Origin of the sequence: Pseudoclavibacter sp. RFBB5 (genome assembly GCF_002931555.1) — a bacterium.
Taxonomy (GTDB): Bacteria; Actinomycetota; Actinomycetes; order Actinomycetales; family Microbacteriaceae; genus Pseudoclavibacter.
The window spans coordinates 570,126-627,442 of record NZ_PSTZ01000007.1; the positions used below are offsets into that span (position 1 = coordinate 570,126).

The 57,317-nt window shown below is 67.7% G+C and carries 48 protein-coding genes and 1 other RNA gene (2 of these 49 cut by a window edge); 21 read left to right on the forward strand and 28 right to left on the reverse strand.

Features of this window, described 5'->3' with window-relative positions:
- A protein-coding gene (locus C5B97_RS10595) for a 3-hydroxyacyl-CoA dehydrogenase NAD-binding domain-containing protein (RefSeq protein WP_104312016.1) crosses the window boundary here: on the forward strand, positions 1-1,532 show its 3' portion. The gene continues 610 nt to the left of window position 1, outside the view; 1,532 of the gene's 2,142 nt are visible here — the last part of the coding sequence; its start codon lies beyond the left edge, outside the window; the stop codon is at positions 1,530-1,532.
- 69 nt (positions 1,533-1,601) lie between these two features.
- On the opposite strand, the gene C5B97_RS10600 is transcribed toward C5B97_RS10595, so the two are convergent.
- The 5 genes from C5B97_RS10600 to dut form a co-directional block, all read right to left on the reverse strand.
- Complete coding sequence (locus C5B97_RS10600) at positions 1,602-2,753, reverse strand: glycerol dehydrogenase (RefSeq protein ID WP_104312017.1); 1,152 nt, start codon at positions 2,751-2,753, stop codon at positions 1,602-1,604.
- Between the two features lie 160 nt (positions 2,754-2,913).
- Positions 2,914-5,730, reverse strand: a complete 2,817-nt coding sequence (gene acnA / locus C5B97_RS10605; RefSeq protein ID WP_104312018.1) for an aconitate hydratase AcnA — start codon at positions 5,728-5,730, stop codon at positions 2,914-2,916.
- Between the two features lie 119 nt (positions 5,731-5,849).
- Positions 5,850-6,599: a DUF3159 domain-containing protein gene (locus C5B97_RS10610; RefSeq protein ID WP_249312029.1), complete on the reverse strand. Its 750-nt coding sequence runs from the start codon at positions 6,597-6,599 to the stop codon at positions 5,850-5,852.
- Positions 6,596-7,351 carry a DUF3710 domain-containing protein gene (locus C5B97_RS10615; protein WP_104312019.1) on the reverse strand — a complete coding sequence of 252 codons (756 nt, stop codon included), beginning with the start codon at positions 7,349-7,351 and terminating at the stop codon, positions 6,596-6,598. Before C5B97_RS10615 ends, C5B97_RS10610 begins: the two co-directional genes overlap by 4 nt.
- Positions 7,338-7,799: a dUTP diphosphatase gene (gene dut, locus C5B97_RS10620; protein WP_181026974.1), complete on the reverse strand. Its 462-nt coding sequence runs from the start codon at positions 7,797-7,799 to the stop codon at positions 7,338-7,340. The genes C5B97_RS10615 and dut overlap by 14 nt, the downstream gene beginning before the upstream one ends.
- 75 nt (positions 7,800-7,874) lie before the next feature.
- On the opposite strand from dut, the gene C5B97_RS10625 reads away from it, so the two are divergent.
- Entirely contained in the window at positions 7,875-8,339 is a 465-nt protein-coding gene (locus C5B97_RS10625; RefSeq protein ID WP_104312020.1) for a DUF3093 domain-containing protein, read from the forward strand.
- 92 nt (positions 8,340-8,431) lie between these two features.
- Here the strand turns inward: C5B97_RS10625 and C5B97_RS10630 are convergent, their stop codons facing one another.
- Positions 8,432-8,728 carry a DUF4193 domain-containing protein gene (locus C5B97_RS10630; protein WP_104312021.1) on the reverse strand — a complete coding sequence of 99 codons (297 nt, stop codon included), beginning with the start codon at positions 8,726-8,728 and terminating at the stop codon, positions 8,432-8,434.
- Positions 8,729-8,942: 214 nt separating this feature from the next.
- Between C5B97_RS10630 and sepH the strand changes: the two genes are divergently transcribed.
- Complete coding sequence (gene sepH, locus C5B97_RS10635) at positions 8,943-10,046, forward strand: septation protein SepH (protein WP_179556653.1); 1,104 nt, start codon at positions 8,943-8,945, stop codon at positions 10,044-10,046.
- 27 nt (positions 10,047-10,073) lie between these two features.
- Here sepH and C5B97_RS10640 read toward each other — a convergent pair whose 3' ends face one another.
- Positions 10,074-11,222, reverse strand: a complete 1,149-nt coding sequence (locus C5B97_RS10640) for an alkaline phosphatase family protein (RefSeq protein ID WP_104312023.1) — start codon at positions 11,220-11,222, stop codon at positions 10,074-10,076.
- 53 nt (positions 11,223-11,275) lie between these two features.
- On the opposite strand from C5B97_RS10640, the gene C5B97_RS10645 reads away from it, so the two are divergent.
- Entirely contained in the window at positions 11,276-13,822 is a 2,547-nt protein-coding gene (locus C5B97_RS10645) for a DNA topoisomerase (ATP-hydrolyzing) subunit A (RefSeq protein ID WP_258068140.1), read from the forward strand.
- A 77-nt stretch (positions 13,823-13,899) separates the two neighbouring features.
- On the opposite strand, the gene C5B97_RS10650 is transcribed toward C5B97_RS10645, so the two are convergent.
- Complete coding sequence (locus C5B97_RS10650) at positions 13,900-15,999, reverse strand: type IIA DNA topoisomerase subunit B (protein ID WP_258068141.1); 2,100 nt, start codon at positions 15,997-15,999, stop codon at positions 13,900-13,902.
- Between the two features lie 220 nt (positions 16,000-16,219).
- Here C5B97_RS10650 and C5B97_RS10655 point away from each other — a divergent pair, with 220 nt between their 5' ends.
- Positions 16,220-16,900: an alanine racemase C-terminal domain-containing protein gene (locus tag C5B97_RS10655; RefSeq protein WP_104312588.1), complete on the forward strand. Its 681-nt coding sequence runs from the start codon at positions 16,220-16,222 to the stop codon at positions 16,898-16,900.
- Entirely contained in the window at positions 16,897-17,949 is a 1,053-nt protein-coding gene (locus tag C5B97_RS10660) for an alanine racemase (protein WP_104312025.1), read from the forward strand. Before C5B97_RS10655 ends, C5B97_RS10660 begins: the two co-directional genes overlap by 4 nt.
- An 85-nt stretch (positions 17,950-18,034) precedes the next feature.
- On the opposite strand, the gene C5B97_RS10665 is transcribed toward C5B97_RS10660, so the two are convergent.
- Positions 18,035-18,793: a type 1 glutamine amidotransferase gene (locus C5B97_RS10665; RefSeq protein ID WP_104312026.1), complete on the reverse strand. Its 759-nt coding sequence runs from the start codon at positions 18,791-18,793 to the stop codon at positions 18,035-18,037.
- Positions 18,790-20,073 (reverse strand): MurT ligase domain-containing protein, encoded by a 1,284-nt coding sequence (locus tag C5B97_RS10670; protein WP_249312025.1) that lies wholly within the window; start codon positions 20,071-20,073, stop codon positions 18,790-18,792. The genes C5B97_RS10665 and C5B97_RS10670 overlap by 4 nt, the downstream gene beginning before the upstream one ends.
- Before the next feature lie 227 nt (positions 20,074-20,300).
- Here C5B97_RS10670 and C5B97_RS10675 point away from each other — a divergent pair, with 227 nt between their 5' ends.
- Entirely contained in the window at positions 20,301-20,540 is a 240-nt protein-coding gene (locus tag C5B97_RS10675) for a hypothetical protein (protein ID WP_104253334.1), read from the forward strand.
- Positions 20,541-20,654: 114 nt separating this feature from the next.
- Here C5B97_RS10675 and C5B97_RS10680 read toward each other — a convergent pair whose 3' ends face one another.
- The 3 genes from C5B97_RS10680 to C5B97_RS10690 all read right to left on the reverse strand — a co-directional run bounded on the left by C5B97_RS10680 (position 20,655) and on the right by C5B97_RS10690 (position 24,524).
- Positions 20,655-22,064 (reverse strand): RNA polymerase sigma factor, encoded by a 1,410-nt coding sequence (locus C5B97_RS10680; RefSeq protein ID WP_104312027.1) that lies wholly within the window; start codon positions 22,062-22,064, stop codon positions 20,655-20,657.
- Between the two features lie 131 nt (positions 22,065-22,195).
- Complete coding sequence (locus C5B97_RS10685; RefSeq protein WP_104312028.1) at positions 22,196-23,512, reverse strand: nitrate/nitrite transporter; 1,317 nt, start codon at positions 23,510-23,512, stop codon at positions 22,196-22,198.
- A gap of 97 nt (positions 23,513-23,609) precedes the next feature.
- The gene (locus C5B97_RS10690; RefSeq protein ID WP_104253337.1) at positions 23,610-24,524 is read right to left on the reverse strand and encodes a proteasome assembly chaperone family protein; all 915 of its coding nucleotides are present in this window, start codon (positions 24,522-24,524) and stop codon (positions 23,610-23,612) included.
- 102 nt (positions 24,525-24,626) lie between these two features.
- On the opposite strand from C5B97_RS10690, the gene C5B97_RS10695 reads away from it, so the two are divergent.
- The 3 genes from C5B97_RS10695 (at position 24,627) to sucB (ending at position 29,102) form a co-directional block, all read left to right on the forward strand.
- The gene (locus C5B97_RS10695) at positions 24,627-26,093 is read left to right on the forward strand and encodes a leucyl aminopeptidase (RefSeq protein ID WP_104312029.1); all 1,467 of its coding nucleotides are present in this window, start codon (positions 24,627-24,629) and stop codon (positions 26,091-26,093) included.
- A 118-nt stretch (positions 26,094-26,211) separates the two neighbouring features.
- On the forward strand, positions 26,212-27,585 hold the full coding sequence (gene lpdA, locus C5B97_RS10700; RefSeq protein ID WP_104312030.1) for a dihydrolipoyl dehydrogenase: 1,374 nt from the start codon (positions 26,212-26,214) through the stop codon (positions 27,583-27,585).
- A gap of 32 nt (positions 27,586-27,617) precedes the next feature.
- Positions 27,618-29,102, forward strand: a complete 1,485-nt coding sequence (gene sucB, locus C5B97_RS10705) for a 2-oxoglutarate dehydrogenase, E2 component, dihydrolipoamide succinyltransferase (protein WP_104312031.1) — start codon at positions 27,618-27,620, stop codon at positions 29,100-29,102.
- A gap of 18 nt (positions 29,103-29,120) precedes the next feature.
- On the opposite strand, the gene C5B97_RS10710 is transcribed toward sucB, so the two are convergent.
- On the reverse strand, positions 29,121-30,794 hold the full coding sequence (locus tag C5B97_RS10710) for a hypothetical protein (RefSeq protein ID WP_104312032.1): 1,674 nt from the start codon (positions 30,792-30,794) through the stop codon (positions 29,121-29,123).
- A 116-nt stretch (positions 30,795-30,910) separates the two neighbouring features.
- On the opposite strand from C5B97_RS10710, the gene C5B97_RS10715 reads away from it, so the two are divergent.
- On the forward strand, positions 30,911-31,630 hold the full coding sequence (locus C5B97_RS10715) for a DUF4191 domain-containing protein (protein WP_104312033.1): 720 nt from the start codon (positions 30,911-30,913) through the stop codon (positions 31,628-31,630).
- A 36-nt stretch (positions 31,631-31,666) separates the two neighbouring features.
- On the opposite strand, the gene C5B97_RS10720 is transcribed toward C5B97_RS10715, so the two are convergent.
- Entirely contained in the window at positions 31,667-32,092 is a 426-nt protein-coding gene (locus C5B97_RS10720) for an RDD family protein (protein ID WP_104312034.1), read from the reverse strand.
- A gap of 167 nt (positions 32,093-32,259) precedes the next feature.
- On the opposite strand from C5B97_RS10720, the gene glnA reads away from it, so the two are divergent.
- Together glnA and C5B97_RS10730 are read left to right on the forward strand one after the other, a co-directional pair.
- The gene (gene glnA / locus C5B97_RS10725; RefSeq protein WP_104312035.1) at positions 32,260-33,684 is read left to right on the forward strand and encodes a type I glutamate--ammonia ligase; all 1,425 of its coding nucleotides are present in this window, start codon (positions 32,260-32,262) and stop codon (positions 33,682-33,684) included.
- 131 nt (positions 33,685-33,815) lie between these two features.
- A complete protein-coding gene (locus tag C5B97_RS10730) occupies positions 33,816-34,142 on the forward strand; it encodes a hypothetical protein (protein ID WP_104312036.1) in 327 nt (108 codons plus the stop codon).
- Between the two features lie 52 nt (positions 34,143-34,194).
- Here C5B97_RS10730 and C5B97_RS10735 read toward each other — a convergent pair whose 3' ends face one another.
- Positions 34,195-37,212, reverse strand: a complete 3,018-nt coding sequence (locus C5B97_RS10735; RefSeq protein ID WP_104312037.1) for a bifunctional [glutamine synthetase] adenylyltransferase/[glutamine synthetase]-adenylyl-L-tyrosine phosphorylase — start codon at positions 37,210-37,212, stop codon at positions 34,195-34,197.
- A 3-nt stretch (positions 37,213-37,215) separates the two neighbouring features.
- Positions 37,216-38,553, reverse strand: a complete 1,338-nt coding sequence (locus tag C5B97_RS10740; protein ID WP_104253347.1) for a glutamine synthetase family protein — start codon at positions 38,551-38,553, stop codon at positions 37,216-37,218.
- Between the two features lie 75 nt (positions 38,554-38,628).
- Between C5B97_RS10740 and panB the strand changes: the two genes are divergently transcribed.
- Entirely contained in the window at positions 38,629-39,456 is an 828-nt protein-coding gene (gene panB, locus C5B97_RS10745) for a 3-methyl-2-oxobutanoate hydroxymethyltransferase (RefSeq protein ID WP_249312021.1), read from the forward strand.
- Positions 39,457-39,485: 29 nt separating this feature from the next.
- Here the strand turns inward: panB and C5B97_RS10750 are convergent, their stop codons facing one another.
- Complete coding sequence (locus C5B97_RS10750) at positions 39,486-39,674, reverse strand: hypothetical protein (RefSeq protein ID WP_104312039.1); 189 nt, start codon at positions 39,672-39,674, stop codon at positions 39,486-39,488.
- A gap of 12 nt (positions 39,675-39,686) precedes the next feature.
- Here C5B97_RS10750 and map point away from each other — a divergent pair, with 12 nt between their 5' ends.
- A complete protein-coding gene (gene map / locus C5B97_RS10755) occupies positions 39,687-40,559 on the forward strand; it encodes a type I methionyl aminopeptidase (protein ID WP_104312040.1) in 873 nt (290 codons plus the stop codon).
- 51 nt (positions 40,560-40,610) lie between these two features.
- Positions 40,611-41,393 carry a polyphosphate--glucose phosphotransferase gene (gene ppgK, locus C5B97_RS10760; RefSeq protein WP_104312590.1) on the forward strand — a complete coding sequence of 261 codons (783 nt, stop codon included), beginning with the start codon at positions 40,611-40,613 and terminating at the stop codon, positions 41,391-41,393.
- Between the two features lie 67 nt (positions 41,394-41,460).
- Here ppgK and rnpB read toward each other — a convergent pair.
- Positions 41,461-41,849, reverse strand: an RNA gene (gene rnpB, locus C5B97_RS10765) — RNase P RNA component class A.
- A gap of 324 nt (positions 41,850-42,173) precedes the next feature.
- Between rnpB and C5B97_RS10770 the strand changes: the two genes are divergently transcribed.
- The 3 genes from C5B97_RS10770 (at position 42,174) to C5B97_RS10780 (ending at position 45,692) form a co-directional block, all read left to right on the forward strand.
- Entirely contained in the window at positions 42,174-43,490 is a 1,317-nt protein-coding gene (locus C5B97_RS10770; RefSeq protein ID WP_104312041.1) for an ABC transporter substrate-binding protein, read from the forward strand.
- A 112-nt stretch (positions 43,491-43,602) separates the two neighbouring features.
- On the forward strand, positions 43,603-44,733 hold the full coding sequence (locus C5B97_RS10775; RefSeq protein ID WP_104312042.1) for a carbohydrate ABC transporter permease: 1,131 nt from the start codon (positions 43,603-43,605) through the stop codon (positions 44,731-44,733).
- Positions 44,730-45,692 carry a carbohydrate ABC transporter permease gene (locus C5B97_RS10780; RefSeq protein WP_104312043.1) on the forward strand — a complete coding sequence of 321 codons (963 nt, stop codon included), beginning with the start codon at positions 44,730-44,732 and terminating at the stop codon, positions 45,690-45,692. The genes C5B97_RS10775 and C5B97_RS10780 overlap by 4 nt, the downstream gene beginning before the upstream one ends.
- 215 nt (positions 45,693-45,907) lie before the next feature.
- Here C5B97_RS10780 and C5B97_RS10785 read toward each other — a convergent pair whose 3' ends face one another.
- From C5B97_RS10785 to C5B97_RS10795, 3 genes are all read right to left on the reverse strand, one after another.
- Positions 45,908-47,059 carry an ABC transporter ATP-binding protein gene (locus tag C5B97_RS10785; RefSeq protein WP_104253354.1) on the reverse strand — a complete coding sequence of 384 codons (1,152 nt, stop codon included), beginning with the start codon at positions 47,057-47,059 and terminating at the stop codon, positions 45,908-45,910.
- Between the two features lie 149 nt (positions 47,060-47,208).
- On the reverse strand, positions 47,209-47,943 hold the full coding sequence (locus C5B97_RS10790; protein ID WP_104312044.1) for a zinc ribbon domain-containing protein: 735 nt from the start codon (positions 47,941-47,943) through the stop codon (positions 47,209-47,211).
- Positions 47,944-48,045: 102 nt separating this feature from the next.
- Positions 48,046-48,870 carry a Nif3-like dinuclear metal center hexameric protein gene (locus C5B97_RS10795; protein ID WP_104312045.1) on the reverse strand — a complete coding sequence of 275 codons (825 nt, stop codon included), beginning with the start codon at positions 48,868-48,870 and terminating at the stop codon, positions 48,046-48,048.
- A gap of 115 nt (positions 48,871-48,985) precedes the next feature.
- On the opposite strand from C5B97_RS10795, the gene C5B97_RS10800 reads away from it, so the two are divergent.
- A complete protein-coding gene (locus tag C5B97_RS10800; protein ID WP_146080789.1) occupies positions 48,986-50,032 on the forward strand; it encodes a LacI family DNA-binding transcriptional regulator in 1,047 nt (348 codons plus the stop codon).
- A gap of 37 nt (positions 50,033-50,069) precedes the next feature.
- Here C5B97_RS10800 and C5B97_RS10805 read toward each other — a convergent pair whose 3' ends face one another.
- The 6 genes from C5B97_RS10805 to C5B97_RS17950 are packed head-to-tail and all read right to left on the reverse strand — an operon-like array spanning position 50,070 to position 56,373.
- Positions 50,070-50,996 carry an aldose 1-epimerase family protein gene (locus tag C5B97_RS10805; protein ID WP_146080790.1) on the reverse strand — a complete coding sequence of 309 codons (927 nt, stop codon included), beginning with the start codon at positions 50,994-50,996 and terminating at the stop codon, positions 50,070-50,072.
- 29 nt (positions 50,997-51,025) lie between these two features.
- Complete coding sequence (locus tag C5B97_RS10810) at positions 51,026-52,453, reverse strand: NAD(P)/FAD-dependent oxidoreductase (RefSeq protein ID WP_104312048.1); 1,428 nt, start codon at positions 52,451-52,453, stop codon at positions 51,026-51,028.
- Positions 52,450-52,974 carry a hypothetical protein gene (locus C5B97_RS10815; RefSeq protein ID WP_104312049.1) on the reverse strand — a complete coding sequence of 175 codons (525 nt, stop codon included), beginning with the start codon at positions 52,972-52,974 and terminating at the stop codon, positions 52,450-52,452. The genes C5B97_RS10810 and C5B97_RS10815 overlap by 4 nt, the downstream gene beginning before the upstream one ends.
- The gene (locus C5B97_RS10820; protein ID WP_181026975.1) at positions 52,971-53,801 is read right to left on the reverse strand and encodes a glycosyltransferase family 2 protein; all 831 of its coding nucleotides are present in this window, start codon (positions 53,799-53,801) and stop codon (positions 52,971-52,973) included. Before C5B97_RS10820 ends, C5B97_RS10815 begins: the two co-directional genes overlap by 4 nt.
- Positions 53,798-55,312, reverse strand: a complete 1,515-nt coding sequence (locus C5B97_RS10825; protein WP_181026976.1) for a PIG-L family deacetylase — start codon at positions 55,310-55,312, stop codon at positions 53,798-53,800. Before C5B97_RS10825 ends, C5B97_RS10820 begins: the two co-directional genes overlap by 4 nt.
- Positions 55,309-56,373 (reverse strand): acyl-CoA/acyl-ACP dehydrogenase, encoded by a 1,065-nt coding sequence (locus tag C5B97_RS17950; protein ID WP_181026977.1) that lies wholly within the window; start codon positions 56,371-56,373, stop codon positions 55,309-55,311. The genes C5B97_RS10825 and C5B97_RS17950 overlap by 4 nt, the downstream gene beginning before the upstream one ends.
- Positions 56,374-56,581: 208 nt before the next feature.
- Between C5B97_RS17950 and C5B97_RS10830 the strand changes: the two genes are divergently transcribed.
- Positions 56,582-57,317: the start of a glycoside hydrolase family 15 protein gene (locus C5B97_RS10830; RefSeq protein ID WP_104312052.1), read on the forward strand. Its footprint extends 1,070 nt past the window's final position; only the first 736 of its 1,806 coding nucleotides appear in the window; it begins with the start codon at positions 56,582-56,584; its stop codon lies off the right edge, out of view.

Genomic DNA, 57,317 nt, shown 5'->3' on the forward strand with positions numbered 1-57,317 from the left:
AGGGGCCCCAGGTCGCCGAGCTCGGCATCGCGGACGCGATCTTCCCGAGCCTCAACTTCCTCGAGGACTCGCTCGCGTGGGCCGACAAGGTCATCACCGGGGATATCGAGGTCAAGCGCCCCCACGCGCCGGGACGTCTCGAGCGACTCGCGAAGTGGGACCTCGCACTCGGGGTCGCGCGGCGGACGCTGGAGGAGAAGCTCGGCACGGTCGCGCTTGCCCCATACCGGGCTCTCGACCTCCTCAAGCTCGCCAAGGGCGACGACCGGGAGAAGGGGTTCGCGGCCGAGGACGAAGCGCTCGCCGATCTCATCTCCGGCGACCAGTTCGTGGCATCCATCTACGCGTTCAACCTCGTGCAGAAGCGCGCCAAGCGTCCAGCGGGGGCGCCGGACAAGGCCCTGGCGCGCCCGGTCAACAAGGTCGGCGTCATCGGCGCCGGGCTCATGGCGACGCAGTTCGCTACGCTGTTCGTGCGCCGCCTCAAAGTCCCCGTCGTCATCACCGACCTCGACCAGGCACGGGTCGACTCGGGCGTCGCCGCGGTGCGTCGCGAACTCGAGAAGCTGCACGAGAAGGGTCGGATCGACGGAGACGAATACGGGCGCCTGACCGGGCTCGTGCACGGAACCACGAACAGGAGCGAGTTCGCCGACTGCGACTGGGTCATCGAGGCTGTCTTCGAGGAACTCGGCGTGAAGCAGCAGGTCTTCTCCGACTTCGAGAAGATCGTGGGACCTGAGGCCGTCCTCGCCACGAACACCTCGTCGCTGTCGGTCGCGCAGATCGGCGCGCAGCTCGAGCACCCGGAGCGCCTGGTCGGCTTCCACTTCTTCAACCCTGTTGCACAGATGCCCCTCATCGAGGTGGTGAAGACGCAGAGCACCGACGACGCGACACTCGCGACGGCGATGGCAACAGCTAAGAACCTCAAGAAGACCGCCGTCATCACGAGGGACGCTCCAGGCTTCGTCGTGAACCGAGTCCTCGCGAAGGTACTCGGCGAGGCGATGAACGCTGTCGACACCGGGACGTCCTTCGAGACGGTCGACCATGCGCTCGACCGCATCGGCTTGCCCATGACACCCTTCGAGCTTCTCGAGCTCGTTGGCCTGAAGGTGGGAGCACACGTCCTCGACACTCACCACGCCGCGTTCCCTGACCGCTTCTTCGAATCGGAGAACCTGCACAGGCTCGCCGACTACGGCAAGCTGTACGACCGCGACGGGAAGGGCAAGAAGAAGGGCTTCGACAGGAAGGCCGTGCAGATCGTCGCGGGCGGCAAGACCCCGATGACCACAGAGTCGTTCGCGGAGCGGGTCGAGGTCGGCCTCGCCGACGAGATCAAGCGCATGCTCGACGAGCAGGTGGTCGCCGCTCCTGAGGACATCGATCTGTGCCTCATCCTGGGCGCAGGGTACCCCTTCCAGGCTGGCGGCATCACGCCATACCTCGACCGGATCGGCGCCTCTGAGAAGGCGTTCGGCGGCACCTTCCACACGCCGCCCATCCGCGGGGCTGCCACCCGCTGACCCGGGCCGCCAACATCAAAGGCGCCTCCCTGCCCGTCTCGGGTGGGGAGGCGCCTTCGTCGAGCGAGGCTAGTGCGCGGCGTGGTACTTGACCGGTTCCGGCAGGCCGGCCTCGGCACGGATGCGCCGGGAGAGCCGCTCGAGCGAGGTCAGGGCCGCGATCACGTCGTCGGCGGTCACGACGAACGGCATGTTGTGGATGGTCTCCCCCGGCACCGTCGCGGCCTCGGCGATGAGCCGGAGCTCGTGCTTGTCGTCCGTCGAGAGCCCGATCTCCGTGAGGGTCGTCGGCAGCCCGAGCTTCGTGGTGAAGACGATGAAGTCGCGGATCTCCTCCTCGGGTGCGCCCTCGAGGATGAGCTGTGCGATGGAGCCGATGTTGACCTTCTCGCCGTGCTGGAGGCCGTGCGTCTGCGGGGCTGCCGTCAGGCCGTTGTGGATCGCGTGCGCGGCGGCGAGGCCGCCCGACTCGAAGCCGAGTCCCGAGAGCAGGGTGTTCGCTTCGATGGCACGGTCGAGCGCCGGCGTCACGACGCCGTCCTCCACCGCGTCGAGCGCGGTCGGAGCGTTCTCCCAGAGCACGTCCCAGCTGAGCTTCGCCAGCGCAGTGCCGGTCTGCGTCGGGAGTCCGCCTGCCATCGTCTTCGAGTTCGAGCGGCTGGTGGCACGCGCCTCGAGCCAGGTGGCGAGAGCGTCGCCGAAGCCCGCGACGAGGAATCGAGCGGGAGCGTCCGCGACGAGCTGCGAGTCGATGAGCACGAGGTCGGGGTTGCGAGGGAAGAAGCGGTACTCCTCGAACTCGCCCGACTCGGTGTAGACCACGGCGAGCGCGGAGGTCGGCGCGTCGGTGGAGGCGACGGTCGGCACGCTCACCCAGCGGATTCCCGCCAGGAAGCCGGCTGCCTTCGCGGCGTCGATCGTGCTGCCGCCGCCAACGGCGACGATGACGTCGCTGCCGCTCTGCGTGATCACCTCGACGATGCGGTCGATCTCACCGGACGAGGCGACACCGTTGAACCGCTCGCGCGGCACCTCTGCGTCCCCACCGTTGAAGGAGGTCGTGAGGCGCTCGCCGAGCAGGTCCCAGACGAAGTCGTCGGTGAGGAGCAGGGGCGACTGGCCGATCTGCGCGACGAACTCGCCGAGGCGCGCCAGCGCGCCCTTGCCCTGCACGTATCGGCCGGGGCTGAGGACTGTGCGGATGGGGGTCTCATTCGTCATGGGGAACTCCTTCGTAATCGGAAATCGCCCCAACGCTAGCGAGCGGAGATGGGCGCGGACCACGGTTGTTCTCAGAGACAGAGAACGGAGAGCGTGTAGGAGAACGCCGAAGGGCGGAGCCTCTCGGCTCCGCCCTTCGGTCTTGCTGTGCTGCTGCTGGCTACGCCGCGGCGAGCTGGCGGAGCACGTACTGCAGGATTCCGCCGTTGCGGTAGTAGTCGGCCTCACCGGGGGTGTCGATGCGGACGACAGCGTCGAACTCGATCGTCTGCTTGCCCTCTGGCGAGTCGGACGTGGGCTCGGCGATCACGTGCACCGTCTTGGGCGTGAAGCCCTCGTTGAGCTGCTCGATGCCCTGGATGGAGATCGACTCCGTGCCGTCGAGACCGAGCGTTGCCCAGGTCTCACCGGCGGGGAACTGCAGCGGGACGACGCCCATGCCGATGAGGTTCGAGCGGTGGATGCGCTCGAAGCTCTCCACGATCACGGCGCGGACGCCGAGGAGGCTCGTGCCCTTGGCGGCCCAGTCACGTGACGAGCCGGAGCCGTACTCCTTGCCGCCGAGGACGACCAGGGGTGTGCCGGCCTCCGCGTAGTTCTGGGCTGCGTCGTAGATGAACGCCTGCGGTCCGTCTGTCTGGGTGAAGTCGCGGGTGTATCCGCCCTCGACACCGTCGAGGAGCTGGTTCTTGAGGCGGATGTTCGCGAACGTGCCGCGGATCATGATCTCGTGGTTGCCGCGACGCGAGCCGTAGGAGTTGAAGTCCTTGCGGTCGACGCCGTGCTCGGACAGGTAGCGGCCAGCCGGGCTGTCGGCCTTGATCGAGCCAGCGGGGCTGATGTGGTCGGTCGTGACCGAGTCGCCCAGCTTCGCGAGGACGCGGGCGCCCTTGATGTCGGTGACCGGCGTGAGCTCCATGACCATGCCGTCGAAGTACGGGGGCTTACGCACGTACGTCGACTGGTCGTCCCACTCGAACGTGGCGCCGGTCGGCGTCGGCAGCGAGCGCCAGCGCTCGTCGCCGTCGAACACGGCACCGTACTCGCGCGTGAACATGTCGGTGTCGATCGACGTGTCGATCGTCGACTGCACCTCGTCAGCGGATGGCCAGATCTCGCTCAGGAAGACGTCCTTGCCATCCGAGTCCGTACCGAGCGGCTGGGTCTCGAAGTCGAAGTCCATGGTGCCTGCGAGCGCGTAGGCGATGACGAGCGGCGGGGATGCCAGGTAGTTCATCTTCACGTCGGGGTTGATGCGCCCCTCGAAGTTGCGGTTTCCGGAGAGGACCGCGGTGACGGCGAGATCGTTGTCGTTGATCGCTTCGGAGATCTCCTCGTTCAGCGGTCCCGAGTTGCCGATGCAGGTCGTGCAGCCGTAGCCGACGGTGTAGAAGCCGAGCGCCTCGAGCGAGTCGGTCAGACCGGCCTTCTCGTAGTAGTTCGTCACGACCTTGGAGCCGGGCGCGAGCGTGGTCTTGACCCACGGCTTCGCCTTGAGTCCGCGCTCGCTCGCCTTCTTCGCGAGGAGACCGGCTGCGAGCATGACCGAGGGGTTCGAGGTGTTCGTGCAGCTCGTGATGGCGGCGATGGCCACGGAGCCGTGGTCGATCGTGTAGCTCTGGCCGTCTGAACCCTGTACCTGCACGGGCTTGCGCTCGTGCGAGAACGTGGGGGCCGTCTGACGCTCGCGGACATCCGAGTCCTGCGAGGACGGCGTGAGCTTCGCGGGGTCGGACGCCGGGAAGCTGTCCTCACCGGCGACATCGACGAGACCGAAGTCCTCGGCGGTGTAGTCGGTCAGGTCGGCGCCGAACTGGCCCTTGGCCTTCGAGAGCTCGATGCGGTCCTGAGGGCGGCGCGGTCCGGCGATCGATGGTACGACCGTCGAGAGGTCGAGCTCGAGGTACTCGGAGTACGAGAGCTCCTTGCTCGGGTCGTGCCAGAGGTGCTGTTCCTTCGCGTACGCCTCGACGAGCTTGACCTGCTCCTCGCTGCGGCCCGTGAGGCGCAGGTAGTTGAGGGTCTCGTCGTCGATCGGGAACATCGCGGCCGTCGAGCCGAACTCGGGGCTCATGTTGCCGATGGTGGCGCGGTTTGCGAGCGGGACCGCCCCGACGCCCTCGCCGTAGAACTCGACGAACTTTCCGACGACGCCGTGCTTGCGCAGCAGGTCGGTGATCGTGAGGACGACGTCGGTCGCCGTGACGCCCATGGGGATCTGGCCCTTGAGCTTGAAGCCGACGACCTTGGGGATGAGCATCGACACGGGCTGGCCGAGCATGGCCGCCTCTGCCTCGATGCCGCCGACGCCCCAGCCGAGCACGCCGAGGCCGTTGACCATCGTCGTGTGCGAGTCGGTGCCGACAAGCGTGTCCGGGTAGGCCTGCAGGACGCCGCCGACCTCGCGGACGAAGGTCACGCGCGCCAGGTACTCGATGTTGACCTGGTGGACGATGCCGGTTCCCGGGGGGACGACCTTGAAGTCCTCGAAGGCCGTCTGACCCCAGCGGAGGAACTGGTAGCGCTCGCCGTTGCGCTGGTACTCGATCTCGACGTTGCGCTCGAGCGCGTCGGCCTGACCGAAGAGGTCGGCGATGACCGAGTGGTCGATGACGAGCTCGGCTGGAGCGAGCGGGTTGACCTTCTCGGGGTCGCCGCCGAGCTGGGTGACGGCCTCGCGCATGGTGGCGAGGTCGACGATGCAGGGAACGCCGGTGAAGTCCTGGAGGACGACTCGGGCGGGCGAGAACTGGATCTCGGTGTCGGGGTCTGCCGAAGGCACCCACGAACCGAGCTTCTGGATCTGCTCTGCGGTCACGTTGGCACCGTCTTCGGTGCGGAGGAGGTTCTCGAGGAGAACCTTGAGGCTGAAGGGGAGCTTCTCAAAGCCCTCAACCTTGTCGATGCGGAAGATCTCGTACTCGGTGCCGTCGACACTGAGCGTGTCCTTGGCCCCGAAGCTGTTGACTGCGGTCACGTCTCGGCTCCTTCTTTGCAACTCTGGGTGCGCGGCCCGCGCCCAGCAATCATCTCGCGTCTCGCCGTGGCTTGCCTCGAAGGTGATCCTGAGTTGATCGAGACGCTTTTATCTTGACATCAAGATACTTTACCTGCTTCACTCTGCGCTCGGGACCGTGACGCGCTCAGCAGCGCGCGCACGAAGAGCACGGTGACGACGAGGACCACCGCGTACATGGGTGTTCCCATGAGCAGCCTCGCCAACCCGAGCGCCTCGACGTTGCCAGCGAAGTACAGCGGCAGCTGCACGGCGAGGCGCAGCGCGAAGAACCCGACCCAGACGAGCGTGATGATGGACATCCACCGCAGCATCGAGCGGTCCTGACGCCAGCTGGATCCCTGACCGGTGATGAGCCCCGTGACGAGCCCGATGACGGGCCAGCGGACGAGAACCGAGACGAGCAGCGCTGCTCCGTACGCGGCGTTGGTGTAGAACCCGACGAGGTAGAAGTTCTCCCCCCGGCCGGTGGTCATGGCGAGGACACCGGAGATCAGCAATGCCACGAGGCCCGAGATCGCCGGCACGACCGGCTCCTTCTGCAGCGCACGGATGAGGATGAACAGCAGGCCGAGAGCCGCGGGCGCGATGACGGCGACCCAGAGCTCGGTTCCGAGCGTGAACAGGACCAGGAACACGATGCCGGGCAGCAGGGTCTCGATGAGTCCCCGGATACCGCCCATGGCCGCGAGCAGCGACGCGCCGCTGATTCCACCTTCGGTGAGCCGCCCGAGGGAGGATGACTTCGCGGCCTCCTCGAGCTTGCGCATGTTCGGCGCGTCAGATGCCGGCTGTGGAGCGTCCTGCCTCTCACCGTCGGGGATGGTCATGCCTTGTCTGCCGCCCCCGATGCGGCGTCCTCCGTGGCGGTCTTCGACGTTGGGTCGGCCATGGCCTTCGGCACGACGAGCGTCAGGAGCTCGCGCGGCGGCAGCGGAGCGTCTCCACGCACCACGACGACGCTCCGGAAGAGCTCGACCAGCTCGACTCGCGTCGCCTCATCGCGGAGCGCCTTCCCCGTGAGCACGCCGCGGAGGAACCAGCGAGGTCCATCGACCCCGAAGAAGCGCGCCGAGCGCGTCTGGGAGGACGCGGCTCCCTTGACGACGACTGGGATCTTGGTGTCCAGCACCGGCCCGAGGATGCCCTCGACCTCTTCTGCAGTGCCACCCTGCTTTCGCACCTGCTCGGCGAGCTGAGCCATGATCGAATGCCACAGGCCCGTCGATCGCGGGGCGGCGAACGCCTGGATCTGCATCGTCGATTCCTTGTAGTCGAGGGCGACCGCGACGAGCCGCTTCGTCTTCTCCTCGACCTCGAGACGAAGACCGAGCCCCTCGCGGGCGGGGATCCGCAGTGCACCGAGGTCCACGTATCGCTTCGCCGGGCTGGCCTCGCTGATGTCGAACGGGCCCCGAGTCTCCCGATCGATGGGGGCGGACTTCGCCTCCTCGTCGTGCTCGTCGTCGTCGTCGAGCCCGACCTCGAGCTCATCGTCGTCGAGCAGCTCGTCGTCGACGGTGAGCTTGTCGGCCTTCTCAGGCTTCTCTTCTTCCTTCTTGAGGAAATCAAACAGTCCCATGGTGAGCCTCCTGGTCAGATGCGTAGCCGGTGGAGCCGAAACCGCCCTCGCCGCGCTGTGACGCGGAGAGCTGCTCGGTCTGGATGAAGTTCACCGGCGCGAGCTGCATCACGACGAGCTGGGCGATGCGGTCACCCGCAGCGACGGCGTATGTCTCTGCCGCGTCGGTGTTGAGCAGGATGACCTTGATCTCACCGCGATACCCGGAGTCGATGGTGCCGGGGGCGTTCACGAGCGTGATGCCGTGCTTGGCCGCGAGGCCCGACCGGGGCATCACGAAGCCGACGGTCCCCTCTGGGAGTGCGAGTCGAACGCCTGTGCCGACCACAGCTCGCTGGCCAGGGGCCAGGGTGACCGCCCCCGTGGCGGTCAGGTCGGCACCGGCGTCGCCTGGCTGGGCGAACGCAGGGAGGACGCCCGAGACGGGCACATCTATGACAAAGCTCACCGTACGAGCCTAGCTGAGGCGTGACCGGATCGTGATCTGACAGCGATGCCCGGCAAAGCGTGATCCAATATCGCCATGCCAGTTTTCCACGAGCGCCTGTGGCCCGCCGCCTGGGTCTACGCCGTCGGCTTCCTCATGGTGCCTGCCGTCATCCTCGTCTTCACGCCCATCAACGTCTGGATCGGCGCCGCGATCGCGGTCACCCTCTACGCGGCGTTCTTGACGCTGATCTTGGCGTACTCCCCCATCATCGAGGTCACGGCGACCCAGGTCCGCGTCGCCGGGGCGCACGTCCCACTGAGCTTCACAGGCCAGTGCATCCCCCATACGACCAGGGAGAAGGCCCGCCTGGCGGCCGGTCCTGAGCTCGACCTCCGCGCGTGGCTGTGCATCAGAGGATGGATTCCGACCTCGCTCACGATCGAGATCACGGATGAGGCAGATCCGGTTCCGTACTGGCTGGTGTCGACGCGCAGGCCCTCGGAGCTCGTCTCCGCGATCACCGAAGCCCGGGCGGGCGCGCGACGACAGGCCGGCTGAACAACCCGCCGCCTGCTTGGGGCAGACAAAAGAACGAAGCCGCATCCGGTCGGATGCGGCTTCGTTCGTGGGTCGTGCTGGCGATCAGTCCGTCAGGCGGTCGCGCAGTCGTGGCACACGGGTCCGAGTGCCGAGCTCTTCTCGAGCTGAGAGCGGTGCTTGACGAGGAAGCACTCGACGCAGGTGAACTCGTCGGCCTGCGGCGGGATCACCACGGTCTCGAGCTCGACGTCTGCGAGGTCTGCAGCCGAGAGGTCGAAGCTGCCGGGGTTGTCCGCGTCCTCGGCGTCAACGCTGCCGGAGAGACGATCCGGCACTCGCTCCTTCAGCGCCTCGATGGACTCTGCGTCATCGTCGGTCTTGCGAGGTGCGTCGTAGTCGGTCGCCATACCTATCCAAATCTCTTCAAACGAGGGGAACTCCCCCAGGCGCGGCAATTGTGCACGACTCAGGGGTGAAACTCAAACCCAGACGAGCGGTGTTCGCGCGGAGCGAGATCAAATGTCCTTCCGACTTGGGCGGCGCGCCCCAGGGCTCCCCGCTTGCACCGTCCCGACGTGTGATGCTGTGCCCCAGGAATCGGCAACGCCAAGGAGTACGAGCATGCAAGAGCTCAGATTCATCGACCTGGATGAAGGTGCCCTCGTCGTGTCCGGAGATGACGGCCAGCGCTTCCGAGTCGTGATCGACGAAGCGCTCCGCGATGCCCTGCGGCCGCGCATCTCGACGCGCGTCGATGCGCCCAAGGTGCCCCCGCGGGCGATCCAGCAGCTCATCCGCGCAGGGAAGACGATCGACGAGGTGATCGACCTCACCGGGGCCGCTCGCGAGGACGTGGTGCGCTTCGAGGGTCCCGTGCGCGCAGAGCGCGACTATCTGGTTCGGCAGGCCCGGGCCGTGACGGTGCGCCTGAAGACCGATGCAGACCCGCTCGGACAAGACGGGACGAGCTTCGGCGAGGTCATCGACGACCGCCTCGAGGCGTCGAGTGCCACCGCCGTCGTCTGGGATGCCTGGAAGGACGACGAGGAAGGCTGGCGCGTCGGCCTCTCATTCGCTGTCGACGAGATCTCGCGAGAGGCCCTGTGGGGCTTCGAGCCGAAGACGCAGGCCCTGACCCCGCTCAACCCCACGGCGACGATGCTCTCGCAGCAAGGAGAGGCGCCTGCGCTCGGCAGCCCCCGGTTGCGGGCCGTCGTCGAAGCTCCCCAGCGCGAGGCGGCACCGGCCGCCAGCGCTGAGCCCTCCGCGAAGGAGCCGGTCTCGTGGATCGGCGCGGCGGCATCCCGACTCGAGCGTGCGACTGAGCAGCAGCACCACGAGACGGCCGATCTGCTGGAGGCACTCCGTCGACGCCGGGGTGAGCGAGTCCCGCAGTCGTTCGACGACGAAGATGGCACGGATGAGGACGAGTCGAGCCCCGAGGGCGCCCTCGACGAGAGCGGATCGCCCTCTCCCGAGCGCAGTCCCGTGAAGCTCTTCGCTCCTCGCGCCCGCGACGAGGATCGTTTCGAGACGGAGACCATCGAGCCGAGCGACCTCGGCGCTGGCGGCGTGCGCGCCGTCGATGTGCCGCTCGACGGGCTCGACGAGCCTGCGCGTGACCCTGACGAGCCGACGCACTCGAAGCACTCGCCGAAGCGCTCAGGGCGTGCGGCGATGCCGAGCTGGGACGAGATCGTCTTCGGCACCCGCAGCGACGAGTAGTCGCCGACCATCGACCTGCCCTGCGGGTCAGTGCGCGTAGGCGCCGGCCCGGATGAGGGGGACGATGGTCTCCTCCGGCGTGATCGATCCGTGCTGTCCGACGACGAGTCTCGCCCCTGACTGCACGGACGAGGGGTAGTAGGTCACACCCTTGGTGGCCGCGACGATGACATCGCCGATGCGTGCTGCCGCCTCCGGGGCGACGACGGGCCCGTACCAGCCCTCGGAGATCGCCGCTGCACGCGTGAGGACAGTGGCGCGAGAGCTCTGCGATTCGTGCCACCGCCTGCGAAGCTCCTCCGTCGCCGAAGCATGCGCGTCCGGCGCCAGGTACAGGTGACGGAGCCTGGGCTCACCCGCCATCGCGATGACCCCGTCGAAGAGCGGGTCGTCATCGTCGATGTCTATCTGCCGATGTCGCGGGATGTCGATCATGCCGTGGTCTGCCGTCACGAGGATGCCGATTCCCGCATCCACCCCGCGAGTCAGTGAGTCGAAGGCCGCATCGAGTTCCTCGAGCCGCGCCAGCCAGGCGTCGGATTCCCATCCGTGCGCATGGCCAGCCTGATCGAGCTCGGCGTTGTAGAGGTAGATGAGCGCGCGCGGGTGCGCGTCGAGGGCGGCGAGGGTCACCTCGACCCGCTCCTGCATCGACTCGCCCTCGAGGTACATGGCGCCCCGGAGCGAAGCGTGCGTCAGCCCGGAGTCCCGGTACTGGGGCATGCCGACCACGATGCTCTGCACTCCGGATGACGCGTCGCGCAGCTGCTCGAAGACCGTCCGCTGCAGCTGCCAGGTGGCTGGGTCCATGCCATCACCCCAGCCGGACAGCTGGTTGCGGATGACTCCGGCATCTCGGTCGTAGAGCGAGTATCCGAGCAGCCCATGCTCGCCTGCGCGGGTGGCCGTCGTGAGGGAGGTGATCCCCGCGACGGTCGTCGAGGGGAACGAGAAGGCGGTGTCCTTCTTGCGCCAGCCGGCGCTCAGCCGCCGCGCGTGCCCGGCTCGGGAACGGAGCATCGCAGCACCGAGCCCGTCGACGAGCATGACCACCGCAGACCGAGCCGTTGGGAGACCCAGCGGCCCGCGTTCACCTCGCAGCGAGGCAAGCGAATTCGGCAACACGTCGGAGAGCGTCGGGCGACCGCTCGCCGCGCTGAATAGCATGGACGACATCCGTCCCAGTCTCCCACAGGGGCGCCGCGGCAACCTCCCTTCCGACAGGTGACATGAGCACAACACGCAACAACGACTCCTCGGCAATGAGCGAGCAGCGCATCGAGGACATCGACGTCTCGACCGAGATGCAGTCCTCCTTCCTCGAGTACGCCTACTCGGTCATCTATGCCAGGGCGCTTCCCGACGCGCGGGATGGGCTCAAGCCCGTGCAGCGTCGCATCCTCTACCAGATGGCGGAGATGGGGCTCCGTCCGGATCGTGGGCACGTGAAGTCGGCGCGTGTCGTCGGTGAGGTCATGGGGCGTCTGCACCCTCACGGTGACACCGCCATCTACGACGCGCTCGTCCGCATGGCTCAGGGGTTCGTGCAGCGCGTGCCCACGATCGACGGCCACGGCAACTTCGGGTCGCTCGACGACGGCCCCGCGGCTCCCCGCTACACGGAGGCGAGACTCGACGCCGCCGCCCTGGCGCTCACGGCTGAGCTCGACGAGGACGTCGTCGACTTCGTTCCCAACTACGACAACTCGACGACGCAGCCAGAGGTGCTTCCTGCCGCATGGCCGCACCTGCTCGTGAACGGCGCGAGCGGCATCGCCGTCGGCATGGCGACGAACATGGCGCCGCACAACCTCGGCGAGGTGATCGCGGGAGCGCTGCACCTGCTCGAGAACCCGGGAGCGACGCTCGAGGAGATGATGCAGTTCATCCCCGGGCCCGACCTGCCCTCTGGGGCTCGCATCACGGGCCTCGACGGCATCCGGGACGCGTACGCGAGCGGCAGGGGCTCGTTCCGGACGCGCGCGACGGCGAGCGTCGAGCGCGTCACGGCGCGCAAGTCCGGCATCGTCGTCACCGAGCTCCCCTACATGGTCGGTCCCGAGAAGGTCATCGAGAAGATCAAGGACGGGGTGCAGGCCAAGAAGCTGGCCGGCATCAGCGACGTCGCCGACCTCACGGACCGCAAGCACGGACTGCGCCTCGTCATCGAGATCAAGACCGGCTTCGACCCCGAGGCCGTGCTCGAGCAGCTGTACCGGCACACGCCGCTCGAGGACATGTTCCACATCAACAACGTGGCGCTCGTCAACGGCGGGCCTCAGACGCTCGGCCTCATCGAGCTGCTTCGCGTCTACCTCGACCACCGCATCCAGGTGGTGCGCAGGCGGAGCGCCTTCCGGCTCGCGCGCAAGCTCGAACGCCTCCATCTCGTCGAGGGCCTGCTCATCGCGATCCTCGACATCGACGAGGTCATCCAGATCATTCGCTCGAGCGACGACGCCTCGGCCGCCGGCGAGCGCCTGCGGATCGTCTTCGACCTCTCGGAGCTCCAGTCGGAGTACATCCTCGAGCTCCGACTCCGACGCCTCACGAAGTTCTCGCGCATCGAGCTCGAGGCTGAGCGCGACCAGCTGCGGCAGGAGATCGCCGAGCTCGAGCGGCTCCTCGGCGACGAGATCCTGCTCCGCGCACGTGTCGGCGCGGAGCTCCGCGAGACCAGCGACCGATTCGCGACGCCTCGCCGAACGCTGCTCACCGAGGGAGTCGGTACTCCCCCGAAGCGTGGGAAGGCCATCGAGACGACGCAGCTGCAGCTCGCCGACTCGCCGACGCAGGTGCTGCTCTCCACGACGGGCCGCCTGCTCCGCATCGACACGACCGAGGCGGATGCACGCCTGCAGCAGCCGCCGAGGCGGAGCAAGCACGACGCCGTCCGCTCGCACGTGACCACGACCGTGCAGGGCGAGCTCGGCGCTGTCACCAACCTCGGACGGCTCCTGCGTGTCCCAGTGGTGGCGCTCCCGTCGAGCCCGCAGGGGTCAGTGCTGCTCTCGGCTGGGGTGAAGGCACACGACTTCGTGGGCCTGACGAGCCCGAAGGAGCAGGTCGTCGCCCTGGTGCCGATCGACCAGGAGACGCCCATCGCCCTCGGGACGAAGCTCGGCGTCGTCAAGCGGGTCACGGGCATCGACTTCGGGAAGAACCGCGAACTCGAGATCATGACGCTCAAGGCGGGCGACGAAGTCGTCGGTGCAGCGCTCGCCGCCGACGACGACGAGCTCGTGTTCGTCTCCGACGACGCGCAGCTGCTGCGATTCTCCGGCAAGCTCGTGCGTCCACAGGGCCGCTCGGCGGCGGGAATGGCCGGCATGAAGCTGTCGGACGGGGCAGCCGTGCTCTCGTTCGCCGTCGTCGCGGCGGCCAACATCGACATTGCCGAGGTCGCGAGCGTCGCACGCAACGAGGACGCGCTGGAAGGCACGGACTCGGGAACCGCGAAGGTCTCGAGCCTGAGCGAGTTCCCGGCGAAGGGCCGCGCGACGGGTGGGGTCAGAGCCCAGCGCCTTCTCCGCGGCGAGCGCCGCCTCAGCGCGGCCTGGGTCGGGCCAGGCGCCCCCTTCGGAAACGCGCGGGACGGCGCCGTGCGCGCGCTGCCGGCGGGTGGCGCGAAGCGCGACGCGTCCGGAACCCCACTCGAGCAGGTCGTGGACCTCATCGGCCGCGGCATCGGCGATCCGACGCCGGTCCCGAGCGCCGACGATGAAGAGGGAACGGCGCACTCAGACGCCGGGGCCGGTGCTTCCGTCGCCGACTGACCCGTCGGCTCCGCAAGACAGCGAGAAGGCAGGCTCCCGGAGGAGCCTGCCTTCCTCTACGCGGCGAGTCGGGGCAGCTAGACGTCGATGTCCGCCCGCGCGACCTGCTCGGATCCCTCGATGATGAACTCCTTGCGGGGCGCCACATCGCTGCCCATGAGCAGGTCGAAGACTCGCTCCGCATTGTGGGCGTCAGCGTTCGTGACTCGTCTCAGGAGCCGCGCGCTCGGGTCCATCGTCGTGTTCCAGAGCTGGTCCTCGTCCATCTCCCCGAGACCCTTGTAGCGCTGGATGGGGTCCTGGTAGCGCTTCCCCTGCTTCTCCAGCTTGGAGAGGAGCGTGTGCAGCTCCTTCTCGGAGTACGTGTAGACCGTCTCGTTCGGCTTGCGTCCGGCATGCATGATCACGACCCGGTGAAGCGGCGGCACGGCAGCGAAGACCCGCCCTTCGTCGAGCATGGGGCGCATGTAGCGGAAGAACAGCGTGAGGAGCAGGGTGCGGATGTGCGCGCCATCGACGTCGGCGTCGCTCATCAGGATCACCTTGCCGTACCGCGCCTGGCCGATGTCGAAGCTCCGACCGGAACCCGCGCCGACGACCTGGATGATCGACGCGCACTCGGAGTTCGAGAGCATGTCCGAGATCGAGGCCTTCTGCACGTTCAGGATCTTGCCGCGAATCGGCAGCAGGGCCTGGAACTCCGAGTTGCGCGCCGGCTTCGCCGTCCCGAGCGCGGAGTCTCCCTCGACGATGAACAGCTCGCTCTGCGCGACGTCGTTCGACCGGCAGTCGACGAGCTTCGTCGGCAGCGAGGAGCTCTCGAGCGCGTTCTTGCGACGCTGTGTCTCCTTGTGGGCGCGCGCGGAGAGGCGCGACTTCATCTCCTGCACGACCTTGTCGAGCAGGAGGTTCGTCTCGGCCTTGTCCTGGCGCTTCGTGGAGGCGAACTTCTCGGTCAGGCCGGCCGTCACGGCCTTCTGCACGATGGCGCGCGCCGCCGGCGTGCCGAGCACTTCCTTGGTCTGCCCCTCGAACTGCGGCTCGGGAATGCGGACCGTCACGACGGCGGTGAGCCCGGCGAGGACGTCGTCCTTGTCGAGCTTGTCGTTGCCGACTTTCAGACGCCTGGCGTTCTTCTCGACCTCTGCGCGGAAGAAGCGGAGCATGCCCTGCTCGAAGCCCGCGAGGTGAGATCCGCCCTTCGGGGTCGAGATGATGTTGACGAAGCTCTTCACGTTCGTCTCGTACCCGGTTCCCCAGCGCAGAGCGAGGTCGACGTGCATGGTCCTCGCCACCTCTTTCGTCACGAGCTGGAGGCCCTCGTCGTCGAGCACTGGGATGGTCTCGGTGAACTCTCCGCTGCCTTCGATGCGCCACGTGTCGGTCGTGGGGGCGTCCGGAGCGAGGAAGTCGGCGAACTCGGTGATGCCGCCGTCGAACCGGAACTGCTGCGTCGTCGGAGCTGTCGACTCGTCGCGCGCGTCCTCGATCACCATCTCGAGGCCGGGCACCAGGAACGCCGTCTGCCTCGCGCGCTCGGCGAGGTCGTTCGTCTGGAAGCTCGCCTCGCGGATGAAGACCTGCGGGTCCGCCCAGTACCGCACCCGCGTTCCTGTGACCCCGCGCTTGGCCTTCCCGACGACTCGCAGCTCGCTGGTGCTGGTGAACGGGACGAAGTTCGAGGTCGGGCTCGGCCCGTCAGCGCCGTCCTCGAAGATTCCGGGCTCGCCGCGGCGGAAGCTCATGGCGTAGGTCTTGCCGCCACGGTCCACCTCGACGTCGAGGCGAGCGGAGAGCGCGTTCACGACGGATGCGCCCACGCCGTGGAGGCCACCCGCGGAACCGTAGTTGCTCGCGCCGAACTTGCCACCGGCGTGCAGCTTCGTGAACACCACCTCGACACCGCTGAGACCGGTCTTCGGCTCGATGTCGACGGGCACCCCACGTCCGTCGTCGTCGACGCTGACGGACCCGTCGCTGTGCAGCTGGACGCGGATGCGGGAGCCGTGACCCGCCAGGGCCTCGTCGACCGAGTTGTCGATGATCTCCCACAGGCAGTGCATGAGTCCCCGGGAGTCGGTCGACCCGATGTACATGCCCGGCCTCTTCCGAACCGCATCGAGCCCATCGAGCACCGAGAGGTGTCTGGCTGAGTATGCGTCTCCGGAATTCGCCACCGAGGTCCACGTCCTTCTTCTGCGTCGTCGTGCGTTCGATCTCGACCCGGCCGCAGGGCAGCGGCGGGCCACCTTCGAGCGTAGACCGGATGCGGGATTTCGCGCGCCTCCCACACCAGCGCGGCCCACGCGCGCCTCAGCGGAGGCCAGAACGGCCGGTGCTAGCCTGACCACGCCCAGCGACGACCAGAGAGGGCACAACGTGCAGACTCCCGAGCCGGTGCGCAGACGCATCCACATCGACCTTCGCGCGATCCGCGAGAACTCGACCCGCCTCCTCGGGTCGGAGACCGCCAGCTATGCAGACCTCCGCGCGGACGCGTATGGACACGGCGCGGTCCGCGTCGCCGAAGCGCTCGACGCCGAGGGGTACGAGGGCTTCATCGTCTCCCCCGAGATGGATCGCGCGTCCCTCCTGCACCTCAGCACGCCCCTCCTGCACGCCGATGCCGTGAACTCGGACAGGATCACCGGCGGCTCGCTGTTCGGCCTCACGGACCGCGCCTACCGCCCAGCCATGCGCGTCAGCGCTGAGATTCTGGCGGTCAAGGATGTCGAAGCCGGCGAGGGCGTCTCCTACGGCTACAGCTACGTGACCCCGCAGCGAACACAACTTGCGCTGGTGGGCATCGGCTACGCGCACGGCGTCGTCCGGCGCGCATCCAACACGGCACCCGTGCTCATCGGAGAGGCGACCCGGACCATCGTCGGCGCCATCTCCATGGACCAGTTCTCCGTCGATCTGCTCGGCGCTCCAGCCCAGCCAGGCGACCTGACGATCCTCTTCGGCGACCCCGCGGCCGGCGAGCCCAGCATCCTCGACTGGCAGCACGCCACGGGAATCCGGGCCGCCGCGATCGCAAGCAGGATGAGCCCGCGATTCGAACGGAGTTACACATGAGCGCTGCAGTCGCGCACGTCGACCTCGAGGCGATCGGCAGCAACATCCGTGCGCTCGCCGCCCTTGCGCCGCAGTCCAAGTTCATGCTCGCGGTGAAGTCGAACGCCTACGGGCACGGACTCCACGAGGTGGTCCGCACTGGACTGGACTCCGGCGTCGACTCGTTCGGCGTGCTGGAGGCCAACGCCGGCATCGAGTTGCGCGAATCCGGGGTCGAGGTCCCGCTCTTCGCCTGGATGCACGGCCAGGGCACCGACTTCGCGGCGGCGGCGGAAGCAAGGGTCGACCTGGGCGTGCAGACGTTCTGGCAGCTCGAGGCGATCGCCGCCAGCGGTGCGCGCGTCCGACCTCGCGTGCACCTGAAGATCGACACGGGCCTGCACCGTGGTGGCGCGGACCGGCCGCGCTGGGCCGAGTTCGTGACCGAGGCGCTGCGCCTGCAGGCGCTCGGGAAGCTCGACGTCGTCGCGGCCTGGAGCCACCTCTCGGACACCTCGCACAGCGCCGACCTCGAGTCGACCGAGGTGTTCATCGCGGCGGTCGAGGAGGCCCGCGCGCTCGGCGCCGACTTCGAGCTGCTGCACCTCGGGGCGAGCGCCGCCGTCATCGACCTCCCCCAGGCTCACTTCGATCTCGTGCGCGTCGGCATCGCCGCGTACGGCATCTCCCCCTTCGGCGACCGCAGCGCCGCGGACCTCGGCCTGAGGCCGGCGATGCAGCTGCGCGCCCCGGTGCTGGATGCGCGCCACGGTCTGGCGAGCATCGCCGTCGGGTACGGCGACGGCATCCAGTCCGACCCGGAGGGCGGCGCCTACGTCATCGTCGACGGGCACATCGCCCCCGTCGTGGAGGTCGGCGTCGACGAGACGGTCGTGGCGCTCCCACAGGGTGCGGCGGCCGTGGCTGCCGGCGGAGAGTGCATCGTCTTCGGCGATGGCTCGAACGGCGAGGCGACGGCCGAGCAGTGGGCGATCTGGGGAGAGACGGTCGGCGATGAGATCGTGACCGGCCTCACCCGACGAGTGGCCCGGAGCTTCGGGGTCTCCTGACGCGCCCAGTCGTCAGGCCCAAGCGGCCTGACGGATCCACGCGAGCAGGCCGTTCGGGCGCGCCTTGGTGCGGCCCTGCCGTCGGTCAGGACGCCGGGGCCGCCACGCCGATCCGTCGCATGAGGGCCAGACGCGCGTTCTGCGACCAGAGGTCGAGGCGGGCGAGTTCCTCGCCACCGTCCCCGAGACTGCGGTCGGCGTCGTGACGATGAACGGCCCGCTCGAGCAGCTGGTCCGCGAGAGAGGGGTTCAGGGCGAGGACCGGTCCGTGGAGGTGCGTTCCCATCGCGGCGAGGTGGCGGATGCCCTCTGCGCCGGTGTTCTCGGCCGCCGATCCTCCGTTGCCGAAGCCCCGCACGATCTCCCCGAGCGGTTCCGCCCCAGCGCCGAGGGCCGTGATCGCGTTGTGGTTGGCGAACCCGGCGAGCAGCCCGCCGTCGCCCCGCACCACCGTCTCGGCAACGCTCTGCGACGCTTCGCGAACGGCCCTGGAGGCGAACACGCCGAGGCCCTCGAGTTCGCCGTCATCGTGCGTGATGCTGGTGCCGAGCAGCTCCCAGCCTCCGCCGACCGCGAGCAGGGGCAGCCCGGCTCCGACGAGGTCGCGCAGCTCGGCCGCGTGCCGCAGGGCGTCTGCCTGGACCGTCTGCACTGCGGCGAGTGGGCCGGATCCGACGTGGAGGACGTCGATGCGCTCCGGGAGCGAGGCGGTGCCACGACCGACGTTGACGACCTCGACCTCGAGACCGCGCGCTCGTGCGCGCTTCGCGAGGACCGTCACGTTGCCGACATCCCCGTTGATCCCGAGCTCGACCGGGTAGAGGTGCGCGATCCGCAGCTTCATGAGTTGACCTTCCCCTCGATGCCGGACTGCCCGAGGCGGCGCCGGATCGACATCATCTGCTCGTAGTTCACGATCATGGTCTTCATGCCCCTGCTCGGCTTCGGCAGCGCGAGGAACCTGTCGAGGGCTTCACCCAGGTTCGGCTCGACGTGTCCCACAGGGATGTCCCCGTAGCCGAGGCGCGTTGCGATCTGCCAGGCCTTGGTACCCGAGACCACGTCGACGTGGTCGAGCCTGCTCAGGTCGGCGCCGAAGATCCAAGAAGGATCTGGCGTTCCCTCGTCGACGGAGATGAAGACCTGCTCAGGTGCCTCTTCGAGCGCATCCAGGTTCATCTGGAGGCTCGGCGGGTTCTTCATCATGATGATCTCGATGTCCTCACCGCGAACGCTCATGACCTCACCGCGCCCGTAGACGGTCTGCGATTCGCCGAGTGCCTCTGCGACGAGGGCAGGCACGAAGGAGTCTCCGAGGATGCGCTGAGCGGTCGCGGCCGCGCCGGCCGCGTCGAGCGCGTAGTGGAGGCCTCGTGCGGGCAGCTTGATGGCGAGTTCGTCGTCGCCGATGCGAAGCATCGCGTCCCGTCCCTTGAGCGCGACGACCTGCACAGCGCGCTCGCCGGCGGCGACCTCGACGCTCGCTGCGGAGATGTCATCGAAGTTCGAAAGCCCGTTCGGGGACTGCTCGATCAGTTCCGGGGCGACGCCGAACCAGGTCACGGGCGCGTCCAACGATGGTGGCAGGCTCCGCAGCGAGGCGTCATCGGCGTTGAGCACGCTGAAGTCACCGCACGCCGCGGCGATGGTGCGGAGGAACTCCGTCACCCGCGATGGGTCGTAGAAGCGGTTCAGCTGGTCGACCTGCACGTTGAGCAGCAGGACGCCACGTGGGTGGAGGTGACCGAGCAGCCGCGGCCCGTACGCCTCATCGACCTCGAGGACCGCGATGTCAGCGCGCAGGTTCCCGTTGACGTCGACGTCGGGGAGCATCGACGACGCGATGCCCTGCGGCAGGTTTCCCCCCGAGGAGTTCGTGAAGACGCGGAGCCCGTGGCGGCGCAGCATCCTGGTCAGGAAGTGCGTCGTCGTGGACTTGCCGTTCGAGCCGGAGACGAAGATGACGCCGAGCGGAAGCTTCGCGACTGCGGTCTCGAGGAAATCCGGGGAGATGGCGAGCGCCACCCTGCCGGGCACCGCGGAGCCTCCCCCGCGAAGACGCATCGCGCCGCGCGCGCTCCGTCCGAGACCGACGGCGATCATCCGCCGCAGCTTGCCACCCATGCACACTCCCGTTTCCGCGCAGTGCCTGCGCTGTCGTCGAAGCGACGAGAATCCCCCGTCTCGCCGACCGTCGCCAGTATCTCACGGGCCCGCGACCAGGCGCCCGACGTCACCCCGGCCGAAGACGGCTACGCGCAGGGCGAACCTGACCCCTCAAACCACGCGGGACTCCGACTCGCGTGCTCTAATTGTCGTGATCGCAAGATCACCGAAGCTTTGGAGGCATCATGACGGAGAGCACAACGGCCCTGCGCACCGACTCGGCGCCCATCGCCGCAACAGACCGTTGCGACGCGTGCGGAGCTCAGGCGTACGTCCGAGTCCAGCTGAGCGCCGGAGAGCTCCTCTTCTGCGCACACCACGCGACGCGCCACGAAGAGAAGCTCCGCCAGCAGGCAGTCGCCTGGCACGACGAGACCGCTCGCCTGCACGGCGAGAAGGCCGCTGCGGGACAGACCGCGGAGTAGTCGCCCACACACACGACGCGCTGGCTCGCCCAGCGCCGCACACGAAGAAGGCCCGGATGCGAATGCATCCGGGCCTCCTGCGTTGCTGGCATGACGCCAGCCTGGCAGTGCTCGCTACTCGAGATAGTCGCGCAGCGACTGCGACCGCGATGGATGACGCAGCTTGGCCATGGTCTTCGACTCGATCTGGCGGATGCGCTCTCGCGTCACGCCGAACGTGTCACCGATCTGGTCGAGCGTCTTCGGCATGCCGTCGCCGAGGCCGAAGCGCATGCGGATGACGCCGGCCTCACGCTCAGCGAGAGAGTCGAGGAGCGACTCGAGCTGACGCTGCAGCATCGTGAAGCTCACCGCGTCGGCGGGCACGACAGCCTCGGTGTCCTCGATGAGGTCACCGAACTCGCTATCGCCGTCCTCACCGAGCGGCGTGTGCAGCGAGATGGGCTCGCGGCCGTACTTCTGCACCTCGACGACCTTCTCGGGCGTCATGTCGAGCTCCTTGGCGAGCTCTTCCGGCGTGGGCTCGCGGCCCAGGTCCTGCAGCATCTGGCGCTGCACGCGGGCGAGCTTGTTGATGACCTCGACCATGTGCACCGGGATGCGGATCGTGCGCGCCTGGTCTGCCATGGCTCGCGTGATCGCCTGACGGATCCACCAGGTGGCGTAGGTCGAGAACTTGAAGCCCTTCGTGTAGTCGAACTTCTCGACGGCACGGATGAGGCCCATGTTCCCCTCCTGGATGAGATCCAGGAACTGCATTCCGCGGCCCGTGTAGCGCTTCGCGAGGCTGACGACGAGGCGGAGGTTGGCTCCGAGGAGGTGGCTCTTCGCGCGGTCGCCGTCGCGGGCAACCCACTTCAGCTCACGCACGAGTTGCTTGTCGAGCTCGCCCTCCTGCTCCTTGAGCTTCTCGGCAGCGAACAGTCCCGCCTCGATGCGCATGGCGAGGTCGACCTCTTCGGCTGCGTTCAGCAGCGCGACCTTTCCGATCTGCTTGAGGTAGTCCTTGACCGGGTCGGCGGTCGCGCCGGTGATGGCCGCGGAGTAGACCGGGGTCTCTTCCTCGTCGTCGCTCGGCGTGAGGACGATCGCGCCCTGGACGCGTGCCTGCTCGGCGTCGGCCTTGGCGTCCTTCGGGTCAGCGGGCTTGACCGAGTCGTCGTCGGACTCCGGGCTGTCAGCGACATCCGCCTCCGCATCGGCCTCTTCGATCTCAGCCTCGTCGACGCCGTCTTCCGGCTCGTCGCCGTCGACCTTCTTCTTGGCAGCCGCGCGCTTGCGAGGCGCCGCCTTCGCGGGCGCGCCATCGGCCGCAGCGGCGGCCTTGCGCTTTGCGGGTGCGCGCTTGGCGGCGGGCTTCTTCGCCGTCGCGGCGTCGTCAGTGGTGCTCTCGGTCGTGGCTGCGGCGCTCGCGTCGGCGCTCGCCTCCTTGACCGGCGTCGCGCGCTTCCGCGCTGGCGCCTTCTTGCTGACTTCCTCGGTTGCTTCTGCAGTAGCCGTGGTAGCTCCCGTGCGTGTCGCCATGTTCAGACCCCTCTCGTCACGGTGCGGGCATAAGGAAGGCCCTTGTCAAGTCTGCTCGAAGGCAGACCCGCAGGGTCCATCCGTTGATTATGGCACGGTTTCGGACGAAACCCTGGATTGGGGCCGTGCAGTCACAATCCCCGTCGTCCTGAACCGAACCATTTCCTGCCTATAGCAACCCAGATAGGGTCGATGATTATTCCCTCGTCGCGCGCCATGCGGCCGCGGGTTCGCCGTCGACTGAGCAGAAGGCCGCAGAGGCCGACGAGCATGATGCCTGGAATCACCCAGAACGCGAGCTTGTACTGCTGCCAGTCGACGGCGCCGGTGACACCGATCCCGAGCGCATCGAGGGAGATGCCGATGAGGAACATCGTCGTGAAGCTCGCGACGAACCCACCGACGTTCACGATGCCGGAGGCAGAGCCGAGGCTCGACGCTGGGTTGAACGTCCGCGCATAGTCGAAGCCGATCGCCGATCCGGAGCCGCCGATGCCCATGACGACGAGCAGCACGATCAGGAGCCAGAGCGGTGGCAGGCCAGGCCAGAGGAGCATCGCAACCCAGACGACGAGGATGAGGAGCGCGCAGATGAGCACGAGATTGGAGCGTCTCAGCGGGTAGCGCCCCGTCAGCACGCCGAGGAAGGGACCGAGGACCATGCCGGCGAGCACGATGACCGGCAGGAGCGACGACGCCACAGCAGGTTCGAGGCCGAGCCCCTGGGTCATGAGCGGGTACCCCCAGAGCAGGCCGAAGACCGTGCCGGGGAACTGGGTCGTGAAATGCGCCCAGAACCCGAGCCTCGTTCCAGGGCGCTTGGCGGCCTGGCCGACCTTGCCGAGGACACCGCGGACGCTGATCGCCTCGCCGGCTCGACGCAGTTCCGGGCTGTCGCGGAGGAAGATGGCCACGGCAGCTGCCGTGATGACCGCGAGGCTCGCGACCGAGAGGAAGGCAGGCGTCCAGGACGTGGCGCGCAGCAGGAACCCGAACGGCACCGCGGAGAGCACCTGCCCGAGCTGACCCAGGTTGCCGTACCACTGCACGAAGATCGGCACCCGGCGGGGCGGGAACCATGCGGCGATGATGCGGAGCCCGGAGACGAAGGTCGTCGCATCCCCCGCGCCGACGAGCATCCGGCCGAGGACGGCGACACCGAGCTCCGGCGCCAGCGCCACGATCAGTTGACCACCCGACATGAGCAGGGCGCCTACCAGGATCAACCGCGAGGGCCCGAACCTGTCGAGCAGCATGCCGACGGGGATCTGCAGTGCCGCGTACACCGCCAGCTGCGCGACCGCCAACGTGGAGAGCGCGGTCGCCCCGACATCGAAGCGCTCGCTCGCAAGCACGCCGGCGACCCCGAGCGACGAGCGCTGCGTCACCGCGACCATGTAGGCAGTCGCCGTGATGGCGAACATCGCGGGAGCAAGACGAGGGTTCATCTCGTCTATTCTCTCGCGTCGGCGAACCGGTCGATCACACAGAGCGAATCGACCGGTTCCCCAGCCGATCAGACGCAGCGAACGCCCGGCGTTCAGGTCAGGCGTCGTCGTCCCGACCCAACGCCAGGTAGCGCTCGATCTCGGCGGCGAGCTGGTCAGCGGAGGGCAGCTCCCCCGCCGCATCCTCGAAGTCGTTGCTGACGGCGAGATTCTGCAGGTAGGCGTCGTGCTGCGTCTCGAGGGCGTGGATGAGCTTCTGCCCATCGGGATTCGACTCGAGCTCGGCATCCACCCCGGCACGGAAGGTGCGGTCGCGCTCACGCAGGGCCTCGGTCGCGATCATCCGTCCTGTCGCGCTGCCGAGCGCAGAGAGCGCAGCGACGGCGCCCGCCGGTACCGACGAGTCGGCAACGTAGTGCGGGATGAGCATCGCGAGGCTGAGCACGGGATGCCCCAGCTCCTCCGCGCGAACCTGGAAGTACTGCATCACGTGCGCCGGGGCCTCCGTGGTCGGGTTCCAGACGGACAGCGAATCGACGAGCTCTTCACGGTTGCCCGTCGCCGCGATGCGGATCGGCCGCGTATGCGGCACCGGCATCGGCACGGCATGGACCCACGTCGTCGACGAGACCTCGAGCGCGTCGACTGCGCTCACGAGCGCCTCGCTGAAGAGCCGCCAGCGGTAGTCGGGTTCGAAGCCGGAGAGGAACAGGAACTCCTGACCGAGCTCGTCCGTGACGAGACGCAGATCGAGCCTCGGCTCCGTCACAGACTTCACGCGACCATTCGACACGGACACGATCGGACGACGTGCCCGGTAGTCGTACAGCTCGTCGACATCGAACTCCGCGACGATCCGCGCGTCCTCATCTAGCCCCACGATCTCGTCGGAGACCTGCGCTGCCACGGCACCTGCGTCGTGGCCGCCACGCAACGCCACGATGAGGGGCAGACCGGCAGGCACGTCGTGCCATGCGGCAGCCACTCGGAAGATGCGCTCAGTCTCGCTCATAGGCACAATGCTAGGTCGGAACGCTGACCCCTGCGCGGGCGTTCGCGCTTGGCGCACGAGCCCGCCCGCCTGGCCCCTCGGGCCCGCAATAGGCTTGCGTGTATGACGCACGCCATCCTGGAACTCGCCGAATCCGCCCCCGATGCACACCTCCTGGTGCTTCCCGTACTCCGACTCGATGACGCTCTGACGATCTCGGCTCCCCCCGGGCTCCCGGACCTGGAGCCGTCTCTCGAGGCGACCGGGTTCCGCGGGAAGAGCGGCGAGACGCAGAAGATCGCGATTCAGCACGAGGGCGGGGTGCGTGCTGCCATCGCGCTCGGGCTCGGCGACGGCAGCGACGAGGAGCAGGCGCGACGCGCGGGAGGGGCTCTCGCTCGTGCCGTGGGGACATCCGCGATCGCGATCGACGCGGATGCGCTCGAGCCGGCGATCCGACAGGCGGTCCTGCTCGGAGCGCTGCTCGCGAGCTATCGCTTCACCGCCTATAAGTCGGAGCTCGACGACGACGCGCTCACGACGATCACGGTCGTCACGGGTGACCGTGACCGCGCTGCTGCAGAGAACACGCGTGCCGCGACGCTCGCGAACGCCGTCGCTCTCGTCCAGGACGCCGTCAACACGCCGCCGAACGACCTCCCGCCCGCCGCGCTGGCCGACCTCGCGCTCCGAGTCGCCGACGAGAACGGCCTCGAGTCCCGTGTCTGGGACGAGCAGCAGCTCCGTGACGGTGGGTTCGGCGGCCTCACGGCTGTCGGCCAGGGGTCTTCGCGCGGCCCCCGCCTCGTCCGCCTCGCCTACCGCCCCGAAGAAGCGGAACTGCACATCGCGCTCGTGGGCAAGGGAATCACCTTCGACACCGGCGGCCTGTCGCTCAAGCCCGCCGCCTCCATGGTCGGGATGAAGTTCGACATGGCCGGCGCCGCGACCATCGTCGGAGTCCTCCAGGCGGCCGCCGAGCTCGGCATCAAGGTCGCCGTCACCGGGTGGCTGTGCATCGCGGAGAACATGCCGTCGAGCACGGCCACACGTCCAGATGACGTCGTGACGATCTACGGGGGCAAGACCGTCGAGATCACCAACACCGATGCCGAAGGACGCATCGTGATGGCCGATGGCATCGCAGCTGCGAGCGAGGAGCACCCCGACCTCATCATCGACATCGCGACGCTCACGGGCGCCCAGGTCGTCGCACTCGGCGACCGCACCACCGCGGTCATGGGCAACGACGACGCGTGGATCCGCAGCGTCGTCGACGCGTCGCGCTCCGTCGGCGAGCCCTCGTGGGCGATGCCGATCCCCGAGGAGGTCGGCGACACCCTGAAGTCGCCCGTCGCGGATCTCGCGAACATGCGCTCCGGCAACCGCTCGGCAGGGATGCTCGTGGCCGCGGCGTTCCTCGAGCGATTCGTCGGCGACCGGGCTGACGGAAACGGGGCCCTCCCCTGGGTGCACCTCGACATCGCAGGCCCGTCCAACAACGAGTCGGCGGCGTACGGCTACGTGCCCAAGGGCGCAACCGGGGTGATGGTCCGCACGCTCATCGCGTTGCTCGAGTCACGGGCCTGAGCTGGTTATTCCTGCCAGTTCGACGCGTGTAGGCTTCGCTGAGGGGTAATTTCGCCGCGCGTGGCGACCACAGACCGGCCGCCGCTTCTCTATGAATTCCATTGAGGGAGTTTTCCGGGTGTCAGAACACAATTTCGACCTCGTCGTCCTTGGCGGAGGAAGTGCGGGATACGCCGCAGCTATCCGCGCCGTTCAGCTGGGCTCAACCGTCGCTCTCGTTGAGAAGGACAAGCTCGGAGGCACGTGCCTCCACCGTGGCTGCGTGCCTACGAAGGCCATGCTCCACGCTGCAGAGCTTGCAGACAACGCACACGAAGCCGCATCCGTCGGCGTGCTGACCGAATTCCAGGGCGTCGACATCGAGAAGGTCAACGCCTTCCGCGAGGGCATCGTCGCCAGCAAGTTCAAGGGCCTGCAGGGCCTCCTGAAGGCCAAGGGCGTCACCGTCTTCCAGGGCGAGGGGAAGCTCGTCTCGCCCACGAGCGTCCAGGTCGGCGACGACACCCTCACGGGCAAGAACGTCGTCCTCGCGACCGGCTCCTTCTCGCGATCGCTTCCGGGCCTCGAGATCTCGGGCAACGTCATCACGAGCGAGCAGGCGCTCGAGCTCAACTGGCTCCCGAACCGCGTCGTCATCCTCGGTGGCGGCGTCATCGGCCTCGAGTTCGCCAGCGTCTGGCGCTCCTTCGGTGTCGAGGTGACGATCGTCGAGGGCCTCAAGCACCTCGCGCCCGCCGAGGAGGAATCGGTCTCCAAGCAGCTTGAGCGGGCGTACAAGAAGCGCGGCATCGACTTCAAGCTCGGTGTCCGCTTCAAGGGCGTCACGCAGGACGACTACGGCGTGCACGTCGAGCTCGAGTCCGGTGACGTGCTCGACGCAGACCTGCTCCTCGTGGCGGTCGGCCGCGGCCCCGTCACGGCCGGTATCGGCCTTGAGGAGGTCGGCGTCACGACCGACCGCGGATTCGTCCCGGTGGATGAGACGCTCCAGACCAACGTGCCCGGCGTCTACGCGATCGGTGACATCGTTCCCGGCCTCCAGCTCGCGCACCGCAGCTACCAGCACGGCATCTTCGTCGCCGAGCAGATCGCGGGTCTCAACCCCGTTCAGGTCGAGGACATCAACATCCCCAAGATCACGTACTCCGACCCGGAGATCGCCTCCGTCGGCTACTCCGAGGTCAAGGCCAAGGAGAAGTTCGGCGACGACGCGATCTCCACCGCCGAGTACAACCTCGCGGGCAACGCGAAGAGCTCGATCCTCGGCACGAGCGGAACTGTCAAGCTCGTCCGCGTCAACGACGGCCCGATCGTCGGCGTCCACATGATCGGTGGCCGCGTCGGCGAGCTCGTCAGCGAAGCTCAGCTCATCGTCAACTGGGAGGCCTACCCAGAGGACGTCGCACACCTCATCCACGCCCACCCGACGCAGGGTGAGACGATCGGCGAAGCAGCCCGTCTGCTCGCCGGTGTCCCGCTGCACGCCCTCTGACCCGCCAGAACCACTCAAGGAGAACCAACATCATGAGCGAAGACGTAACGCTCCCGGCACTCGGCGAGAGTGTCACAGAAGGAACCGTCACCCGTTGGCTGAAGAGCGTCGGCGACACCGTCGAGGTCGACGAGCCGCTGCTCGAGGTCTCGACTGACAAGGTCGACACCGAGATCCCGTCGCCGATCGCCGGCGTCCTCGAGGAGATCCTCGTCGGAGAAGACGAGACCGTCGAGGTCGGCGCTGTCCTCGCACGCCTCGGTGATGGCTCGGGCGCAGCCTCGTCCGACGACAGCGCCCCGGCTGAAGAAGAAGCGGCAACGGCGGAGCCAGAGGTTGAGGAGGCGGCGGAAGCCACCTCGCAGCCCGCCGCGGCTCCTGAAACCGAAGAGGCACCCGCCGAGAAGGAAGACGAAGGCTACGCCGAGCCTGCTCCCGAGAAGGAGACGACGTCCGAGGCTCCCGCCAAGGAGGCGGCGACGCCCGCAGCGCAGACCGCGCAGCAGTCGGCATCCGCTCCGAAGCCGCCGGCGCAGCCCAAGCAGCCGTCGCAGCCCAAGCGGGGCGGCGAGTCGGCATCGGCCGCCTCGAGCTCCGACCCGCGCTACGTGACGCCGCTCGTGCGCAAGCTCGCGGCTGACGCAGGCGTCGACCTCACGAAGGTCCAGGGCACGGGCGTCGGCGGACGTATCCGCAAGGAAGACGTCGTCGCGTTCGCCGAGTCGAGCAAGAGCGCAGCTCCCGCGCAGGCAGCTTCGGCTGGCACACCGGGCGAGCCGACTCCGTTCGAGGTCTCCGAGCTGCGTGGCACGACCGCGAAGATGTCGCGTCTCCGCAAGGTCGTCGCCGAGCGCGCGGTCGCATCGATGAACTCGACGGCTCAGCTCACGACGGTCGTCGAGGTCGACGTGACTCGCATCGCGCAGCTGCGCGATCGCGTCAAGGGCGACTTCCACTCGAAGACGGGCAACAAGCTCTCGTTCCTGCCGTTCTTCACGCTGGCAGCGGCCGAGGCTCTGCAGAGCTTCCCGATCATCAACTCCACGGTCGACGGTGACTCCATCGTCTACCCGGAGTCCGAGAACATCGCCATGGCGGTCGACACGGAGCGCGGACTGCTCACGCCGGTTATCAAGAAGGCGTCGGAGCTCGACATCGCGGGTCTCGCAGGTCAGATCGCTGACCTCGCGGAGCGCACGCGTGACAACAAGCTGCTCCCCGATGAGCTTGCCGGTGGCACGTTCACCGTCACGAACACGGGCTCGCGTGGCGCGCTGTTCGACACGCCCGTCGTGTTCCTCCCGCAGAGCGCGATCCTCGGTACCGGGATCGTCGCGAAGCGTCCCGCGGTCGTCAAGACGGCCGATGGGCAGGAGTCGATCGCGATTCGCTCGCTCGTCTTCCTCGCGCTGAGCTACGACCACCGCATCATCGACGGTGCGGACGCGGCTCGTTTCCTCTCGCAGATCAAGAACCGCCTCGAAGAGGGCGCGTTCGAGGGCAACCTCGGGATCTAGCAGCGCTCCTCGAGGGGCTCACGCCACTCGAACATCGCGTAGACGCCATCCGGCCTTCCCACGAGCGATCGTGAGGGAGGCCGGTGGCGTTTCCGCCGTCTGCACCGCGTTCTGGGGCCACAGTTCCACGACCGCGAAATCTCCAAAGCGATCGCGGAGCGTCGCCACTGGGAGGCCTACAAGCTCGTCCTCGGCCCCTGCGGGTCGGTTGAGGTCGGCAGGGAGTCCCGGCGCGTCGCTCTGATAAACCTCCTCGAGGCAGCCGGCGGCCGCCGTGGCGAGGCATTCGGTCCGTCGTCCCACGAGCGCCGCAGCAGCCGCGGCAGGATCATCGCTCGCAGCCGCGGTTCGCCAGTCTGGCACCTCCTCCGTCGGTGCCGGCTGTTCGGGAGGTGCGGCCATCTGCGCTTCCGGGGAGGCTTCTCCGTGAGGCTGCTGCGTCTGCCAGCTCGCAGCCGGAGCGGCGCTGCCACCGCTCGCGCTCCCAGCGTCCGCTCCCCCGCTGCGACTGCCGACCACTCCCACGAACACCGCGCACAGGCACATGACCAGCGCGGCCACCGCCGCGACTCGGTAGGGCATCCGGATGGCCGACAGGAGTGGCACCCTCGAGCCGGAACGTCGTCGCGACCGCCGTTCGTGTCTGCTGGCGGCCTCGCACGACAACTGGGCGTCGCGCCCCCTGGCGGCGAACGGACGTCGGAGTCCATCGATGTCCCCCCGGTGAACGACATCCGCTGACCGGGCTTGGCTCGGGTCCTCCCCATCGAGAAGCGTCGGACCAGCGACTCGGCCCACGGTGCCATCCGCGGACGGGGCCATGACGGGACTGCCCGCGGCAGGCCCCGGCGCCTGCTCGGCCAGCACCGCACGCCAGGGCCCCGGCTCACCTGCCGCCGGGTCCTGGATGTCCGTGGCGTCCTGCCACGTGAACAGGGCGTCGAGGAGTCGCGCACCGAGCCCCTCATCCACCTCCCCCGACAGGCAGCGATCGAATTCCCGCTCCAGCGCGGCGGGCAGCTCCGTCTCCGTCGGCAGCTGCGCCAGCACGAGATCCGCGAGGGACTCGAAGGATCGCCAGTCTCGGAGAGCACCGGCCTGCGGACGGCCCTTCTGCTCGAGACGAGTCAGCAGCTGCCAGTTCTTGAGCACCGGTCGCCCGGCCAGGGTCAGGCGGACGTCGTCGCACCCGAACGTGCCCATCGCCACGCCGTGCTCGTGGAGCTCGACGAGGGTCTCCGCGATCGGAGCGAGGATCGTCACGATCTCGCCGGCCGTGAGGGGGTGAGGCCGGTCGAGCAGTTCCTCCACACTCGACCCAGGGGTGGCCTCGAGGACGGCCACCGCCTGCCGCTGCTCGGTCTGACCGATATCCCGGAGCGCAGGAGCACTCGGCGCATCGATCTCCTCGAGCAGCACGCACACCTCGGAGAGCGTGAGTCCCTGGCCGGCTGATGCCTCTACGACAAGCTCGACGGCCTCCGTGGGCACGGGAGCGGTCGCTTGCCGGCGCGATCGCGATGCGCTCGCCAGCCAGTCGTCCTCTTCCAACGCCGCCCGCTCCCGCGCCACAGCCAGGTAGCGGTGCCAGGGGCCGTCGCTGGACAGCACGTCGACGACCCGCCAACCCGCGATATCGAGGTAGGTGGGAGCCGGGCTGCGGTCGGTTCTGCGCTGATCTCTGGCTTGCACACGAAGATCCTGACGCCCCGTTCGGGACCGGAGCGGACGAGCTTCATCGTCTGTGGAGAAGTCGTCACGAGTCCGAATGTGAATACGGGGTGAAGTGCCGGTATTCTGGATGCACTATGGCGAACTCTCCACAAGCCAGCGCAGCAGCGGAAAAAGAGCCGGGTCGCTTCAAGCAGATCTGGCAAGTCCTCAAGATGACGGTCAAGTACGACAAGACCGCACCTTGGATCATGGCCGCTGCCGTGCTCGTCCCCCTGATCATCGCAGCGCTCGTAAGCATCTTCCTCCCCGGGTCGAACGCGCTCATCTGGATCCTCACGATGATCCTCGGCCTCATGGTCGGTGTGCTCCTCTTCATGTTCACGCTGAACTGGCGGGCCGAACGCGTTGCGTTCGGGCAGCTCGAAGGCCGTGCGGGTGCCGCCGGCCAGGTGCTCACAAGCGCCCTGCGCGGAACGTGGCAGACGAGCGAGATGCCCGTCGCGTTCAACGCGAAGACGCAGGACGCGGTCTACCGCGCCATCGGCAAGCCCGGCGTCGTGATTCTCACCGAGGGCAGCAAGGCCGGCACGAAGCGGCTGCTCGACGACGAGCGCCGCAAGACGGCTCGCATCCTGCCGAACGTGCCGATCCACCACTTCCACGTGGGCACCGGCGCCGACGACGTGAAGCTCGTGAAGATCCGGAAGACGCTCAACAAGCTCCCGAAGAAGCTCACCAAGCCAGAGATCGTCGCCGTGACGAGCCGCTTGAAGGCCCTCGGCAGCAACGCGCTCCCTATCCCCAAGGGCATCGACCCGATGCGGATGCGCTCCTCGCGTTCGCAGATGCGCTGATCTGCAGCATCCCCGCCACAGACTCGCCCTGCTGCTCTACACGAGCCGCAGGGCGAGTCTCGTCATGATGTCGTGGCCGCCGCGCTGGTCGCTGTCCCACACGAGCATGGGGAGCACGAGCGTCACCAGCAGCTGGCGGAGCAGGGGTCGAAGGTAGCCGGGCGCTGAGCCGTCGAGGCGCGTGACGCGCATCCGGAACACCAGGTGCCCGAGGGAGCCGCCGAACAGCATTATGCCGACGGTCGTCATCGCGAAGAAGAGCAGCAGGATCGCGATCGAGTCGTACTCGAAGAACACGAATGCAAGACCCGCGGCGGCCGCGTAGTCGGTGATGAGCGCTGGCACGCGGCGGCGCATCGGCGCCATGCTGCCACGCCCTTCTTCCGGATACCCGAGGCGGTAGCCCGGGTAGCGGTTGTTCTCCGGACGTGCGAACTCCGGGCTGCTTGACTGTGCGGGCATCCGAAAAGCTTACCGTCGGAGCGAGGCAGAGAGCGGGCCGCTGACGGCGCACTATCACGCTCTGCGTAACGTGCGCGAAACATAACAGTGACCACGGGGCAACAGCGAGTGGTTAGCTTATGACAGGACCCCGTCCGCCAACACCTTCGACACGACCCGGAGAAGCCATGTTCAAAGAACCGTCTGAAGTCCTCGCCTATATCACCGACAACGATGTCAAGTTCCTCGACATCCGCTTCACCGACCTCCCCGGTGTGCAGCAGCACTTCAACATCCCCGCGTCGACCGTCGATGAGGAGTTCTTCTCCGTCGGCCAGCTCTTCGATGGCTCCTCGATCCGCGGTTTCGCGTCGATCCACGAGTCGGACATGCAGCTCATCCCCGACGTCACGACGGCGTACCTCGACCCGTTCCGCGAGGCGAAGACCCTGATCATGGTCTTCGACATCTACAACCCCCGCACGGGTGAGATCTACCACCGCGACCCCCGCCAGGTCGCGAAGAAGGCTGTCGACTACCTGTCCTCGACGGGAATCGCCGACACCGCGTTCTTCGCTCCCGAGGCAGAGTTCTACATCTTCGACGACGTGCGCTACTCCGTGACGTCGAACCAGAGCTTCTACTCGGTCGACTCCGAAGAGGGCGCCTGGAACTCGGGCCGCGAAGAAGAGGGCGGCAACCTCGGCAACAAGACGCCGTTCAAGGGCGGCTACTTCCCCGTCTCCCCCGTCGACAAGACGGCTGACCTGCGTGACGACATCACGCTCAAGCTCATCGAAGCCGGCTTCATCCTCGAGCGCTCACATCACGAGGTGGGCACGGGTGGCCAGCAGGAGATCAACTACCGCTTCGACACGATGGTCAGCGCCGCTGACGACATCCTGAAGTTCAAGTACATCGTCAAGAACACGGCCGAGCAGTGGGGCAAGTCGGCCACGTTCATGCCGAAGCCGCTCTACAACGACAACGGCTCGGGAATGCACACGCACCAGTCGCTGTGGAAGGACGGCGAGCCGCTCTTCTACGACGAGGCCGGCTACGGCTCGCTCTCCGACACAGCTCGTTGGTACATCGGTGGACTGCTCGCGCACGCCAACTCGCTCGCCGCGTTCACGAACCCGACCACGAACTCCTACCACCGCCTGGTGAAGGGTTTCGAAGCCCCCATCAACCTCGTCTACTCGGCGGGCAACCGCTCGGCTGCGATCCGCATCCCGATCACGGGCTCCAACCCGAAGGCGAAGCGCATCGAGTTCCGCGCACCGGATGCTTCAGCCAACCCGTACCTCGCGTTCGCCGCCCAGCTCATGGCTGGCCTCGACGGCATCCAGAACCGCATCGAGCCGCACGAGCCCGTCGACAAGGACCTCTACGAGCTTCCCCCGGAGGAGGCGAAGAGCATTCCCCAGCTCGCGACCTCGCTGCCCGAGGCGCTCGCAGCGCTCGAGGCTGACCACGAGTACCTGACGAAGGGCAACGTCTTCACGCCAGAGCTCATCGAGAACTGGATCAACTACAAGACGGTCAACGAGGTGCAGCCGCTCGCGCAGCGCCCGCACCCGTACGAGTTCGAGCTCTACTACGGCGTCTAGCCTGTAGCGCAGTTCCGCACCCGGCCCGTCTCGCTCCTACGAGGCGGGCCGGTTCCGTTCACGTCCGGAGCGGGTGGCGGTGTCTCTGTCTCCGCTCAGGCTGGCGCCCGACGACGTGGCAAGCTGGACGGATGGATGACGAAGAGCTTCGCGCGCAAGCCCTGGCCGCCATCGACCACCACAAGCGCCTCGCGGCGAGCATCCACGCGGCGGCCGTCCGCCGCCTGTCGTCCGAGCCGCAGAGCGAGGACTGGCAGCGGCACAATGCCGACGTGGATCGCCGCATCGACGAGCTCCTCGCCCACGAGTTCACCACCGCGAAGTCTGCGTTGCAGGCCCTCGCCGCCCACGAGGCGCAGCACGCCGTCGGCATCGGCCGTCAATCCGGGCTCGATGCCGTCCTGATCGCGGACAGCCTCGAGCGGGCGATTCTCGACCAGCAGGCCGCAGGGTCCTAGACCCGTTCCACGGAGTCCCGGCCGGTTCGCGCGTGACGGTCTCGCGTCGGCGCTACTCCCCGTAGAAGCGTCGCTCGAACACGCGCCGTGCGCGGCGCGTCTCACCCAGGTAGTCGTCCTCCAGCAGCGGACCCGAGCCAGGGGCGTAGCCGAGCGCCCGCGCGACGGCGTCGAGCGTCGGACCGTCCTGCGGGAGGAGGTCCGACTGCTTGTTCGTGGCCAGGTACAGCGCCGAACGCACGCGAGACGCCAAGAGCCATGCGTCCTTGAGCTGATTGGCCTCAGCGAGGGTCAGCAGCTCCGCCTCCTGGGCGGCGTCGAGGGTCTCGAGGGTTGACGTCGTGCGAAGCGGCGCGGTGTGCATCGCGTGCTGCAGCTGCAGGGTCTGCGCGAGCCACTCGACGTCGCTCAGGGATCCGCGGCCCAGCTTCAGGTGGCGTTTCGGGTCAGCTCCCTGCGGAAGCCGCTCGTTCTCCACGCGCGCCTTGATCCGGCGCACCTCACGCAGTCCGTCCTCGGAGAGCTCCTTGCCGTAGCGCACATCGTCGACCAGATCCATGAAGCGGTCGCGCACGTTCGCGTCGCCGACGACATCGTGGGCGCGGAGCAGCGCCTGCGTCTCCCACCCGAGCGACCACCGCGCGTAGTAGCTGCGGTAGGCCGACAGGGAACGCACGAGCGGGCCCGACTTGCCCTCGGGCCGGAGACCCGCATCAAGGTCGATCGGCATCCGCGGGTCCGCCGTGAACTCGACGATGCGGTGCACGAGCGCCAGGGCTCGTCGGCTCGCGAGGTCCGGGTTGGAGAAGTCACCGGGCTCGAACACGTAGAGCACGTCGAGGTCCGAGCCGAAACCGAGCTCGCGGCCGCCGTAGCGGCCCATGGCGATGATCGCGAATGGCGGATACTCGACCTTGTCGATGCGACGGACCGCGTCGTACGCGCCCTGCAGGGTCGCCGTCGCGATGTCCGAGAGGCCGGCCCCCGTCTGCTTGATGTCGATGAGGCTCAGCAGCCCGCCGATCGCCAGACGGAGCACCTCTCGGCGGCGGAACGTGCGCAGAGCACGCCTGAGGGCCACCTCGTCGTCGTGACGACGGATCGTCGTCGCGACCTCGTCGAGCAACGCGTTGAGCGAGCGCGGCTTCAGCTGCGCGTCATCGTCAAGCCACTTGACGGCCTCCGGGTAGAGCTCGAAGAACTCCGCGGCGAACTTGGAACCCGAGAGCAGCTGGGTCAGCCGCTTCGCAGCGGCCGAGCTGTCGCGGAGCAGCCGCAGATACCAGGCGGTGTCGCCGAGACGCTCGGAGAGCTTCCGGAAGGCGAGGAACCCGCTGTCCGGGTCGCTCCCCTGCGAGAACCAGTCGATGAGCACCGGGAGCAGCGTGCGCTGCATGATGGCCCGCCGGGAGACGCCCTTCACGAGGGCGGTGATGTGCGCGAGCGCACCCTTGGGGTCGAGGAAGCCGATCGCGCGCAGTCGGGCCTCGGCCTGGTCGGAGCTCAGCGCGAAGCCAGCCGTCGGCAGGGCGGCGACCGCAGAGAGCAGCGGCCGGTAGAAGACCTTCTCGTGCAGGCCTCTGACCCGCAGCTTCACCCGCTGCCACTCGTCCGTGAGCTCTCGGGAGTTCGCGAAGCTGGCGGAGCGCGCGAGCACGGCACGCTCGATGTCGCTGGTCGGCATGAGGTGGGTGCGTCGGAGCGCTCGCAGCTGGATACGGTGCTCGAGCAGCCTCAGGAACTCGTAGTCCGAGGAGAACTGGTTCGCGTCATCCCGCCCGATGTACCCGCCCTCGCTGAGCGCTTCGAGGGCCGCGAGCGTCGAGCGCTCTCGGACGCTCTCATCGTGCTGCCCGTGCACGAGCTGGAGCAGCTGCACCGTGAACTCGATGTCTCGCAGACCGCCCGGGCCGAGCTTGAGCTGCAGGTCGACCTCCTCGGCGGGGATGTGGTCGGTCACGCGCTCACGCATGGCGCGCACCTGCTTGACGAAGTCGGCTCGGCTCGCACTCGCCCAGATCAGCGGTTCAACTCTGCGCTCGAAGTCCGAGCCGAGGCGCAGGTCACCCGCCATGGCCCGTGACTTGATGAGGGCCTGGAACTCCCAGTTCTTCGCCCAGCGCTCGTAGTACTTGGCGTACGAGTCGATGGTCCGGACCAGCGCGCCGTCCTTGCCCTCCGGGCGGAGATTCGCGTCCACTTCCCACAGGGCCGGCTCGACGTCGGTGGAATCGATGACGCGCATCGTGAGGCTCGCGAGCCGTGTCCCGATCTCGACGGCCTTCGGCACGGCGACCTGTTCGGGGTCTGACGACTCGGCGACGAACATGATGTCCACGTCGCTGATGTAGTTGAGCTCTTCCGCGCCCGCCTTGCCCATGCCGATGACTGCGAGGCGGACGCACTCGACCTGCTCGGCGGGGAAGCGACCGAAACCGCTCGGCGGCGACTGCGCCTCAGCTCGCGCGACCATGATGGCTGCATCCAGCGTCTCTCCGGCGAGGTCGGCGAGGGCGCGGCTCACCTCTCGAACGCACCCGCGTTGATCGTCCTGGGCGAGGTCGAACGCGGTGATGCGCGCCAGTTCGGTGCGGTAGCGGACGCGGAGCGAGCGAATCGCATCGGACCCGGTCAGCTGCGCCACCGCCATGCCGAAGCCGCCGTCGGCGTCTGCACGTTCGGCGTCCACGCCCACGCTCGCCGCCATGCGACGCTGCAGCTCCTCACGAGTCGGCAGCTCCGCCTCGCCCGACTGCACGACCTCCATCGTGCGCGGATGCCGGAGGAAGAACTCGGCGAGACCAGTCGATGCGCCGAGAAGGCGCACCACCGTCTTCGCGTTGGGCCGCTCGGCGAACAGCGAGTCCACCGCGCTCGGGTGCTGCCTGGCGAGGTACACGAGCCACTGCAGCGCCTGGTCCGGGTCTGCGACGCGCTCGTCGACGACCGAGAAGAGGTCGTCCGCGCGCAAGCCCGTGAGCTCGGTCAGTTCCGCGAGGTGCGGCTCGGCCTCGCTCGGCGCGGCGAAACCAGCCCTCGCGAGGCGCGTGCGCAGTCCGTCGGAGCGCACGGCTTACAAGGCGTGCAGGTTCGAGGCCAGCTCGAACGGGGTGACCTGAGCGCGGTACTGCTTCCACTCGGCGCGCTTGTTCGCGAGGAAGTACGCGAACACCTGCTCGCCGAGCGTCTCGGCCACGAGTTCCGAGTTCTCCATGATGGAGATGGCCTCGTTGAGGCTCGAGGGCAGCGGGTCGAAGCCGAGCACACTGCGCTCGCGAGGCGACATCTCCCAGATGTCGCCTTCGATCTCGGCGGGAAGCTCGTACTCCTCCGAGACGCCCTTGAGCCCGGCGGAGAGCAGGACCGCGTACGCGAGGTACGGGTTCGCCGCCGAGTCGATGCCGCGGTACTCGACACGCGCCGAGCCGCCCTTGTTGGGCTTGTAGGTCGGGATGCGCACGAGCGCCGAGCTGTTGTTGTGGCCCCAGCAGGCGTAACTGGGGGCTTCGTCTCCACCCCAGATGCGCTTGTAGGAGTTCACGAACTGGTTCGTCACGGCCGTGATCTCCGGTGCGTGCTTGAGGAGACCCGCGACGAAGTGCCTGCCGATCTTCGACAGCTGGTACTCGGCGCCCGGCTCGTGGAAGACGTTCGTGTCGCCCTCGAACAGCGAGACGTGCGTGTGCATGCCGCTGCCCGGGTGCTGCCACATGGGCTTCGGCATGAACGTCGCGTACACGCCCTGCTCGATGGCCACCTCCTTGACGACCGTGCGGAACGTCATGACGTTGTCGGCCGTGTTGAGCGCGTCGGAGAAGCGGAGGTCGATCTCGTTCTGCCCGGGGCCCGCCTCATGGTGGCTGTACTCCACCGAGATGCCGAGGTCTTCAAGGATGCGGACGGCGCGGCGACGGAAGTCGTGCGCGGTGCCACCGGGGACGTTGTCGAAGTAGCCGGCGTTGTCGGCGGGCACGGGCTCGCCGTTGAGCGCCTCATCCGACTTCAGCAGGTAGAACTCGATCTCGGGGTGCACATAGAACGTGAAGCCCTGCGCCGAGGCCACGTCGAGCGCACGGCGGAGGACCCGACGGGGATCGGTCACGGAGGGCTGGCCATCAGGCGTCGAGATGTCGCAGAACATGCGCGCCGTCGGGTCGATGTCCCCACGCCACGGCAGCATCTGGAAGGTCGATGGGTCCGGGTGGAGGAGCATGTCCGCCTCGGAGCGCCTCGTGAAGCCCTCGACGGCGGAGCCGTCGAGCCCGATGCCCTCATTGAAGGCACCCTCGACCTCCGCCGGTGCGATAGCCACGGACTTCAATGTTCCGAGAACATCCGTGAACCACAGGCGGATGAACTTGATCCCGCGCTCCTCGATCTGGCGGAGTACGAAGTCCTGCTGCTTGTCCACTCGGGCTCCAATTCTTGTTGTGCGCCTCCCCATAGGCTACTGGGCCTGAGCCCGCCCCGCCGTATGATGGCCTGCATGTCTCAGGCCAGTGCACCGAAGCGAGTCCGAATTCGACACTTCCAGGCGGCCAAGGCCGCTGGTGAGCGCATCACCGCGCTCACCAGCTACGACGCCATGACCGCTGCGGTGTTTGACGAAGCCGGCATCGATGTCCTTCTCGTCGGCGATTCTGCGGCGACGACCGTGCTCGGCGAGACGTCCACGCTTCCCGTCACGGTCGACGAGCTGATTCCCATGGCGCGCTCCGTCGCGCGCGGCGTGTCGCGAGCCCTCGTCGTCGCAGATCTCCCGTTCGGCAGCTACGAGCGCGGACCGGAGCAGGCGCTGGACACGGCGGTCCGCTTCATGAAGGAAGCAGGCGTGCAGGCGGTGAAGCTCGAGGGCGGCGTGCGATCGCACGCGACCATCAAGCGCATCGTGGAGGCGGGCATCCCGGTCATGGCGCACATCGGCTACACGCCCCAGAGCGAGCATGGTCTCGGCGGGCACGTCGTGCAGGGCCGGGGCGACACCGCTGAGCGCGTGCGCGCAGACGCACGAGCCGTGCAGGATGCTGGCGCCTTCAGCGTCGTGCTCGAGATGGTGCCGGCCGTGCTCGCCGCCGAGATCACGCGAGAACTCGAGATCCCCACCATCGGCATCGGCGCCGGTGCCGAGTGCGACGGGCAGATCCTCGTCTGGACTGACGCGATGGGCCTCGGCACCGGGCGCGTTCCGCGATTCGTCCGCAAGTACGCGGACCTTCGCACGACGCTGCTCGAGGCGGCTTCCGCGTACCGCGACGAGGTCAAGTCCGGCGCGTTCCCCTCTGCCGCCGAGAGCTTCGAAGACCAGACCAGCTAGCCCCGTCGACCAACCGACGGAGGTGCGAGTCAGCGGTCCTCGTCGGCTTCCTCCTCAGCCCAGGCCTTGGCGCGCTCCTGAAGTTTCTCGGGGGCGCGCCTGGCCTCCGCCTCGGAGGTGAACGGGCCGACGAGCTCGGAGCCGAGGGACTGCTTTCCGACCTCCACCTCTCCCGTGCGCGAGTTGTACCAGAATTCCTGTGCATGCGTATCGGTCATAGGCTCAAGCGTATGCCGAAAGACCCGAGAACCGGACTCCTCACGCCCGGCCCAAGCGCATCAGTCCGATCCGTTCCCTCCTCGATCGCACGCCCGCCGTACGTCGGCAAGCAGGCACCGGACGCGTGGACCGGTGGTGACGTGTACACACCGGACGAGGTTGCACGCATCGCTCGCGCATCCGCCATCGCCGCCGACGCGCTCCAGCACCTGGAGCAGCACGTCGTACCTGGCATCACGACGGACGAGCTCGACAGCATCGCCCACGATTTCGTGACGGCCCGCGGCGCCTACCCATCGACGCTGGGCTACCGCGGGTTCCCGAAGGCGAGCTGCACTTCGCTCAACGAAGTCATCTGCCACGGGATCCCCGACGGCACACGGCTCGAATCGGGCGACATCCTCAACGTCGACATCACCGCCTACTTCGAGGGGATGCACGGCGACACGAACCGCATGTACCTCGTCGGTGAGGTGGATGAAGAGTCGCGGCTGCTCGTCGAGCGAACCCACGAGGCCATGATGCGCGGTATCGCCGCCGCGAAGCCGGGTCGCCAGGTCAACATCATCGGCCGAGTCATCGAGAAGTACGCGGGCCGGTTCGGCTACGGGGTCGTCCGGGACTACACGGGTCACGGGGTCGGCGGGGCCTTCCACTCCGGCCTCATCATCCCGCACTACGACGCTCCCCAGTACACGACCGTGATCGAAGAGGGCATGGTCTTCACGGTCGAGCCGATGCTCACGCTCGGAACGTCGGACTGGCGTCTCTGGGATGACGGATGGACGGTCGTGACCGCCGACGGGTCCCGCTGCGCGCAGTGGGAGCACACCGTCGTGGTGACCGCCGACGGTGCGCGCCTCCTCACGGTTCCCACCGCCTGACGCCCACGGCACAGAAGGGCCAGGGCTTCCGCGCCCGATATGCTCGCAGGCATGGGGAAGAGCAGAGCCACGAAGGCCATCGGCATCGACATCGGCGGGACCGGCATCAAGGGAGCGCTTGTCGACCTGCGAACGGGAGAGCTGCTCTCCAAGCGGCGGAAGGTCCCGACGCCGGTCGGTGGGGACCCCCGCGAGGTCATCGACGCGACCATGGAGATCGTCCGGAAGATCTGGGCGAAGGACCTCGACGGCGACACCGACGTGCCGGTCGGCATCAGCGTTCCTGCGATCGTCAAGCACGGCGTGACCCGATCCGCCGCCAACATCTCACCGCTGTGGATCAACTTCGCGGCACGCGCGGCGTTCTCGGAAGCTGTGGGCCGCGAGGTCGCACTCGCCAACGACGCGGATGCGGCCGGCATCGCCGAGGTTCGATTCGGTGTCGCGCACGGCAGGCTCGACAGCGTCATCATGACCACGCTCGGCACCGGCATCGGCACGGCGATGTTCTACGGCGGCCACCTGTTCCCGAACTCGGAGCTCGGCCACATCAGCATCGGCGAGCACAGCGACTACGAGAGGTACGCCTCGTCGAAGGTTCGGGAGCGCGAGGAGCTTTCGTTCGCGGAGTGGGGCGCCCGCCTCACCCCCTACTACCGCCAGCTCGAAGCGCTGTTCTCCCCCGACGTGTTCATCGTCTCCGGGGGCATCTCGAAGCAGGCCGATGAGTTCCTCCACTACATCGATGTGGAGACGCCGATCGTCGTCGCAGAGTTCATGAACAACGCCGGGATCGTCGGATCCGCGTGCCTTGCGGCAGAGCACTGGGTGTAGGGCTGCACTCCACGACAGGAGGCCGGGGGCGACGCGTCGCCCCCGGCCTCCTGTCTCCAAGCTGAGGTGAGCAGGCCGACCGATACGCCGGGTTCTGTCCCGACTTGCGTCGGGGGCGGCCATCTCTCTCGCTCGCACGTTGCCGCGCGAATCTAGCGGCCTACCCGGGGACTCGGCGAGCAGCGTCGTCATCCCCTGTATGGCCTTGCTCCGGACGAGGTTTACCGTGCGGCACCTGTCACCAGGCACCCGGTGGGCTCTTACCCCACCCTTTCACCCTTACCCCTGCGTCCCGGAGGACGTCCCGCTCCTCGAAGGAAGCGGCGGCGGGGCGGTCTGCTTTCTGTGGCACTGTCTCGCGGGTTTCCCCGGGTGGGCGTTACCCACCGTCCTGCTCTGTGGAGCCCGGACGTTCCTCGGCATGGTCTCCCATGACGCGACCGCCTGGTCGACCTACTCACGTGCCATGCTACCGCCCTGGACGTGGCTACGAACCGTCGCGACGCCGCGGCACTCGCGAGCGAGCTGGCATCGTCGTGTCAGACAACAAATTCGGCGCACGCCGAGGCCCTTCCTACCGCGCGGGACATCGCTTGATAACGACTTAGTGAACGGCGTGGATGAACTCATATGTTCGTGTACGCTCCAAAAGCGCACGGCATTTCCACACGCAGATCTCAGGAATGCTGTGCACGACCCGCCGCGTTCTCGCAGCGAATCCGGGCAATGACTGCCCGTAACGGCGGTTCACTCGCAGTCAAGGACTTAAGGAGGAGTTCAATGACAACATCCACGAAGCGGCGAGCCGCAACAGCGGTTGCCGCACTCGCAGTTGCCGGTCTGGGTCTGACCGCCTGTTCAGGCGGACCCGGCGTGCAGGACAACTCAGGTGCCCCCAGTGACAACAAGGTCACGATCTACGGCACCATCGTTGACGCCGAAGCAGAGCTCCTCGAGGAGTCCTGGTCCGGCTGGGCGGAGGAGAACGGCATCGAGATCGTCTACGAGGGCTCCAAGGAGTTCGAGACGCAGATCTCCGTGCGCGCACAGGGTGGCACGCCGCCCGACATCGCGATCTTCCCGCAGCCTGGCCTCATGGGCGACCTCGCCAGCACGGGACTGCTCACCGAAGCCCCCGAGGGCGTCGTGAGCAACCTCGAAGAGTACTGGTCCGAGGACTGGAAGACGTACTCGTCCTACGACGGCACCGTCTACGGCGCACCGCTCATGGCGAACCTCAAGGGCTTCGTCTGGTACTCCCCTAAGTTCTTCAAGGACAACGGCTACGAGGTCCCGAAGACGTGGGAAGAGCTCGTCACGCTGACGGGTGAGATCCAGGGCAAGACGGGAACCGCGCCCTGGTGCGCGGGCTTCGGCTCCGACGCGGCAACCGGCTGGCCCGGAACCGACTGGATCGAAGACCTCGTCATCCGCATGCACGGACCGGAGGTGTACGACCAGTGGGTCGCCAACGAGATCCCCTTCACCGACGAGCGCATCCAGGCGTCGTTCGAAGAGGCAGGCAAGATCCTCACGAACCCCGACTACGTCAACGCAGGTTTCGGTGACGTTCGCTCCATCAACTCGACGGCATTCGGCGACGTCGCCCCCAAGCTCGTCGACGGCACGTGCGCACTGCACCACCAGGCTTCCTTCTACGACGGCTTCATCACCGAAGCCGGCGGCACCGTGGGTGAGGACGGCGACGTCTGGGCCTTCATGACGCCCCCCGCAGAGGGCAAGGAGCAGGCTGTCACCGGTGGCGGCGAGATCGTCGGATCGTTCAACTCGGACGAGGACACGGTCAAGGTGCTCGAGTACCTCTCCAGCCCGGAGTGGGCGAACAGCCGCGTCGCACTCGGCGGCGTGATCAGCGCGAACACGGGTCTCGACCCTGCCAACGCGAAGAGCCCGATCCTGCAGGAGTCCATCCAGATCCTTCAGGACCCCGAGACGACCTTCCGCTTCGACGGCTCTGACCTCATGCCGTCGGCAGTGGGCGCAGGTACGTTCTGGAAGGGCATCATCGACTGGATCAACGGCACGGACGTCAACACCGTGACGACCCAGATCGAATCCGGCTGGCCCTCCAGCTAAGCACTCGTGTGGAGCACCCGGCGTCCGCCGGGTGCTCCACACGCATTCCACCGCACGGACGACGTCGTCCCCCGCGAACGAACGTGCTTGTCTGCCACCCTGGAAGGTCACCATGGCAAGTTTCTTCACGTGGTTGGCTCAATTGCCACCATTTCTGCAAGTCCCGATCGTCATCATCGCGTTCCTCGCGGTGGTCGCGCTCATCGTCTACTTCGTCGAGCTCGCTCCTCGTCCCGGCACCAAGTACACGGTGCTCCGTCTCGTGGTCTGCATCGCAGTCCCGGTCGCGCTCGTCTTCATCCTCGGCACCTACACGTGGGCGGCCATCATCGCCATCGTGCTCGGCGCGCTCCTCTTCTGGCTCGACAGCCGGTCGCGTGAAGGCGCCGGCTACCTGATCGGTCTCATCGGCTTCTTCGGCCCAGCCCTGATCCTCGTCGTCGTCGGCCTCATCGTGCCGAGCATCCAGACGACCGGGCAGGCGTTCACGAACAAGGGCGGTGACTTCGTCGGCCTCGAGAACTTCATCTGGATCTTCACGCAGCCGAGCGGCCTCCGGACGGTCTTCAACACGATCATCTGGGTCGTCGTGACGCCGATCCTGTCGACGGTCGCGGGCCTCGCCTACGCGGTCTTCATCGACAAGTCGCGCGGCGAGAAGTTCCTGAAGGCGCTCGTCTTCATGCCGATGGCCATCTCGTTCGTCGGCGCGTCGATCATCTTCCGGTTCATGTACACGGCACGGCCCGCAGACCAGGACCAGATCGGCCTCCTCAACCAGATCCTCGTCTGGTTCGGCGGACAGCCGTACGACTTCCTGGCCGAGTCGCCGCTCAACACGTTCTTTCTCATCATCGTCCTGATCTGGGTGCAGACCGGTTTCGCCATGGTCGTGCTGTCAGCGGCCATCAAGGGCGTGCCGATGGACCAGATCGAGGCCGCCTCGCTCGACGGCGCCAACCCGTGGCAGCGTTTCATCAACGTCACGGTTCCCGGCATCCGCTCGTCGCTCGTCGTCGTCGTGACGACGATCTCCATCGCGTCGCTGAAGGTCTTCGACATCGTTCGCACGATGACCGCAGGCGCCAACGACACGAGCGTCATCGCCAACGAGATGTATACGCAGTTCAAGACCTTCGAGACAGGACGATCGGCCGCCTTCGCGGTCGTGCTGTTCATCCTCGTGCTGCCGATCATCATCTACAACGCGAACCAGATGAAGAAGCAGAGGGAGATCCGATGAGCGCCATCGTTCCAGTCGAACTTCCCGTCGACACCAAGACGGCGGAGCAGCTCGCGCGAGGCGAGCAGAGCACAAGCGGCAAGGTCAAGAAGAATCTCACCAGTCGATGGGCGACCGTCGCGGCGATCGCCATCGCCGTCATCTGGACCATCCCGACGTTCGGGCTCTTCGTCTCCTCGTTCCGCCCCAAGGCGGAGGTCGTCAGCACCGGTTGGTGGACGATCTTCGAGAACTGGGGCTTCACCTTCGACAACTACGTCGAAGTGCTCGCATCGGGCAACACGCAGCTGACGATGGCGCAGGCCTTCCTCAACTCGATCGTGATCGCCCTCCCCGCGACGGTCATCCCGCTCGCGATCGCGCTGCTCGCCGCCTACGGGTTCGCCTGGATGGACTTCAAGGGCAAGAACTGGCTGTTCATCCTGGTCTTCGCACTGCAGGTCGTGCCCATCCAGATGGCGCTCGTCCCGCTCCTGCAGCTCTTCGCTCGCGGCGAGATCTTCGGCGTCCCCGTCATCGCGGCGTTCGGCGCCGACGCCGGATTCGCGCAGGTATGGATCGCCCACTCGATCTTCGCCATGCCGCTCGCGATCTTCCTGCTGCACAACTTCATCGCAGAGATTCCGCGTGAGGTCATCGAAGCGGCCCGGGTCGACGGCGCGAGCCACGGCCAGATCTTCTTCCGCATCATCGTCCCGCTGACGCTGCCCGCAGTGGCCTCGTTCGGCATCTTCCAGTTCCTCTGGGTCTGGAACGACCTGCTCGTCGCGCTCGTGTTCGCCGACGGTGCGGTCGCCCCGATGACAAAGCTGCTCGCCGAGATCACGGGCTCCCGCGGTCAGGAATGGCCGCTGCTCACAGCCGGCGCGTTCCTGTCCATCCTGGTTCCGCTCATCGTGTTCTTCTCGCTGCAGCGATACTTCGTCCGCGGCCTCCTGGCTGGATCCACAAAGGGGTAGAACCCCGCCGGCACCATCACGTGCCAGCAACACCGAGGAGGGGGAGCCGCGAGGCTCCCCCTCCTTCGTGTGCGGCGCGCGTCTCCGCGCTGCATCCGAACCGCGGGGAGGACCGCGGCACAGGGAGACGGCGGCGCGCAGGTGGATACGGACAGCAGAACGCCCTCCGCAGATCGCGAGATCTGCGGAGGGCGTTCCGTGCTTTCGAAGGAGTGCTAGCTGGTAGCCGCGCCGCTCGCGAGAGCGTCGTTCGCCTCCTGGAGGCGGATGGCCTCCGTGAGCGCACCGCTGATGCGCTGCTCCGTCTCCGGGTCGAAGATGTGGATGTGGTCGTTGTCGGTCGTGACGTAGATCGTCTCGCCGACCTCGGGGTGGCTGCGACCGTCGACGCGAGCGACGATGTCCGTGCGCTTCCCGTCGATCATCGAGTGGCCGTAGAGGTAGCCCTCGGCGCCGAGCTCCTCGACCAGGTCGACCTCGACCTTGAGGCCGGGCTTCTCTTCACGCGAGATGATGATGTCGTCCGGGCGAACGCCGACGGTCGCGGTGCCCGACTTGAGCTTCGCCAGCGTCGCGCGCTCGAGCGGGATGACGTCGGTGCCGAAGCGGACGCCCTCGGAGGTCAGGTCGGCACCGAAGATGTTCATCGACGGGCTGCCGATGAAGCCGGCGACGAAGACGTTCTTCGGCTTCGCGTAGAGTTCACGCGGTGTGCCGACCTGCTGCAGCACGCCGTCCTTGAGCACGGCGATGCGGTCGCCCATCGTGAGCGCCTCGGTCTGGTCGTGCGTGACGTAGACCGTCGTGACGCCGAGACGGCGGGTGAGGCTCGCGATCTGCGTGCGCGTCTGCACGCGCAGCTTCGCGTCGAGGTTCGAGAGCGGCTCATCCATGAGGAAGACCTGGGGGCTGCGGACGATGGCGCGGCCCATGGCGACGCGCTGACGCTGGCCACCCGAGAGCGCCTTCGGCTTGCGGTCGAGGTAGGGCTCGAGGTCGAGGATCTTGGCGGCCTCGAGGACGCGCTTCGCACGCTCTTCCTTGTTGATGCCGGCGATCTTGAGCGCGAAGCCCATGTTCTCGCCGACGGTCATGTGCGGGTAGAGCGCATAGCTCTGGAACACCATGGCGATGTCGCGGTCCTTGGGAGGGAGGTGCGTGACGTCGCGGTCGCCGATGAGAATGCGTCCGCGGTTCACCTCTTCGAGGCCTGCGAGCATGCGGAGCGATGTCGACTTGCCGCAGCCGGACGGGCCGACGAGGACGAGGAACTCTCCGTCGTCGATCTCGAGGTCCAAGCTGTCGACCGCTGGGCGAGCGCCCTCGGTGTAGATGCGCGAGGCGCTTTCAAAGGTCACAGTTGCCATAGGAGTACTCCCTCATTACCGGCAGGTACGTGCCGGACGATCCGTAGTAATAGGTGAGGAGCAACGATGCGTTTCACTTCAAGCGACGCCGTCGGCGCTCCACCACTGAGTATGTCAGAACTCAGCGGCGGGCGCGCGACTTGTTCGAGTCAGAGCGAGGATTTCTCCGTGCGCACGAGGATCGCACCGGAATCCGGGCAGATCACGACGTCATCCGGCGCGGCGCGGCGGATCTTCTCGAGCTCCGGCCGATCGAGCGCGACGTTCGTGCCGGTCGTGATGATGCCGATGAGCTCGGCCGCGCCGACCCCGTACCGCTCCCGCTGCTTCTCGTAGAGCGCCACGAGATCGCTCGGGAGCGTGGCAAGCACGCTCTCCCGCTGTTCGGCGAGCACTCGATACTCGCCTTTCAAGTTGTCGCGGGCGGCATCCCGCAGCACGGTGAGCTCGGTCGCGCGTTCCTCGACCCCGCGCTGCGACTCGAGCGCTGCCTGGTGAGCGGCGGTCTGCTCTTCGACGCGCTGCATGACCTCGAGTTCGCCGTCCTCGAGGATCGAGCGACGACGCTGGAGCACCTCGATCTCGCGCTGCAGCGCCTCGATGTCCTTGCGGCTCGATGCGCCCTGCAGGCGCTCGTCGTCTCGTTTGAGACGCGCCTCCACAGTCGCCACATCCGACTCGATCTTGCTGAGCTCACTCCGGGAATCCTCGAGCTGGCCCAGCAACCGCACGACCTCCGCGCGATGCTGCGTCCGTTCCTCATCGAGGGCGTTCAGGTGATGCTGCTCCGGCAGATTCTTCGCGACGTGCTGCACCCGTCGACGCTTCGTGTCGACGTCGGCGAGTTCGAGCAGACGCCGCTGGTCCGCCTCGCTGGCCTTCATGCCCGGCCCGTGTTCATGTCTTGGATGACGTTCATAGTGCTCTCATTCTGTCGTGAAGTCGCGCACTGCCCGCACAGGGCGCGCTCTCGTGCGCTGAGTCGACTACTGCGGGATGGCGAAGTCCCATGGGTCCGTCCGCAGCTCCGAGACCTCGACCTCCACCTCGGGGAACGCCTCCCGCAGCTCGCGCGCGGCGTGATCCAGCCACAGCCACTCACTCGCCCAGTGCGAGGTGTCGATGAGCGCCGGGCCGCTCCCCCTCGCGAGGGTCTCTTCGAGAGCCTCGGACGCGGGATGATGCCGGAGGTCGCTCGTGATGTAGACATCGGCGCTCACGACTGCTGGCTCGCTGAGCAGCGAGTCGCCCGCACCTCCGCAGAGTGCGACCGTCTCGACGACCCGGTCGAACGCGCCCGCGGCCCGGATGCCCGTGGCGGTTGCCGGCAGGATGCTGGCGACCCTCCGGGCGAGCGCACCGAGCGTCATCGGTTCCGGCAGGAGACCGACGCGGCCGAGTCCGCGACTCGGGTGGTCGCTCGATACGACGATGGGGACAGCACCCTCGAGGCCAAGCGCTGCGGCGAGCGCGGCGGAGGTCCCGGTCTCCACGACATCCGCATTGGTGTGGGCCGCGATCAACGCGCACCGGGCTCGGATGAGGGTCGCGAGGAGTGACCCCTTCGCGGTCGTCTCCGCGACGGTCGTGACACCGCGCAGGAGCAGCGGATGATGCACGAGCAGGAGGTCGGACGAGGTCTCGACCGCCTCGCCGACGGTGATCTGCGTCGCATCCACCGCCAGCAGGATTCGGGTGATGGCCGCCTCGGGCGAACCGGACACCAGCCCGACCGAATCCCAGGCCTCCGCCCCCGCGGTTGGCCAGCTTCTCTCGGCAAATTCCAGCACGTCGCGCAGTCGGGTCACCATAGGGCGATCCTAGCCGCGGTGATGCGGCCAACCACTGGACTTTCCGCGTAGAGTGAGCAGTTCATTGCTCCTTCCCCCGGGAGTCCTTCTATCAGAGTTTCCCCCAGGAGACGTCTTGTCAGAACAAGAGCGCGGCCCTGTCGCGAATCCCGCGAAGCGTCCGACCATCCGCGATGTGGCTGCGGTCGCTGGCGTCTCCAAGTCTCTGGTGTCACTCGTCTACAGCGACCCGGAGAAGGTCAGTGAAGCTCGCAAGGGGCGCGTCCTCGCGGCCGCCGAGGAGCTCGGCTTCCGCCCCAACCTGCTCGCCCGTTCCCTCGCGACGAACATGAGCGACTTCATCGGCATCCTCGTCGCCGACCCCGTGAATCCGTTCTTCGCCGAGATCATCGACGCCGCGAGCCTGGAGTTCGACCGAGCAGGGCGCCGCGGCTTGATGACAACCGCCGTGCTGCCGAAATCCGGGACTGTTCGTCGGCTGAACGAGGGAACGATCGCGACGCTCAGCGACCTGCGTCCCCGAAGCGTCCTCATCGCGGGTTCCCTCCCGGATGTGACGTCACTCGGATCGCTCGCCGAGGACCGGCCGGTCGTCGTGGCCTCGGGCCTGGCGGAGGGCCTTCCGAACGCGGGCAGCGTGCGAACCGATGACAGGAAGGGCCTCGCCCTCCTCGTCGAGCACCTCACCGGCCTCGGGCACAGTGACATCGCGCACCTCGGCGGTGTGACGGCCGTCGGTCGCAGCCGAGCGGAGGCGTACGAGGAAGCCATGACCACGCACGGGCTCGCGCGTCACGTGCACGTGCAGGACAGCGACTTCACCGAACTCGGCGGTTACGTGGCCGCGACCAGCCTGCTGTCTCGCGGGACCCCGCCAACAGCCATCATCGCGGCGAACGACCTCGCAGCCCTTGGCGTGCAGCGTGCGCTCGATGAGCGGGGGCTGACCCCCGAGGACGTGGCGCTCACCGGGTACGACAACTCGTTCCTCGCGTCGATAGCCGGGGTCTCCCTCACGTCAGTCGACCCGCACAACGGCGTCATCGGACGCGAGGCGGCGCGTTGGCTCATCGAAGCCGAGGCCGGTAACGACTCGCTGCCGCATGAGCTGCTCATCGAGCCGCGCCTCGTCGTACGACGGTCTTCAGGCTCCGGCATCTGATGGCAACGGCAGCGGCAGCCGTGCAGGCAGGCTTCCGCTATCTCGTGAACGTGACTCCCCACGAGGCTGTCCAGACCCCGCCCGGTTCGATCCCGATGAGGTCGGTGCCGGAATTCAGGGCGTCCGGTGGTGCCGTCATGGGCTCCGCAGCGAATGCGAGGCCCGTACCCCCATGGTGCCCCTCGGGTCGAGGGAAGTCGCTCGGCGTGTAGAGCTGGACGTACCGGAAGTCGTCGTCGCCCCACAGCTCGAGTCGGGCGCCCGACCGGGACGAGAGAGTGACCAGCGTCTTCTCGCCGCTCGGGCGGACCTTGAACGCGTAGTTCAGGTCGAGCTCCCGAAGCTCGCGTCCCGATGTCAGGTCGAACTCGCCTCCGGTGACGACAGGCTCCGTGCCGACAGGGAGCAGGCGGTCGTCGAGGAGGACCCGCTCGGTCAGGTCGGACGTGACCACAAGGTCCCCGATGGGCTCGTCGCCCAGCCGGAAGTACGGATGCGCGCCAACCGCGAACACCGCGTCCTGCGCCCCGAGATTGGCGACGGTGTGCGTGACCTCGAGTCCGTCCTGGGTCGCCCGATACCGGACGCAGTGTCGGAGGGTGAACGGCCATCCGTGCTGGGGGTAGACCGTCGCCCCCAGCTCGATGCTCGAGGAATCGGTGTCGAGGACCGCGTACTCGGTGTTTCGGAGCAGGCCGTGCGACGCGTTGCCCTTGCTCGGCTCCGTGATGTCGAGCTGCTGAGTCTTGCCGCCGAAGCTCCATCTGCCATCGCGGACCCGGTTCGGCCACGGGAAGAGGGTGATGCCGGCCCCGAACGGCGGGAGGACGTCGTCGCCGAAGTCCTCGACCAGCTGCACGCCGTCGACGTCGAGAGATCGAAGCACCGCCGCGACGGTGCCGACCGCGACGCGGACACGCCCATTCTCGAGATGGTGCTGAACGCCGGTGACGGGTGGGTGCATGCATCCACCGTAGCGCTCGGAGCCCGCGGTCAGCGGCTGCGTGACCAATCGCGCAGCACGGCTCGCGCGGCGTGCATCCCCGGCATCCCGTGCACTCCTCCCCCGGGCGGGGTGGACGAGGAGCAGACGTAGAGTCCACGGCGGCCAGCTCGGTACGGGTGCAACGACGGAGCAGGTCTGAAGATCTGCTGCGTGCCGGCGAGCGTTCCTCCGCCGATGTCGCCGCCAACGAGGTTCGGGTTCCAGGCCTCGAGGGCGCTGGGCTTCCACTCGCGGCGGTCACGGATGACCTCCGAGAAGCCAGGGGCGAAGCGCTCGATCTGCGCCTCGAGCGCGGGACGCACGTCGAGGTCCGCTCCGTTGGGGACGTGCGCGTAGGTCCACAGCACCTGCTTGCCGTCGTGGGTGCGGCTCGGGTCCGCGTTGGACTGCTGCGTCACCATCACGAATGGGCGGTCGGGCATGCGGCCACGGTTCACGGCCCGCTCCGCGGCGACGATCTCCTGCATGCGACCACCGACGTGCACGGTGCCGGCACCGGTCACGCGCTGATCCGCCCACGGCACCGGACCGTCGAGCAGGTAGTCGATCTTGTGGACGCCGACCCCGTACTTCCACCCGGCGAGGTGGGCGGCGTACCGAGACCCCAGCTGCTCGTGCGCGACGCGCAGGACCTGCTTCGGGGTGAGGTCGAGCAGCACCGCGTCGGCGTCCGGCAGGTCCCGGAGGTCGGTCACCTCGGCGTTCGTCTCGATGCGGCCACCGTGCGCGAGCACGACCCGGGCGAGCGCGTCGGTGATGCTGCTCGAACCGCCCTTGGCGACCGGCCATCCGGTGCTGTGGCCGAGCGCGCCGAAGGTGATGCCGAACGCCGCCGTCAGCGCGTGGGTCAGCGGGAGCGTCGCGTGCGCGGATGAGCCAGCGAACAGCGCCTTGGCGGCTCCGCTGCGGAAGAGCAGGCCGGCGATCGTCGCGGCGGGGAGCGCACCGAGCGCTCCGAGGCGCACCATGTCGAACGGGTGCGGCGGGATCCGCAGGAGCGGCCCCATGGTGTTCTCCACCGTCTCGAAGGGGTGGTGCGAGAAGTGCTCGTGCAACCACCTCCAGGCCGGCCCGTCGACGCCGAGCTCGTGGGCGGTCCGCTCGATGTCCCGGTGCAGCATCGCGGCGCGACCGCCTGGCAGCGGATGGGCCATCGGGATGTCAGGGTGCACCCACGTGAGACCGTTGGCCTCGAGTTCCAGCTCTCGGAAGGCGGGGCTCGCGATGCCGATCGGATGCGCCGCGGCACCGAGATCGCTCACATACCCGTCGCCGAAGAGTTCCGCCGACCTGGACGCTCCCCCGATCTTCGCGGCGCGCTCGTAGACGACGACTTCGACGCCGCGCTTGGCGAGCAGCGCCGCTGCCGTGAGGCCGTTCGGCCCCGCGCCGACGACGATCGCGCGGCGATTCATGACCTGACGTCCCTCGAGGCCTGCTCGAGGAAGCGCTCCTCCACGGAGTCTTGGCTGATGCTCTGGAGGAGATCGATCTGCGCTTGCGAACGCGCCAGGAGCTCTTCGAGCCCGGAGAGCACGAGGCGCGGATCGCGAGGCTGCACCGCGATGAGCGCCTCCCACATGGACAGCTTGGCGCGGACCATGCCAGTGAGCATGTCCAGTTCGAGCTGGGTGCTCGGTCGACGGCGCAGGCGAAGGATGTTCACGGGGTTGAAGGTGCCCGCGAGACGAGCGCCGTTGGTGAGCCACAGCTTGAGGAAGGACTCCTGGTAGCCGAGCCCTTCGATCAGCGTCTTGAGGTCGCGCCGGTCTGCGGCGATGTGTGCCACGAGTACACGCATGGTCTCCTCGTGGGGCGTGCCCGCCCAGGTGGCAGTGGCGGATTTGAAGGCCCTCAGTCCAGCCTCCGAGGCAAGGAGGTGCGCGTTGAGGTAGCCCGCGTAGACCTCGTGGTCGAATCCTCGTGTCGTTGTCATCGGATGCTCCTGACGATCGTCGTTTCTTGATTCTCTCGTGGTGTCTGCTCCTCACCGCAAAGACGGCTGAGGAACATCGCGAACCCTCCGGGGGTGCGTCCGGTCGTGCGTGCGGAGGTCACGACCGGATGTCTGGCGCTCGAGCGCACGACGCCACCGAGGCGTCTGACCGCCGAGGTGAGCTCGACGTCCTCGTGCTCGCGCAGTGGGGGGTACTCGCCGGCCTGCAGGTACGTGGAGGCTCGAATACCGAGGTTCGCGGCGTGGATGTGGGGATGCCCCTCCTCGAAGACGTAGTCCTCGAGCCATCTGGTCTCGAGTTCTGTGTCCCGGGGGTCGCCGCTGCGCGCGAGGAGCACCGTGCCGAGCAGCAGGTCGGCTCCGTCGTCGGCGAACTCGAGCTGCCCGACCAGCCAGTCCCTCGGCACAACCGAGTCCGCGTCCGTCGAGGCGATCCAGGCGGTGTGCAGTTCGAATGGGGTGTCACCCGAGTGGGCTGTCGACAGGGTGAGTGCGGTACGGACACCGTCGCGTCTCGCGCGGCCCACGGATCCGTGCGCACGTTCGATCAGGTGGATGCGGGGATCGCGGTCCGCGGCGCGCTTTGCGATCTCGAGGCTCGAGTCGCGGCATGAGTCGAGAACCAGCACGACGTGAGCCCGCACGTGGAAGTCTCGCTGAGCTCTGCCGAGGGCGTCCATCGCTGCGGTCAGCGCAGTGAGGCAGGTCTCGAGTGTGCGCTCCTCATCGCGTGCCGGGACGACGATGCGCACGTCGCGAATGCGGGCATCCTCGTCGACGCCTCGTGGTCGCGACGCGACGCTCACGAGGACTCTTCCGAACGTCGGCCGCTGTCGACGTCCGAGGCCGCCGTCGCAGTCATGGACGGGCTGGCGAAGCAGGAACTCCCAGCGTCGTTCCCGTTCTCGTAGATGTCGATCAGCGTCTCCTCCTGCGAGTAGGAGGCCAGGCGGCGCATACCGAGACGGGCGGTCAGCGAGTGGACGCGATCTCCGTCGAGCGGCCAGCCGACGATGGGACCACGCCAATGGCAGAGCACCAGCACTCCCGCCGGGGCCAGCGCCCGACGCGACCTCGCGATGAGCTCGCACAGCTCATCCTCGGCCAGGTAGTAGCCCGTCTCGGAGAGCACCACGAGGTCCAGCTGCCCATCCGCCACGTCGAGCGCGGCCCAGTCACGTGGGAGGGTCGCGAGGACCAACTCGACATGTTCGCTGCCCGTCAGCCTCTCTTCGGCGAGCCTCAACGCCTCAGGGCTCGCATCCGCGGCCAGGATCCGGGAGCACCGGCCCGCGAGCTTCGACGTGCTCTCGCCGATCGAGCAGCCGATCTCGAGGGCCCGCTCGTAGCGCTCGGCCGGGAGCATCGCGAGCAGCACGTCGAGCTTGCGCCGCTCGTACCAGCTCGAGCGAAGCTCCCACGGGTCGACCGCAGCAGCGTGGACCTCGTCGAAGGCCCAGCGCGCGGAGCCGGAGTCGCGGGTGGCGGATGCCGTCACCCGGAAGACCTCGAGGTCACGCCGGAAGTGTTGCAGGTGCGCGTGGCTCAGCACCGGCTCGTCGCCTGCAGCGTCGGAGAGGGGACGCACCTGGGACGCGTGGGCGAAGATGGCGCGGTCTTTCGCCTGGGCGGCCTCACGAGCGAGCGGGAGGCTCCGCCAGTGGCGCCACTCCGTATCCGTCACCGGGTCTGCCCAGTGCCAGAACCAGATCGGGAACTCCAGCAGCACCGCACCGGTGCCGAGAGCAGCTCGGGCCAAAGCCTCGCCCACGGCGTCATGGTCGGCGTGCCCGTCCCGCCGGTACGGGGCAGCAACGACCAGCCGCCGCTCCGGGCCGTCGCGCAGCCTCGATCCTGCGGCCGCTACGATCTCGTCGACGGCGCTCGACAGCTGCCCATCAGCCAGTCTGAGCTCGGTGAGGTCGAGGCGACCGACTGCACGTCCAGCCTGGCGGGCGATCACCGCCGCACCCTCGTGCAGCTCGCGGAGAGCGACCTCGAACTCAGCCCGTCGGAGTTCGCCGAGGCGTTGCTTGGAGACGCTCTGCGACCCCGGATGGGAGGCCTCACCCCTGGTGCACAGCAGCACGCTCACATCGGCGCCCACGGCGAGCGCGGAGACGACGAGTCCTGCGGCGCCGAGGGACTCGTCGTCGGGATGCGCCGCGCCGACAAGCAGCAACGTCTCCGCTCCGCGGTCCGGCGCGAACAGCTCAGGATCAAGGTTCGGCAAGCCGGTGACGCCAGCCTCCAGCCAGGCAGCTTCGGGAGTTCCGCCCCGCAGGTGCGTGAACGCAGGCTGCGCGGCCCCGATCACGAGGCTCCTCCCCCGGGCGACGCATCGTGCTCTGCCCGAACCGCGTCGGAGAGCGACCGGCCGCGGGCCGCGTCGTCGCGCGCGCCGTGATGCTGCCGGAGGTACATGGTCAGGTCCGCGACGCGCCTGGCGTGAACGGGGTCGAAGGCGAGGGGTGCCGGTCCGAGCGCTTCCCCGCAGATCGCGAGGAGCCGTGTGCATCCGCTCGCCGTGTTCCCGCGCACCCGCTGCGCGAGCCCCCAGTCCGCCGTCCCCGCGTCAATGCGGTCGGCCGCGTCCTCCAGCTGCACGCGGATGCCATGCAGCAGGCGGTCGGCTTCCCCGAGCCAGGCGCACGCCAGCTGGTCCGGCTCACGAGAGCTCGCCGAGCTTTGAAGCGACCGACCGAGCGCAACTGCGGCACCGAACCAGACGGCCGCGACGCCGATGCCACCCCAGGCGAAGCCCGGACGCGAGGTGTACCAGTCGGCACCGTCGCCGACGGTCCACGCTGACGCCGCATCGAGTTCCACCGGTCCGCTTGGCACCCCGCTGAGGCCGGTGAGGGGCGCTCCCCCTTCATGAGGACTGACGGCGTCCTGGCTGAGGTCGAGCACGAACATCCACTCGCCGTGATGGTCCGACGCCGTCACGAGCGCGCGGTCGAGGCTCGACGCGAGGGAACACCACCGCTTCGTTCCCGAGAGGGTCGCGCGACGCGGTGGGCTGTCGTCGCGCGCCGACTCCGGTTCCCACCGGACCTCGACAGGCGAGGCGGAGGCGAAGACCCCCCAGCTCGTCCCGGGGTCGATCGAGGAACCGGACTGGGCCATGATGGCGGCCGCGTCAAAATGCGGCTCGATGACTCGGGCGGCCGTCAGGTCGAGCGCGCCGAAGCTGGCGAGCAAGCCGAACAGCGACCGCGTCCTGCCATTGCCGGGAACCGGCGGCGAGGGCGAAGCGCGCAGGGCGTCGATGAGCGGCGCAGCGACTCCATTGCACGAGCCAGCCGCCGCCAGGAGTGCGGACGAACCATCCCAGAATCCGGGATCGACGTCGATGCCCTGGAAGCGTTCAGACACGTGCTCTCCTTCCGGATGTCCATCGAACGGAGCCGACACATGGCCCGAACGTGGCACGCTACGCACCTCGACCGTGAGTCCCCGGGAGGGTTGACACCGGTCCCGCAACCCAGTAATCACGCGCGCTCACGAGTACCGACAGACGCCCAGGCACGCGGAGCAAATTCCCACGGAGTCAGCCGGGACGTCCCGTAGCGTCGTCACCCTCATGACGAAGACTCCCCCCGGACTCCCCCTTCGCGACTACGCCGCCCTCGGCGACGGCCGCACCGTCGCCCTCGTCGCCCCGAACGGTCGGGTCGACTGGCTGCCCCTCCCGAACCTCGATTCCGTACCCGTCTTCGCGCGCATCCTCGACGAGGAGACAGGCGGATCCGTCGAGCTCGTCCCACGCGAGGCCTACGAATCCTCACGCCGCTACATCGAGAAGACGAACGTGCTGGAGACGACCTTCACGACCGCCGGCGGCGTCGCCCGTGTCACGGACGCCATGGTCACGGGAGTCGCCGGACGCCTCCCCTGGGCCGAGTTCGCGCGTCGTGTGGAGGGGCTCGACGGATCCGTCGAGTTCACCTGGCAGATCTCGCCCGGAACGATGCTCGGGACCAAGTCCCCGTGGCTCGACCGGGTTGGCGAGCACACCATCATCCGCTGCGGTCAGCTGTCGATGGCCGTCGTCGGCTCAGACCACGGCCCGGCCTCCTCCGACCCGACCAGCGCTGACCCCGCCGAACTCCACGGCCACTTCACCACCACCGTGGGCTCACGGCACCTCCTCGTCCTGACAGCGACGGAAGGCGAGCCGCTCCGGGTGCCAGACCCGGCGAAGGTCGACCAGGGCATCGACCGGACGATCGACAGCTGGCTGACCTGGTCGGATGAGTTCTCCTACGAGGGTCCGTGGTCCGAGCAGGTTCAGCGCAGCGCTCTCGCCCTCAAGCTCC

Excerpts from the sequence above, each read along its gene's own strand:
- C5B97_RS10600 (WP_104312017.1), bottom strand. The coding sequence starts at position 2,753 with ATGACGAATGAGACCCCCATCCGCACAGTCCTCAGCCCCGGCCGATAC.
- C5B97_RS10750 (WP_104312039.1), bottom strand. The coding sequence starts at position 39,674 with ATGACCGATACGCATGCACAGGAATTCTGGTACAACTCGCGCACGGGA.
- C5B97_RS10785 (WP_104253354.1), bottom strand. The coding sequence starts at position 47,059 with ATGGCAACTGTGACCTTTGAAAGCGCCTCGCGCATCTACACCGAGGGC.
- C5B97_RS10795 (WP_104312045.1), bottom strand. The coding sequence starts at position 48,870 with ATGGTGACCCGACTGCGCGACGTGCTGGAATTTGCCGAGAGAAGCTGG.
- C5B97_RS10685 (WP_104312028.1), bottom strand. The coding sequence starts at position 23,512 with ATGAACCCTCGTCTTGCTCCCGCGATGTTCGCCATCACGGCGACTGCC.
- C5B97_RS10695 (WP_104312029.1), top strand. The coding sequence starts at position 24,627 with ATGACGCACGCCATCCTGGAACTCGCCGAATCCGCCCCCGATGCACAC.
- C5B97_RS10645 (WP_258068140.1), top strand. The coding sequence starts at position 11,276 with ATGAGCACAACACGCAACAACGACTCCTCGGCAATGAGCGAGCAGCGC.
- map (WP_104312040.1), top strand. The coding sequence starts at position 39,687 with ATGCCGAAAGACCCGAGAACCGGACTCCTCACGCCCGGCCCAAGCGCA.
- C5B97_RS10715 (WP_104312033.1), top strand. The coding sequence starts at position 30,911 with ATGGCGAACTCTCCACAAGCCAGCGCAGCAGCGGAAAAAGAGCCGGGT.
- C5B97_RS10670 (WP_249312025.1), bottom strand. The coding sequence starts at position 20,073 with ATGGGTGGCAAGCTGCGGCGGATGATCGCCGTCGGTCTCGGACGGAGC.
- glnA (WP_104312035.1), top strand. The coding sequence starts at position 32,260 with ATGTTCAAAGAACCGTCTGAAGTCCTCGCCTATATCACCGACAACGAT.
- C5B97_RS10660 (WP_104312025.1), top strand. The coding sequence starts at position 16,897 with ATGAGCGCTGCAGTCGCGCACGTCGACCTCGAGGCGATCGGCAGCAAC.
- C5B97_RS10625 (WP_104312020.1), top strand. The coding sequence starts at position 7,875 with ATGCCAGTTTTCCACGAGCGCCTGTGGCCCGCCGCCTGGGTCTACGCC.
- sepH (WP_179556653.1), top strand. The coding sequence starts at position 8,943 with ATGCAAGAGCTCAGATTCATCGACCTGGATGAAGGTGCCCTCGTCGTG.
- C5B97_RS10680 (WP_104312027.1), bottom strand. The coding sequence starts at position 22,064 with ATGGCGACACGCACGGGAGCTACCACGGCTACTGCAGAAGCAACCGAG.
- C5B97_RS10790 (WP_104312044.1), bottom strand. The coding sequence starts at position 47,943 with ATGAAGGCCAGCGAGGCGGACCAGCGGCGTCTGCTCGAACTCGCCGAC.
- C5B97_RS10675 (WP_104253334.1), top strand. The coding sequence starts at position 20,301 with ATGACGGAGAGCACAACGGCCCTGCGCACCGACTCGGCGCCCATCGCC.
- C5B97_RS10640 (WP_104312023.1), bottom strand. The coding sequence starts at position 11,222 with ATGTCGTCCATGCTATTCAGCGCGGCGAGCGGTCGCCCGACGCTCTCC.
- panB (WP_249312021.1), top strand. The coding sequence starts at position 38,629 with ATGTCTCAGGCCAGTGCACCGAAGCGAGTCCGAATTCGACACTTCCAG.
- C5B97_RS10775 (WP_104312042.1), top strand. The coding sequence starts at position 43,603 with ATGGCAAGTTTCTTCACGTGGTTGGCTCAATTGCCACCATTTCTGCAA.
- C5B97_RS10805 (WP_146080790.1), bottom strand. The coding sequence starts at position 50,996 with ATGCACCCACCCGTCACCGGCGTTCAGCACCATCTCGAGAATGGGCGT.
- C5B97_RS10770 (WP_104312041.1), top strand. The coding sequence starts at position 42,174 with ATGACAACATCCACGAAGCGGCGAGCCGCAACAGCGGTTGCCGCACTC.
- C5B97_RS10630 (WP_104312021.1), bottom strand. The coding sequence starts at position 8,728 with ATGGCGACCGACTACGACGCACCTCGCAAGACCGACGATGACGCAGAG.
- C5B97_RS10780 (WP_104312043.1), top strand. The coding sequence starts at position 44,730 with ATGAGCGCCATCGTTCCAGTCGAACTTCCCGTCGACACCAAGACGGCG.
- C5B97_RS10690 (WP_104253337.1), bottom strand. The coding sequence starts at position 24,524 with ATGAGCGAGACTGAGCGCATCTTCCGAGTGGCTGCCGCATGGCACGAC.
- C5B97_RS10815 (WP_104312049.1), bottom strand. The coding sequence starts at position 52,974 with ATGACAACGACACGAGGATTCGACCACGAGGTCTACGCGGGCTACCTC.
- C5B97_RS10665 (WP_104312026.1), bottom strand. The coding sequence starts at position 18,793 with ATGAAGCTGCGGATCGCGCACCTCTACCCGGTCGAGCTCGGGATCAAC.
- C5B97_RS10810 (WP_104312048.1), bottom strand. The coding sequence starts at position 52,453 with ATGAATCGCCGCGCGATCGTCGTCGGCGCGGGGCCGAACGGCCTCACG.
- C5B97_RS10730 (WP_104312036.1), top strand. The coding sequence starts at position 33,816 with ATGGATGACGAAGAGCTTCGCGCGCAAGCCCTGGCCGCCATCGACCAC.
- C5B97_RS10610 (WP_249312029.1), bottom strand. The coding sequence starts at position 6,599 with ATGACCATCCCCGACGGTGAGAGGCAGGACGCTCCACAGCCGGCATCT.
- sucB (WP_104312031.1), top strand. The coding sequence starts at position 27,618 with ATGAGCGAAGACGTAACGCTCCCGGCACTCGGCGAGAGTGTCACAGAA.
- C5B97_RS10720 (WP_104312034.1), bottom strand. The coding sequence starts at position 32,092 with ATGCCCGCACAGTCAAGCAGCCCGGAGTTCGCACGTCCGGAGAACAAC.
- ppgK (WP_104312590.1), top strand. The coding sequence starts at position 40,611 with ATGGGGAAGAGCAGAGCCACGAAGGCCATCGGCATCGACATCGGCGGG.
- C5B97_RS10615 (WP_104312019.1), bottom strand. The coding sequence starts at position 7,351 with ATGGGACTGTTTGATTTCCTCAAGAAGGAAGAAGAGAAGCCTGAGAAG.